This is a genomic window from Pseudomonas sp. Irchel 3A18 (assembly GCF_900187465.1).
In the GTDB taxonomy this organism is placed as follows: Bacteria; Pseudomonadota; Gammaproteobacteria; order Pseudomonadales; family Pseudomonadaceae; genus Aquipseudomonas; species Aquipseudomonas cichorii.
In genome coordinates this window covers 343,752-401,422 of the sequence record NZ_FYDI01000006.1, presented here as the reverse complement: position 1 = coordinate 401,422, position 57,671 = coordinate 343,752, and the positions used below count along the sequence as shown (strand labels likewise).

The window sequence follows — 57,671 nt, the reverse complement described above, 5'->3', positions numbered from 1 at the left end:
CCAGCAGCTAGTGCGCTGCTGGGTTGATTATTTGTTCCTACAGCGATATTATCTCGCGCCCTATTTCTTGGCTTCCGGGGCGTAGGTAGCTGTCAATTGGAGTCCCACTGAATGGCCCGTATTGCAGGCGTTAACATTCCAGATAACAAGCATACTGTTATCTCGCTGACCTACATCTATGGTGTTGGTCGCACAACTGCACAGAAAATTTGTGCAACCACTGGGGTTAACCCAGCGGCAAAGATCAAAGATCTGAGCGACGAGCAGATTGAACAGCTGCGTGGCGAAGTGGCGAAGTTCACCACTGAAGGTGACCTGCGTCGCGAAATCAACATGAAAATCAAGCGCTTGATGGATTTGGGCTGCTACCGCGGTCTGCGTCATCGTCGTGGTCTGCCAGTACGCGGTCAGCGTACCAAGACCAATGCGCGTACTCGCAAAGGTCCGCGTAAGCCGATCCGCAAGTAATCGCTCCAGCGTTTCGACAGGAATTTAGTCATGGCAAAACCTGCTGCTCGTCCTCGTAAAAAAGTTAAAAAGACAGTGGTTGATGGCATCGCCCACATCCACGCGTCGTTTAACAACACAATCGTCACCATTACCGATCGTCAAGGTAACGCTCTTTCTTGGGCTACCTCCGGCGGTTCGGGTTTCCGTGGTTCACGCAAGTCCACCCCGTTCGCTGCTCAAGTAGCTGCCGAGCGTGCTGGTCAAGCCGCGCTGGAGTACGGTCTGAAAAACCTCGACGTCAATGTCAAGGGTCCAGGCCCAGGTCGTGAATCCGCTGTCCGTGCATTGAACGGCTGTGGCTATAAGATCGCCAGCATCACCGACGTGACGCCAATCCCGCACAACGGGTGCCGTCCGCCGAAGAAGCGCCGCGTGTAATCCAGGAGACTGTAAGAAATGGCTCGTTACATTGGTCCAAAATGCAAACTTGCTCGTCGTGAAGGCACCGATCTCTTTCTGAAGAGCGGCGTTCGCGCTATCGAATCCAAGTGCAACATCGAAGCAGCTCCAGGCATCCACGGTCAACGCCGCGGTCGCCAGTCCGATTACGGTACTCAGCTGCGTGAAAAGCAAAAAGTCCGTCGTATCTACGGCGTTCTCGAGCGTCAGTTCAGCGGCTACTACAAAGAAGCTGCCGGCAAGAAAGGCGCAACAGGCGAAAACCTGCTGCAATTGCTCGAATGCCGTCTGGACAACGTTGTATATCGTATGGGCTTCGGCTCGACTCGTGCCGAATCCCGTCAACTGGTTTCGCACAAGTCGATCAGCGTCAACGGCAAAACCGTTAACGTTCCTTCTTACCAGGTTCGTGCTGGTGACGTAGTCGCTATTCGCGAGAAGGCCAAGAACCAACTGCGTATTGTCCAGGCTCTCGATCTGTGTGCCCAACGTGGCCGCGTAGAATGGGTAGAAGTAGACACTGAGAAGAAATCGGGCGTTTTCAAGAACGTTCCAGCTCGCAGTGATCTATCCGCCGACATCAACGAAAGCCTGATTGTCGAGCTCTACTCCAAGTAAGGGCTAGAAAATAGGTGCATCCATGCAGATTTCGGTAAATGAGTTCCTGACACCCCGCCACATTGATGTGCAGGTTGTCAGTCCAACCCGCGCCAAGATTACTCTCGAGCCTCTCGAGCGTGGTTTTGGCCATACCCTGGGCAACGCGCTTCGCCGCATTCTGTTGTCCTCCATGCCCGGCTGTGCAGTAGTCGAGGCCGAGATTGACGGTGTACTCCATGAGTACAGCGCCATCGAAGGTGTACAGGAAGACGTAATTGAAATCCTGTTGAACCTTAAAGGTCTGGCTATCAAGCTGCACGGTCGAGACGAAGTTACGCTGACCTTGTCGAAGAAGGGTTCGGGGGTGGTTACCGCTGCCGATATTCAGCTGGATCATGATGTCGAGATCGTTAATCCCGATCACGTAATCGCTAACCTGGCGTCTAACGGCGCCTTGAACATGAAGCTCGTAGTAGCTCGTGGTCGTGGTTATGAACCGGCAGACTCGCGTCAGAGCGATGAAGACGAAAGCCGCAGCATTGGTCGTCTGCAGCTTGACTCTTCGTTCAGCCCAGTACGTCGCATCGCCTACGAGGTGCAAAACGCCCGTGTCGAGCAGCGTACCAACCTGGACAAGCTGGTTATTGATATGGAAACCAACGGTACTCTGGATCCTGAAGAGGCTATCCGTCGTGCTGCAACCATTCTGCAACAGCAGTTGGCTGCGTTCGTCGACCTCAAAGGTGACAGCGAACCAGTGGTAATCGAACAGGAAGATGAGATCGATCCGATCCTCCTCCGTCCGGTTGACGATTTGGAACTGACCGTGCGTTCGGCCAACTGCCTTAAGGCGGAGAACATTTACTACATCGGCGACCTGATTCAGCGTACCGAAGTAGAACTGTTGAAGACTCCGAACCTGGGCAAGAAATCCTTGACCGAGATCAAGGATGTCCTGGCTTCTCGTGGTCTTTCCCTCGGCATGCGCCTCGACAACTGGCCGCCTGCAAGTCTTAAGAAGGACGACAAGGCGACTGCCTGATCGTCGTAATCACCGAACGTTGTGTTTGGTAAGGAATGAACCATGCGTCATCGTAAAAGTGGACGTCACCTGAGCCGTACCAGCTCTCACCGCAAGGCCATGTTCCAGAACATGGCGGTGTCGCTGTTCGAGCACGAGCTGATCAAAACTACCCTGCCGAAAGCCAAGGAACTGCGTCGCGTTGCCGAGCCGCTGATCACTCTGGCCAAGGTAGACAGCGTTGCTAACCGTCGTTTGGCTTTCGACCGTACTCGTTCGAAAGAAATCGTTGGTAAGCTGTTCAACGATCTGGGCAAGCGCTATGCAACCCGTCAGGGCGGCTATCTGCGTATCCTCAAGTGCGGTTTCCGCGCTGGCGACAACGCGCCAATGGCGTACGTCGAGCTGGTTGATCGTCCTGTCGGTGGTGTTGTAGAAGCTGCTGAATAAGACGTCAGTCTGAACAAAGAACCGGGCCTTGTGCCCGGTTTTTTGTTTTTGAAATTCGTAAAAACTATCAACTCGCATAATTTAATAAATTTGAGAGTGTTTCAGTTCTGACCAATAATCCTCCCCAGACCATTAGCCAGCCTATAAGACTGAGGAAGAATCCAATGAGCCAGACCAAAACGCTTACCACTGCCAGTGGCGCGCCTGTCGCGGACAACCAGAACTCTCGCTCCGCCGGTCCTCGTGGCCCGTTGCTGCTGGACGATTTTCACCTGATCGAGAAGCTTGCTCACTTCAACCGCGAGAACATCCCTGAGCGTCGTGTGCACGCCAAGGGTTCGGGGGCTCACGGTACTTTTACAGTCACCCGCGACATTACCCAATACTCCAGCGCCAAGCTCTTCGAGTCGATCGGCAAGCAGACGCCTATATTCCTGCGCTTCTCTACGGTCGGTGGTGAGCGTGGTTCGGCTGACACCGAGCGTGACCCGCGTGGTTTCGCTGTGAAGTTTTACACCGAAGAAGGTAACTGGGACATCGTGGGTAACAATACGCCGGTGTTCTTCATTCGCGACCCGCTGAAATTCCCGGACTTCATCCACACCCAGAAACGTCTGCCGCAGAGCAACCTGAAAAGCGCGCAAATGATGTGGGACTTCTGGTCGTACTCTCCAGAAGCGTTGCACCAGATCACCATCCTGTTCTCGGATCGCGGCATCCCTGATGGCTACCGCCATATGCATGGTTTCGGTAGCCACACTTACAGCCTGATCAGCGCTGCGGGTGAGCGTCACTGGGTCAAATGGCACTACAAGTCCAAGCAGGGCATCAAGAACCTGACGCCGGCTGACGCTGCACGTCTGGCAGGTACTGACCCGGATTACGCACAGCGCGACCTGTTCACCGCCATCGAGCGTGGTGATTTCCCGAAATGGCAGGTGTGCATCCAGTTGATGAGTGAAGCTCAGGCTGCCAACCATCACGAGAACCCCTTCGACGTGACCAAGACCTGGTCGCAGAAAGAGTTCCCGTTGATCGAAGTCGGTGAACTGGAGCTCAACCGTAACCCGCTCAACTACTTCGCTGAAGTCGAGCAGGCTGCTTTCGGTCCGAGCAACATGGTGCCTGGCGTAGGGCTGTCGCCTGATCGCATGCTCCAGGGGCGTGTGTTCGCTTACGCCGATGCTCATCGCTACCGTGTAGGCACCAACCACCAGCATTTGCCGATCAATGCTGCGAAAAGTCCGGTAAACAGCTATCAGCGTGACGGCGCCATGGCGCTTGGCATTAACGGCGGTGCAGCTCCGAACTACGAGCCAAACAGCTACGGCGATGCGCCAAAGCAGGCGCCTCGTTATGCCGAGCCGGCTCTGGCGTTGAGTGGTGCTGCCGATCGTCACGATCATCGTGAGGACACCGATTACTACAGTCAGGCTGGCAAGTTGTTCAACCTCATGGACGCCGACCAGAAGGCATTGCTGATCAGCAATATTGCCGGCGCAATGCAGGGCGTTTCCAGTGATGTGGTGCAGCGCCAGTTGCAGTACTTCTTCCAGGCCGACCCGGCTTATGGCGAAGGTATTGCCAAAGCCCTGGGCGTCAAACTGGGCTAACTCGAAGTGAGAAACAGAACCGCCCTCATTTGGGCGGTTTTTCGCTTCTTATAGGCCGTTTTTCGCCGCTTTTTATTGGATTATTGCGTTTTTGGAAGTGACCTGACAGTCAGCTTGGTTCAAACTATGGCCTTTCAGCAGGGAGATCTGGTGCGATGCAAGGCCATCCAGAAGTAATCGATTATCTGAACACGTTGCTCACTGGCGAATTGGCTGCTCGTGACCAATATTTCATCCATTCGCGCATGTACGAAGATTGGGGTTTCGCCAAGCTCTACGAACGTATCAATCATGAAATGGAAGAAGAGGCGCAACACGCCGATGCCCTGATTCGCCGTATCCTGATGCTCGAAGGCACGCCTCGCATGCGTCCGGACGATCTGGAAATCGGTACGACTGTGCCTGAAATGCTCGCCAACGACCTGCGTCTTGAATACAAGGTGCGTGCTGCGCTGTGCAAAGGTATCGAGCTGTGCGAACTGCACAAGGATTACATCAGCCGCGACATCCTGCGTCTGCAACTGGCTGACACCGAAGAAGATCACACCTACTGGCTGGAGCAGCAGATGGGTCTGATCAAGGCTATCGGTCTGGAAAACTATCTGCAGTCGCAGTTCTGATTCCACAGCCCGTATAGCAAAAAGCCCCTGCACACTCATGTGGCAGGGGCTTTTTCATGTTGCGTGTTTACGCAATCCGCCGACTCAAGCGCGGTCCCTTATCAGAAGGGGCTTGAGATAGTGGCCGGTATAGGATTGCTCCATCTGCGCGACTTCTTCTGGCGTACCGGTGGCGATAATCTGCCCACCCCTTGAACCACCTTCCGGACCGAGATCCACCAGCCAGTCGGCTGTCTTGATGACGTCCAGGTTGTGCTCGATCACGACCACGGTGTTGCCGTGATCGCGCAGACGATGCAAGACATCGAGCAATTGCTGGATATCGGCAAAGTGCAGACCGGTGGTGGGTTCATCGAGGATGTACAGCGTCTTGCCGGTATCACGCTTGGAAAGCTCGCGAGACAGCTTGACCCGTTGTGCCTCGCCGCCCGACAGGGTTGTCGCCGACTGCCCCAGCTTGATGTAGGAAAGCCCGACATCCATCAGTGTCTGGAGCTTGCGCGCCAGAGCCGGAACGGCATCGAAGAATTCACGAGCTTCCTCGATGGTCATTTCCAGCACTTCGTGGATGTTCTTGCCCTTGTATTTGATTTCAAGGGTTTCGCGGTTGTAGCGCTTGCTCTTGCACACGTCACACGGCACGTAAATGTCCGGCAGGAAGTGCATCTCGACCTTGATCAGGCCATCACCCTGGCACGCTTCACAGCGTCCGCCCTTGACGTTGAACGAGAAGCGCCCAGGACCATAACCGCGAGAGCGCGACTCCGGCACACCGGCAAACAGCTCACGAATAGGCGTGAACAAACCCGTGTAGGTCGCCGGGTTCGAGCGAGGTGTACGGCCGATCGGGCTCTGGTCGATATCCACAACCTTGTCCAGATGCTGCAAGCCATTGATGCTGTCGTGGGTCGCGGCTTCCAGAGTCGTTGCGCCGTTGAGCGCCGTGGCACTGAGCGGGAACAGGGTGTTGTTGATCAGCGTCGACTTGCCAGAGCCGGAAACACCGGTCACGCAGGTCAGCAGGCCAATCGGGATATCCAGGTTCACATTGCGCAGGTTGTTGCCGCGCGCGCCCTTGAGCGTAAGCGACAGCTTCTTGTTACGCGGCGTGCGCTTGGCCGGTACTTCAATCTTGACCCGGCCTGACAGGTACTTGCCTGTCAACGAGTCAGGATGGCTCATCACCTCGTCAGGCGTACCCTCAGCGACGATATTACCGCCATGCACGCCAGCGCCCGGTCCGATGTCCACGACATAGTCCGCAAGGCGGATAGCGTCTTCATCGTGTTCGACCACGATCACCGTATTGCCGATATCCCGCAGATGCTTGAGCGTGCCCAGCAAACGGTCGTTATCGCGTTGATGCAGACCAATCGACGGCTCGTCGAGGATGTACATCACACCCACCAGGCCGGCACCGATCTGGCTCGCCAGACGGATACGCTGCGCTTCACCGCCCGACAGGGTATCGGCACTGCGATCCAGGGTCAGGTAATCCAGTCCGACATTGACCAGGAACTGCAGACGCTCGCGGATCTCCTTGAGAATCTTGTCGGCAATCTCGCCACGACGTCCGGTCAGCTTCAGACCGCTGAAATAATCAGTGGCATCGCCAATCGGCAGGTTGGTGACCGCAGGGAGAGTTTTCTCGCCGACCCACACGTGACGCGCTTCGCGACGCAGGCGAGTGCCACGGCAGTCCGGGCAAGGCTGAGTACCGAGGAACTTGGCCAGTTCTTCACGAACCGTTGCCGATTCAGTTTCCCGGTAACGGCGCTCAAGGTTCGGCACGATGCCTTCAAACGGATGCGCACGTTTGACGATATCGCCGCGATCATTGAGGTAACGGAAATCGACATTCTGTGTGCCGCTGCCGTTGAGCAGGATTTTCTGTGTTTCGGCAGCCAGCTCCTTGAACGGTACTTCCAGACTGAAATCGTAGTGCTTGGACAGCGAGCCCAGCATCTGGAAGTAATAGACGTTACGCCTGTCCCAGCCGCGTATTGCGCCTTCTGCCAGCGTCAGTTCGGCATTGACCAGTCGCTTCACATCGAAGAACTGCTTCACACCCAGGCCGTCGCAGGTAGGGCATGCGCCAGCCGGATTGTTGAAGGAAAACAGCTTGGGCTCCAGCTCACTGATGGCATGACCGCAGATCGGGCAGGCAAAGCGCGCAGAAAAGATGATCTCTTCGCCAGGCTCATCGTCCATGGGCGCGACCAGCGCAATGCCGTCGGCCAGCTTCAGGGCCGTTTCGAAGGACTCTGCCAGACGCTGCTGCAAGTCCGGACGCACCTTGAAGCGATCCACGACCACATCAATGGAGTGCTTTTTCTGTTTATCCAGCTTGGGCAGTTCGTCTAGCTCGAACAGCTTGCCGTTGACCCGAGCCCGGACGAAGCCTTGAGCACGCAGCTCCTCGAACACCGAAAGATGCTCACCCTTGCGCTCACGAATGACCGGAGCCAGCAGCATCAGTTTGCTGCCTTCGGGCTGCGCCAGCACCAGATCGACCATTTGGCTGACCGTCTGGGCCTCCAGCGGAATATCGTGATCCGGGCAGCGAGGTTGACCGACTCGCGCATACAGCAGGCGCAGGTAGTCGTAGATCTCGGTAATGGTGCCGACTGTCGAGCGCGGGTTGTGAGAAGTGGATTTCTGCTCGATGGAAATCGCAGGCGACAGGCCTTCGATGGTGTCCACGTCCGGTTTTTCCATCATCGACAGAAACTGGCGGGCGTAGGCTGAAAGAGATTCGACATAACGGCGCTGGCCTTCGGCGTACAGCGTATCGAATGCCAGCGATGACTTGCCGGAGCCGGACAGGCCGGTAATAACGATCAGTTTGTCGCGCGGAAGGGTCAGGTCTATGTTTTTCAGGTTGTGGGTTCGTGCCCCACGTATCAGGATCTTGTCCACTGCGGCCTCGCTTGGCGGGCATAAACATCGGAGTATACGGCTGCATGCCATTACGCGGCAAAGCGTCGCGTACATCTCGTGTATGTGCTGTACCACGATGGGACTGGTAGAATCGCCGCCGGTTCACACGAGGTTTTTCCATGCACGATCCCTATAGCGAACGGATGAGTAGCGGTGAGACACGCGCAGCAGGCGGTCTGGCCCTGGTATTCGCTTTCCGAATGCTTGGCATGTTCATGGTTCTGCCGGTCCTGGCGACCTACGGCATGGACCTGGCTGGCGCTAGCCCGGCTCTTATTGGCCTGGCCATCGGGGCCTACGGATTGACCCAGGCCGTGTTGCAGATCCCGTTCGGCGTCATCTCCGACCGGATCGGGCGACGACCGGTGATTTACCTGGGCCTGATCGTTTTTGCTGCAGGCAGCCTGGTGGCCGCCAATGCCGACACGATCTGGGGCGTCATCATCGGACGGGTCCTGCAAGGTGCTGGCGCTATATCCGCGGCGGTCATGGCCTTGCTGTCAGACCTGACGCGCGAGCAGCATCGCACCAAGGCCATGGCCATGATCGGTATGACCATCGGCCTGTCGTTCGCTATCGCCATGGTGGTAGGACCTTTGCTGACCGGCGCGTTCGGCCTGTCGGGGCTGTTCCTCGCGACGGGCGGCATGGCGCTGTTGGGGATCCTGATCGTGGCGTTCGTCGTTCCGAAAGCCAATGGTCCGTTATTGCACCGTGAGTCGGGCGTTGCCAAACAGGCCCTGGGCGCGACCCTGCGTCACCCGGACCTGCTGCGTCTGGATTTGGGTATCTTCGTGTTGCACGCGATGCTGATGTCCAGTTTCGTCGCATTACCGCTGGCGCTGGTGGAAAAAGCCGGTCTGCCCAAGGAGCAGCACTGGTGGGTCTACCTCACGGCGTTGCTGATCTCTTTCTTCGCGATGATCCCGTTCATCATTTACGGAGAAAAAAAGCGTCAGATGAAGCGTGTGTTGCTCGGCGCCGTCACAGTTCTGATGCTCTCTGAGCTATCCTTCTGGGCATTCGGCGACACGCTGCGGGCGCTGGTGATAGGGACAGTGGTATTCTTTACCGCGTTCAACCTGCTGGAAGCGTCCTTGCCGTCACTGATCAGCAAAGTATCGCCGGCGGGCGGAAAAGGCACGGCGATGGGAGTTTATTCAACCAGCCAGTTCCTTGGTTCGGCTGCAGGTGGGATACTCGGCGGCTGGTTGTTCCAGCATGGTGGGCTCGACGTGGTTTTCCTGGGAGGCGCCGGCATGGCCGCCATCTGGCTTGCCTTTGCGGTAACCATGCGTGAACCGCCTTACGTGACGAGCCTGCGCCTGCCGTTGTCAGCCGAGGCACAGCGTGAAGCAGGCCTGGCAGAGCGTTTAATGTCCGTAGCAGGCGTGACGGATGCAGTGGTGGTGGCAGAAGAGTCCGCCATCTATATCAAACTCGATACAAAATTATTGGATCGTGCGACTCTGGAAAAGCTGGTCAATCCAGCACCGGAAGCGTGCGAAGCCTAGGAGAACGTTATGGCCCGTGGGGTTAACAAAGTCATATTGGTCGGTACATGCGGCCAGGATCCCGAAGTTCGCTACTTGCCTAACGGTAACGCCGTGACCAACCTGAGTCTGGCAACCAGCGAACAATGGACTGACAAGCAGACCGGTCAGAAAGTCGAAAAGACCGAATGGCACCGTGTTTCGATGTTCGGCAAGGTTGCCGAGATCGCTGGCGAATACCTGCGCAAGGGTTCCCAGGTCTACATCGAAGGCAAGCTGCAAACCCGTGAGTGGGAAAAAGACGGCATCAAGCGCTACACCACCGAAATCGTCGTCGACATGCAAGGCACCATGCAACTGCTGGGCGGCCGTCCACAAGGCGACTCCCAACAAGGTCAGGGCGGTGGCAACTACGGCAACTCCGCACCGCGTCCACAGCAGTCGCGCCCGCAATCGGCTCCGCCACAGCAGTCGTATTCGCAACAGCCACAACGCGAATCCCGCCCGGCTCCGCAACAGCAAGCGCCACAGCCGGCGGCTGATTTCGACAGCTTTGATGATGATATTCCATTCTGACTTATACCTGATAGAATACTGTAAAGTATTTACCTGAAACCCCCGCCCTGCGGGGGTTTTTGATTTTTTGAAGTGTAAAATATTGATTGATCTCGCTATACAAGTCTTTTACCATGCAGAAATGTAAAAAATGGAAGATTTATGGCGCTGTCGGTCAGGCGGTTCATAGGTGGTGATGGGGAGCGCCACGCGATCCTGGTGGACGAGGCAGGAATGCCTCTCTTCTATCCTGCCCTGTGGGTAACTGTGACCCTCCGAGGAGGGGCACGGGCCGTGAACACGATCCATAACGCGCTAAATGCGATTAAATGCCTCTACGCTTGGCAAGATATATACGCTCTAGATGTCGAGCACAGATTCTCCAGGGGTGCGCTCCTGAATCCTTATGAGGTTCATTCGCTCAGAGACTTCCTGCAGGAGTCTCTCTCGCAGAAGGCGGACGGTAAGGTTATTCCCTTCTCGCGAAAGAAAAAGACCGTCAGCCCTAGCAGCCAGTACGCAAGGATGACTGTGGCCGCAGAGTTTCTTGAGTTTCTTGCTAGACGGGTCTGTCCATCCTCGGAGGAGTCTGAGAAGCGGATCGCCGCGATGGTGGCCCAGATCAAAGCGAATCGTCCAAAACAAACAACAAAAACGATGGGTGGTGAACGAGAAGAGAAACACTTGGAGGATTCGGCTCTGGATGCCTTGGAGACTAAGCTGAGGCCTGGTGCGGAAGGGAATCCGTTTACAGACTATTCCGTCCAGTTTCGAAATGCCCTTATGTTCGCAATTCTTCGCACTACCGGAATGCGGCGAGGCGAATTACTCAATCTGAAGGTCGACGATATAAATTTCGGGGCGAACATCCTGAAGATTGTGAGGCGACCAGATTCCCCGCACGATATACGCCGGTATCAGCCGGTAGCAAAGACACGCGAGCGCCAATTTCCTCTCGATGCTGAACTCGTGAACCGTATTCATGAATATGTGGCGCAGCACCGCAGTAAGCTTGCGGTTGCTAAGCGGCATGGCTATCTCTTTGTTACTCATAAGGAAGGCAGGTATCAAGGAGCACCCATTTCTAACTCGGCCTTCAGTAAGTTCATCGAGGCCCTGACGGGAATAGTCGGCGCGATTCACGCACACAAACTCCGGCATCATTGGAATTACTCATTTTCAAGCCTGAGCGCCGCGAAAGGTTTGTCTGCTGCAAGAGAGGAAAAGCTGAGATCGTACCTGATGGGGTGGGAACAGAACTCGGGAACAGCAGCGATCTACAACCGCAGGCATATCAAGCAAGAAGCGGCCGAGTCGATGTTGGAGCTTCAATGCAAGATGCTGGCCAAGAAAAAGGACAGCACAAATGACCAGTAACAAGCTGGCATTAGGCACCGTAGCAGTGAAATGGTTTTTCACGCGCGACGGCTATGAAGTCGATTTCAATGCGCCAAGCTGGAAGCTTAGCAAGGATGTCAGCGTTCGCATCTCCAATGCATCCCAGTTTTTGACCGATCAGATGTACGAATCATTTAGAGAGGTGTTGGCGTTTTATGCGAAAGGCAATTCTCCGGAGTACGTGGAGTCTCTAAGTTATCGATGCGTGCATTATTTCCGTGCGATGAGCGCACTGCCGTTATTTAGCGTCGAATCGCTTATTTCCTACCGTGCCTTGCTGGGGCGAAAAGGCGAACCGGGCTTGGCTGTATTGCGAACTTTCATCAGAAAGTGGGCGTCGCTTGGGTATGATGGGATTCCTCCTGAGACCATTCGCCTGCTAGATAAATGGACGCTTTCCGGCGGGGACCGAGGAAATCCTATACGTTCGATGTGCCCTGAGCGTGGTCCCCTGACGGATATCGAAATGGACGCAGTTCTCACGGGGGCAATTGACGCATATGAGGCAGGCAAACTTTCACTTTCGGTCATGTCGCTTGCAATGACCGTGATGGTGACGGGACGCCGACCGGCACAAATTACGGCACTGAAAATCGGCGACTTGCAGAGCCGCTCTGGAAAGTACTTCTTGAATGTGCCACGGGCCAAGCAACGGAATGAAGGTGGCTGGCGAAGGACATTCAAGCAAGTGCCAATCGTGGAGGATCTTTGGTTGCTAGTACAGAAACAAGCCGATCTGGTATGTCGAGAGTTTGAGATGCTGGCTCCAGTACCTTCCGAGCTGAGCGTGAAGCTTCCCTTATTTCCAAACTATGCAGCGTTTAATCAAACTGAAGAGATTGCTGCGCAACTCGACAGCGACAGGCTGCATATGCGGGTCGGAATGCTGCAGGAAATTATGATCAAAGTCTCCGAAAGGATATCGGTAAATAGCGAGCGAACCGGTGCGCCGATTCTGATTAATGCATACCGCTTTCGATACACGCTGGGCACTAATCTCGGACGCGAAGGTAAAGGCGAGTATGTTATCGCAGAGGCCCTGGATCATACAGATACACAGCACACTGGCGTTTATGTAAAAAACCTTCCAGAGATCGTAGAGCGAATCGATAGGGCTGTTGCGTATCAGCTTGCCCCTATCGCTCAAGCATTTCAAGGGGTGGTAATTAAAACAGAGCTTCTGGCGCGGCGCGGAGACGACCCGAGCAGTCGTATCTCGAACGGCACCGAGAACGTGGGAAGCTGCGGAAGCTATGGTTTTTGTGGCGCGCTGGCCCCGGTCGCCTGCTATACCTGTAGCCATTTTCAGCCTTGGCTCGATGGTCCGCACGAGGGAGTACTCGAGCATCTGCTACAAGAGCAGGCCAGAGTTCTAGAGCTCACCGGCGATCGCAAGGTTGCTTCCGTAAATGATCGTTTGATCCTTGCCGTAACCGATGTAGTTATCCGCTGTAAGAGCATGAAAGATGAGGTAGTTCGTGGCTGAATACCTGCTGTTCACGCCGAAGCACGAGCGCGACTGCCGTAAAAATCTTGCGGAGTTCGTGGAGATGTGTCGCGACCGATTGACGGTATTCGGCGAAGACCTGGACTGGGACGCAGATCGTTGGCCTGGAGTAGCGAACTTCACCGTGATTGGTGCGAACTCACGGAGCTATAAACCCAAGCATCTTCTGGATGCGGAGATAATGCCTTTCGCCAAAGCCTATCTTAGATATCAACAAGGGCATAACCCTACAATACTGAAAAATGAACTGAAGGCGCTTCGTTGTATTGAAAAAGCCCTCCTCCAAACGTGCGGCCGAGCCGATATGACATTGGTTAGCGCTCAGGTGTTGGACGTAGCGGCGGACATTGCCAGAGAATATAAGGCGACGGCTTATCAAGCTGGGATACAGCTCGTTAAGCTGGTGGGGTTCCTCAATGAGTCGGGCATCATCCATAAGCAAATTACATGGAGGAGTCCATTTCCGAAGCCCAAGGAATTGAATCGGACTGACGCAGATGGAAAAAGAAAGCGAGTAGCGAAGATTCCGTCAGATCAGTGCCTCGAATATATGGCTGAGATGTTTGCGAATAATTTTAATGATCCTCGCGACTGCTTTACTACTTCAATCTTTGGCCTTCTTATGTGCGCACCGTCGCGTATCGCCGAAGCCCAAGAGTTATCAGTCAATTGTTTGCATCACGAAAAGGACCGGCATAGCGTCGAGCGAATAGGTCTTCGATGGTGGGCGGGAAAGGGGTTCGGAAGTGATATTAAATGGATACCCACTATTTTTAAGGATGTTGCCCAAGAGGCGGTACGTCGATTGACAGCTCTCTCCGAATCAGGCCGGCGGCTGGCGTCATACTACGAGGGGAATCCGGGCAAATTCTATCGACATGAGGGCTGCCCAGACGTTGATGAAAATGAACCTCTTACGCTACGGCAGATTGAGGAAGCGCTTGGGCTGAAACCGAACGGAGGTGGTTCAGTTAGTTCATTCTTCAAAAACTATGAGCCGTACCGTGCGATTCGCGCGGCCGGTAGCCCTGTGACGTTGGCGTTTCTACACGCGTATTGCCTTAGTCAGCTTCCGAAGGGCTGGCCGTGGTTGAGAAAAGATCTGGGAATTAAGTATTCGAACGCGCTCTGCATCTTCCGGGCTCATGAGCTTCGTCCCGATTTGAACACAAGCCCTGTGCTGCTCTGGAGGCCAGATAATAATGCATTCACGGATGATTTGAAGGTAGTTGCCGGGCGGAATAAGAAGAGCATTTGGCAGCGCCATGGTTATAAGAACCCCGACGCGTCGGAAATCTGCATGACATCACACCAAATCCGACACTTTTTGAATACAGCAGCCCAACGTGGTGATCTTGGTCAGTTGGATATTGCGAAATGGTCTGGTAGGGCAAACATTCATCAGAACGCCGTCTACAACCATATGGCGGATGGTGAGTATGTTACGGCCGCCCGCGAAGCGGGAATTGGTAATGGACTGGTCGCGAAAATTAAGGTCAGTGCGCCGGTCACATTCAGCGATCTGCAGGCTATCGGCGACGGGGTAGCGCATGTCACCGAATTCGGATTCTGCGTCCACGATTATTCGATGGTGCCATGCCAACGTCATCGTGACTGCTTGAATTGCACTGAGCAGGTGTGCGTTAAAGGGGATACCGAAAAGCTTGAGCGGTTGAAGCTGCAGCGCACCGGTATTCATTTGCAGCTAGAGAAGGCTAAGTCGGCATCAGCCGACGGCATGTATGGAGCGGATCGTTGGACACAACATCAGCGTAAGACGCTGGAGCGGGCAGATGCTCTTATTGACATGCTGGAGTCACCTCAGACGCCTGAAGGAGCAGTTATCTGGCTCAGCAATGACCAAGAGCACAGTCCGTTAAAGAGGGCGATTGCCGCTCGGTCATCGGAACATGTGCTGGACCAGTCGTCCGCATCAGATCTTGATGAAATCCGTTTGCTGTTGGCGGGAGCATAGACATGGCGAAACATCTCACCATAAAGAATATCGAAGCCCTCGTTGCACTTATTGACGTTTGGGAAGGGAAACTGACATGGGAAGCTTTATGTGAAGAAGGCGCGAAGCTGATCGGTTCGCGCCCAACACGACAGACGTTAAACGCTCATGAACAGATTAAGAATGCTTACTTAGGTTACAAGGCTCGTACAAAGTCAGGTTATATTTCTTCCAGAAGGCCGGCTAGCTTGAGTATCGCGGAGCAGCGGATTCGCCGCCTGGAGGGCGAGAATAATCGCCTAAAAGAAGATAATGACAGGCTGCTCGAGCGATTTATTAGATGGCAGTACAATGCCTACAAGTTCGGAATGTCAAAGGAGAAGTTAGAGGCTCTTTTGCCTAAGGTCGACCGTGACTCGTCTGAGAAACTGAGGTCATAAATCCCTAAGATTGCTTGTAATTAAGTAAAATTTTTAATCAAGGACACTCCGTCACGTATTGAGGGACAAAAAATGGCACGTGAATCGATTCAACAAGAGCTCACCGGGCTCGCAGAGCAATTTGAGCGCGCATCAGCCGGACTTGTATCAATAACCAACCCACTATCTACATTTGAATATGAGAAGGGGCTGTACGGTGTTTTATTTATAAAGCCAAACAAGCGACTCTCAAAAATATTCTCGACTGATCGCGAGGTGATCGTACTGATCACAAATTTTCAAGATCAGCAGCAGCGTACGATCCAAGCTCTAAAGACGCAAATTTCCGAATCGCATGGAAGGCTGGAGGGAGCGCTCGCAATCGTAGTTCATGCCGATCCGGAAGGTAATAGAAAGCTCAAAAACTGGGGGAGAGAACAGGGCTTAGCCATTCTTCCAATTTCTGCCCGAGATGCGATTAGCGATCCTGCAACGTTTGAGCGAGACCTTCTGCAAGATTTTTTCTCAAATGATCCCTTTGATGTTACAGGACCTGTCTCCGATGATGCCAGGTTCTTCGGGCGGCGCACTGAAGCTTTAGATATCGCGCGACAACTGCGAAATGGGCAGATCAGATCATCTTTGGGAATTCGAAAGATTGGCAAGACGTCTATCTTAAATCGAATACTTCATGAGGCTCGGACGCATCAGGATTGTGTGTCTATCATGATTGACTGCTCTAAGGACGATATATGGGAGCAAACTGCGGCACAGTTGCTGAGTTCTATATCGGAATCCGTTACGGCAGCGTCCGTGAGTAACCCCAGATACGCCGAAGCCTTTCGTACACGGAATGTAAAGCTAGCACTCACCGACGCGAGAGCCTCTCTGCTTAAGGCAATTCAAAATACCGATGGGACGGTAATCATATTCTTTGATGAGGTCGATTACATCACCCCAGGCAGCCCAACAGCTAAAGAAGCATGGACCGCTGATTTCAATCCTTTCTGGCGAAATCTTCGTGTAGTAGTACAGGAGTGTGCGCGGCTCGAAAAGAAGCTGTCTCTTTTCGTGTGTGGTGTATCAAGTAAATGGTTTAAGGAGGAGTCAATTGAGGGCGTAGAAAATGCCGTCTTGGCATTCATTCCAGACGAATATCTTTCGCCTCTCGCGCCTAGTGCCAGTGCTGCAATGATTAGGGCTACATCTAAAGTTGCGGGGCTCACGTTTGATGATGCTACTGCCGAATGGATTGGTAATGCATGTGGAAATATGCCTTACTGGACCCGCAAAGCGTGCTCGTACATTCACCGGCACATTGATATTAGGGATAGACCTTGCGCGGTACAGGAAGAAACTGCGCAGCGATTAGTAAGAGATTTTGTTGAGGTTGAGGGTGCGGCAATTGCGGAGGTAGCACTAAATCATCTTTTTAGAGTGCATCCTGAAGTCTATGGTCCTGCCAAGCAAGTTTTGGACGGTCAGATTTGCAGCAAGTCAGATATTCTAACATCTACATTGTTGAGATACGGTGTGTTGCAAGAGAAGTTAGGGAAAATTCAACTTGGCAGCATCATGATCGAAGAAGGCTTGAGATTATACGAGAGAAGGCATGCCTCCACGTCAGCGCCCGCTGTTGAAGTGGGGCAGGTGAACGCTCAGAATCTGTTGTTTACTCTTGATGAGTGGGCGGACGAGTTAGCACTTATTAATGCCAGTCGAAATAAGCTTGAAAAAAGATTGCGCGGACTTGCACTGAATTTTATAAAATTTTCTTGCCTTCAGGATAAGTCAAAAGGTACTCCTTCAGGTCGCATACAAAGGAGTATTGAAAAGCACCGGCTTGACAAGCTAAAGCATCTTCCGGCTGACGACTTGATTGAGAAGCTTCTTTGGTCAGAGCTTGTAAGGTTGATAGAGAAGGAATGGGATCTTTTTTCGCCGATTTTCAATGATCTCCGCCTTCTAAAAGAGCACGCAGAGTTAGTAAATGATCGGCCAGACACCCATGCGAAAGATGCTGACGGAGCAGATATTGCTCACTATAGGCGATCACTTCGCTGGCTTGAAGATGCTGTCCAGCGAGCTAGCGCTTAAAAATTCTCTAGAGCATTAGCCTTTACCTGAGAGCCGGTTCAGTGCCGAAACGGGCCCTGGACCGGTTGCAGTCTGTCACCGGCAGATGCAACCTTTCAGCGGGTTTCCACCGCTGTAAAATTTTGGCCGGCATAGTTTTTCACTCCCAATATGGTTAAGCCGTCGAAAGCCGGTTTAGGGTGATTTTCAGTTCGGGTCCCGGCTGATAAATCTAAAGTGTAAAGTTTCACTGCTATCTGCCATCAATACTTTACGAAATATTTTACATTTTTTCCTTGTGAAATCGACTGACTCTGGTTTTGCCAAGTAAAATAGCAGTTTTGTACTGGAAGCTAGGTGTCATTAGCGCTATTAGGTATTAACAACCGTTCTAAAAAGCTACTTGGACTTTCATGAAGTTCAGGCTTGAGACCCCCGCATTGCGGGGGTTTTTGCGTTTCTGGCCTATCAGAAAGTCATGATGGTTTTTTCTGGCTCTTCGGGCTAAGGCTATCGGTGCCTGGATGGCGAGGCCCAGAGTAATGCCGATCAGCTAAGGCATGATCACTTCGTGGGAGGCAGCTTGCTGCAAGTTTGTTTGTGCACATTTCACCGGCTGATCATCGCCGCCGACCCCAGCACCTGCAGTTGTGCCGAATTGGATGAGGCTGTCGTAAGCGTGAACATCATTGTCCGCTTCGCATTTGGAACTGACCATTCATAGGAAATGGTTTGTGTCGGTCCATTCAAGGCGGTTTGTTTTTGCTCATTCTTCAATAGTTTGGCGGTGAGCGGGGAGGGTGGGTTTGCGACCAGTTGAGTGAACAGCTTTATTACAGTCGCAGTATTTGCCCTGCGGACATGTACCGAGCAAAAACTCTTCCCGGCAGGAAGGCTCAGTACAAAGAGTCCCGATTTGTCTGGAACAGGCCAAGCGTCTCCGGGGTGGCCTGCCAGGAATAGTGCTGCCTTGTCAGGGGGAAGCTTTGGCATAGGCTTCAGCTGTGTTCTGAGAGCTTCAAGATCTAAAAGGTTCTTCATGCAAAGCGATGCGTAGATTTTGGCGAACGAGTTGGCTTGATCGTCGCCTTCACTGCCAAGGCAAACAGTTGGCGTCAGGACAAGTGCAAGCAGGGCGGCGATAAGTCTGGGCATTGAACCTCTCCGGGGAACCTGACAATTGAGCCAAAGAACAGCCCCTTCAGCGTAGGATCCTTTTTGAATTCTGCCGCCGCCCTGTCGCGAACTCATTCGCAATAAACGTTATTACAACCCCAGTTCCGAAAGCCCCGGATGGTCATCCGGTCTGCGACCCAGCGGCCAGTGGAACTTGCGTTCCGACTCTTTGATCGGCAGGTCGTTGATGCAGGCAAAACGTCTGGCCATTAGCCCGTTCTCTTCAAACTCCCAGTTTTCGTTGCCATAGGAACGGAACCAGTTGCCCGAATCGTCATGCCATTCGTAGGCATAGCGCACGGCGATGCGGTTGTCGGTGAAGGCCCAGAGCTCTTTGATCAAGCGATAGTCCAGCTCCTTTGCCCATTTGCGGGCGAGGAAATCCCGGGCCTGTTCACGATTGGTGACAAATTCGGCGCGGTTTCGCCATTGGGTATCTTCGGTGTAGGCCAGGGAGACTTTTTCCGGGTCCCGGCTGTTCCAGCCATCTTCAGCCAGGCGGACTTTTTGAAGGGCGGTTTCGCGGCTGAAGGGCGGTAACGGCGGGCGTGGCTGAGCGGTGGCGGACATGGTGGAACCTCGGGGCTTTGGGTGTCAGGGAGTTGAGAGGCTGGCGGTCTTGAGCAGAAGGCGGGCCACCTCACGGGCATTGTCGGCAGCCGCGTGATCGCCCATCACCAGAGCCTGGGTAATGGCTCCATCAATCAGGATCAGCAGTTGCCTGGCCAGCGCTTCAGGCGCCGACACGGAAAGTTGTTCACACAGTTGGATCACGTAATCGAGCAGCTTCTGCTTGTGATCCTTGGCAATCAGGCGCACGGGGTCTTCAGGATCGCCGATTTCGCCTGCGGTATTGATAAAGGCGCAGCCCCGAAAGCCTTCGGACTCGAACCAGCCGGTGAGCACTGTAAACATGCCGAGGATGCGTTCCTCGGGTGTTTCGGCCTTGTCGGTTTCAGTTCTGAACCACTGCATCCAGCGGATATCGCGTGCGCTCAATGCCTGTGCGGCAATCTCGTCCTTGGTCGCGAAGTAGCGATAGATGCTCTTGCGGGCCACGCCAGAGGTACGCACCAGCAAGTCCATACCCATGGCGTGAATGCCGACGCGATAGATCAGTGCTTCGGCGGTTTGCAGAATCTTGTCTTGCACGGGGGAGGGTGTTTTAGTCGTCATGGGTAAAAGAGTAGAACGAGCGTTCTACCTCAGTCAAGCCCCTTCAGTTTGATTCTGAAATGCCATGCATTTGCAGTTGTGATCGAACTTGCGGCCCGAACCGGGATCAGTTGCATGGAGTTTTTGCTCTGTCTGCCATTCAACGAAGGAGAAGCTGCCCGGTGTCTCAGTTAAGAACCTTGATCCTGTTGGGGCTCCTGTTTTGCGCAGGCAGCTTTCACGTTCAGGCCGCCGACGTGCCGGCTCTCCCTATGGCGGCAGCGGCTCCTGTCGATGACAAGTCTGCTGAGAAAAAGGCTGACAAACCTGACGAGAAGGCCGCTGAGAAGCCCGAGGAAAAAGCTGCAGAGACCGAACCACCGGCTGCCGAGATTCTGGTGCAGGGTGGTCTGCTCGGGGCGATCAGCACCAGCATCGATGACATTCAAAAAACGCTCAATCTGGACGAAAGCCTGTGGGATGCCTGGCGCTTGCGGGCTGACCGTGCCGCTGATGAGATTGGTGATCTGGTCAACAAGCGCACGGCACGTTCTCCGTGGAGCGTGGTGGGCGATTTCCTGATTCTGTCGGTGGTGTGGATCGGTGCGTTTGCGGTGCTGACGACATTGGGACGTTTTCTGGCGGTCCGTCTGAGTCGACGCCCGTTTCTTCAGGTCCGTGAGCGCAGCCAGGCGCTTTTGAAATACGTGCTGCCTTTCACGCTGCCCGCAATAATCTGCCTGCCGTTGACGCTGTACGTCAGTCACTTTATGCCGTCCTCCGTGGGGCGTGCGCTGTCGCTCTGTTTTGCTTACGCGACCAGCAGCGGCATCGTCTCCACGTCGGTGCTGCTGTGTGTCATCGTTATGTTCAACTCGGGACACAAGCGTGCAGCGGTACGCATGATCCGTCGCTACAGTCCGCGCCCGTTGTTCATCATCGGCTTTCTGGCGGCGCTGAGCGATGCGCTGACCAGCCCGCAGATCGCCCGCCAGTTAGGCAGTAACTTCACCACCAGTGTGTCGGTGTTCACCGGGTTGTTCGCTTCGGTCGTGTTCTGCATGTTGGTGATCAAGGTGCGTCGCCCGATCGCTCACCTGATTCGCAACCGCTCCCTGAGCAGCCGCATGCAAAGGCCTGCATTGCAGCGATCCCTGAAAATATTCTCCAACCTCTGGCACTTGCCGATTCTGCTGATGATCCTGGTTTCGGCCATCAACCTCATCGGTGCTGGCGAGGACAGTCAGCAAACCCTGCGTTGTGCGCTGTTCACCACGCTGTTGCTGATCGCGACGGTGTTCCTGAGCACGGTATTCGAGCACCTGTTCAAGCCTGCCGAAGAAGGAGGGCGCGGCGGACATGTGTACAAGGCGCGCCTGCTGCGGCTGGTGTATGCGATGTTGCGGATTACGCTGGCGGTGGCGTTCATCGAGATACTGGGACGGATCTGGGGCTTCTCGATGTTCGAGTTCGCCCAGCGCAATACCCTCGGACGTGTGATCAGCGATTCGCTGAGCAGCATCGGTCTGATCTTTCTGGTGACCTGGCTGCTGTGGGTGGTGCTCGACACGGCCATTCAGGAAGCTCTCAAGCCACCGGTCAATCACCGCAACGGGCGTCAGCCCAGTACGCGAATCAAGACCATCCTGCCGTTGTTGCGCAATGCGGTGAAAATCATTCTGGTGGTGATCTGCGCGATTACCACCATGGCCAACCTGGGGATCAACGTCGCGCCATTGCTGGCAGGTGCCGGTGTGGTGGGCCTGGCCATCGGTTTCGGTTCGCAACAATTGGTCCAGGATGTCATCACCGGCCTGTTCATCATCATCGAGGACACCTTTTCCGTCGGCGACTGGGTGGTGCTCAGCACTGGCCATTCCGGCTCGGTGGAAAGCCTGACGATTCGTACCGTGCGCCTGCGTGACGGCAAAGGCTTCGTGCATTCGGTGCCGTTCGGGCAGATCAAGGCCGTCACCAACCAGTCCCGGCAGTTTGCCTATGCGTTCTTCTCGGTGCAGTTCACCTATGACTCCGATATCGACGAAGCCTTGGCGCTGATTCGTGAAACAGGGCAGTCGATCACCGAGGACATTCTGCTCAAAAACAACCTGCAAGGGCCGCTGGAAGTGTTCGGTGTGGACCGCATGGATCTCAATGGCGTGGTCCTGACCGCCCAGTTCCGCACCTCGTCGGGCGGGCAGTACAGCGTAGGCCGGGCCTTCAACGAACGGCTCAAGCGACTTGTGGATAAACATCCTGATGTGCGCTTTGCCCAGACTTATCCACAGATGGTAATGAGTCCGGGTCAGGCGCAGGCTCCGGTGCCTGCACCTGCACCTGCACCCGAGTAGCGAATTCATCGGCCAATGAATTCGCTCCTTGGCTGCAAGTGTTGGGGGTTAGCGGTCAACGTGATATGTTTGCAGGCGTTTTTCACCTGATTACTTGATGATTTACCGAGCCTGCTGACTCTATGCGAATGCGCCTTATGCTATTGGGCGGCGGGAATGCCCTCGGGCAAGCGCTGATTCGTCTGGGTGCCGAGGAAGACATTGGTTTCCTCGCGCCGCGTCCACCGCAAGACGGTTGGGACGCAGCGAGCCTGACGCAACTGCTCGATGACACCCGTCCCGATGCCTTGATCAACCTTGCTTACTACTTCGACTGGTTTCAGGCGGAGACAGTGAGTGAAGCGCGTCTGACCCACCAGGAACGCTCCGTGGAGCGCCTGGCCGAATTGTGTCAGCACCACAACATCATTCTTGTTCAGCCTTCCAGCTATCGAGTGTTCGATGGCTCGCGGGCGACTGCCTACAGCGAAAAGGACGATCCCGTGCCTTTGGGGCTGCGTGGCCAGGCCTTGTGGCGTATCGAACAGAGCGTGCGTGCGGCCTGCCCGCAACATTTGCTGGTACGCTTTGGCTGGTTGCTGGATGACAGCGCCGATGGCGTGCTGGGCCGCTTCCTGACCCGCGCCGAACAGCCGGAGGAACTGTTGCTGGCCGATGACCGGCGCGGCAATCCGACGCCGGTCGACGATGCTGCCCGGGTCATCATTTCGGTTCTCAAGCAGCTCGACTGCGAGGCGCCGTTGTGGGGGACCTACCACTACGCCGGTCACGAGGCCACGACGCCATTGGCGTTGGGGCAGGCTGTTCTCACCGAGGCGCGCCTGCTGCATCCTCTGGCTATCGAATCGCCCACTGCCCAGGCCCACGCCGCACGGCCCGATGCCGCGCAAGAGCCGCAGCATGGCGTTCTGGCCTGCAAGAAAATTCTCCATACCTTCGGCATCAAGCCCCGCGCCTGGCGTGCGGGGTTGCCAAGCCTGCTGGATCGGTACTATCGACATGTCTGACGCTCCAATCCTGATTACCGGCGGTGCTGGCTTCATTGGCTCCCACCTGGCTGATGCCTTGTTGGCCCAAGGGTATGCGGTACGCATCCTTGACGACCTCTCGACCGGCAAGCGCAGCAATCTGCCGCTGGATAATGCTCGTATCGAGCTGATCGAAGGCGATGTCGCCGACAGTGCCCTGGTCACTCGTGCAGCCCGGGGGTGTCAGGCCGTCGTGCATCTGGCGGCAGTTGCTTCGGTCCAGGCCTCGGTAGAAGACCCGGTCAAAACCCACCAGAGCAACTTCATCGGCACCTTGAATGTCTGCGAAGCCATGCGCGAGGCGGGCATCAAACGCGTGCTGTTCGCTTCCAGTGCTGCGGTGTACGGCAACAACGGCGAAGGTGAGTCAATCACTGAAGACACGCCCAAGTCGCCGTTGACGCCTTACGCTTCGGACAAGCTGGCCAGCGAGCAATACCTGGACTTCTATCGCCGCCAGCACGGTTTCGAGCCGGTCATCTTCCGCTTCTTCAATATCTTCGGCCCGCGTCAGGATCCATCGTCACCGTATTCCGGTGTGATCAGTATCTTTGCCGAGCGTGCCGAGAAAGGGCTGCCGATCACGGTGTTTGGTGATGGCGAGCAGACCCGGGACTTTTTCTACATCGGCGATCTGGCCAGGCTGCTGACCCAGGCTCTGGAGCAGACCAGCCCTGCTGAAGGTGCGATCAACGTCGGTCTGAACAAAGCCACTTCGCTCAATGAGCTGTTGGGCGCTCTGAAGGGCGTAGTCGGGAGCCTGCCGCCAGTCAGTTATCAGGCCCCGCGTTCTGGCGACATTCGTCATTCGCGGGCAGATAACCGGCGTCTGCTGGAGCGTTTCACGCTGGAAGAAACGACACCGCTGAGTGTCGGGCTGGCGCGTTTGCTGGGACGTTGAGTATTGAGTGTCTGTTCCCGCAATGGTCTTGTGGGAGCAGGCCTTCAGGCAGTAATCGTAGCCAGCGATTATTACAGGCTAGAGCTTTTTCCTTTTATCTCGTAGGACCTTTCTGCATTAGATGTAGTTGGCTTTTTTTTGGAACGCAAAACCGTTTGAATAGCCTTATCGCATCCAGCGCCTTTTTAAACGGAGCGTATGAGATATGCAGGGTGAAAACGACGTTCGTTTCGTCAGGGTCGAAAAAGTACCGTGTGAGTTGGTCGTGGCAGGCTTCGTGAATGAGTATTCACAGTATCTTGAACAAGAAAGAGGTGTTGAGAGAACGTCCCGTTCTACATGCTATATGTTGCTTCGCGTTACTTCCTGGTTGATGATTCTGGTTGGTGTTTTCACGATCATGTTTGGTCCTGAAACCCTCAGCTACAGCAGTCAGACCGGGCCAACTTTTTTGCAGCTCATTCAAATATATCCCGGTGCTATCGTTTCGATAGGCGCTCTTTTATTTGTTATCAGCAAGTTCTTCGATTGCACTCACAGCGGTACTCCACTCACGCCTGAGCGGTTTCTGCTGGTGTTCTACGAGTTGCAATTACCTGAAGAGCCTGGCATTTCTATCGCGTATGTGCAGGGCTCCCGGTTTCAGATAACCCGCGATTAGCCCAAAACGACAAAGGCACCCATCAGGGTGCCTTTGTGTGTTCTGGTGCAGCGATCAGAACTTGTAGCCCACACCGACCATGTAGACCCATGGGTCGATGTCCACGCTGACCTTGGTCTTGTTGAAGCCCAGCCCGGCCGGGCCGTCTACGGTGGCTTCGGTGTCGATGTCGACGTACCAGACCGAGGCGTTGAGCAGAACGTTGTCAGTGATCAGGTAGTCCATGCCCAACTGTCCGGCCAGGCCAACCGAGTCCTTGAGCTTGAGGTTGCTGAAGCCCTGATCCTTGCGGTTGCTGGTCAGGTCGTTGTCAAAGAATGTGGTGTAGTTGATGCCGATGCCCGCATAAGGCTGGAACTTCGACGAAGGCGCCATCGGGTAGTACTGCAGGGACAGGGTCGGTGGCAAATGCTTTACATCGGCCAGCTTGCCGTCGAGTCCTGCGCCCAGGCCGCTGACCGAAACGGTGTGGTTGAAAGGGGTCGCTGCCAGCAGCTCGATACCGATATGGTTAGTCAGCATGTAGGCAAAGGTCAGGCCGAGCTGGGTATCGCCATTGAGGCTTGCCTTGGTGCCGGAGACTTTGTTGCCATCGAACTTCAGCTCACCACTCTCTTCTTGAGGATCAACATGTGCGGCACCGGCACGGACGATGAAGTCACCCGCTTCATAGGCCTGTGCGGCAGTGGGAGCAGCGATGGCCAGGGCTATCAGAGAAGCGCGAAGCAAGGACGTTTTCATGAGTGGCTCCAAGGGGTCAATAAGTTTTATGGGCTAATGTTAAAGCGCTGTTTTGAGGCGACTTTGATACAGCTCAATGAAACGGTTGAGAGCCCTCTGGAACCTCACGAATCCGGCAATTCATAGACAAAAATCTTGTCTGCCTGCATTTGATAACCCGCCTCGGCCAGCTCGCTGGTCGATGATTTTGCCTGCATCGGCCCTTCAATCCAGTAAGGCTGATACAGCTCATCGACCTTCACGCCCAGTTCACTGGTGACATGTACGATCTGGTTTGCGGGCGGTGGCGGAACATGGATGCAGGCACCGAAATACGGCACCAGCAAGAACTCCGTCACTCGACCTTCCTCGCTGACCTCGAGCGGCACGATGTAACCCGGCAGGCGTACCAGCTTGCCATCCAGTGCCTTGACGACAGGTGCATGGGGAGCCAGTTGTCTGGCTGCCGGTGCTGACTCCATGGCCAGTGCATCGGACAGCTTCGACATGTCGTGCATCGGCGCTGTAATCGGCGCCACGACAGGTGCATCGGGTGGAATCATGTCGTTCCAGGTCAGCTCGCGCGGCTCGACGGCCCACACCGAAGTGCTGGCCGAGAACAGCAGGGTTATCAGCAGGCGCCGCATGGTGAAGCTCCTCATAAGCGAATCGACAGGCCATCGGCCAGCGATTGCCTGTAGGCTCGCCATGCCGGGATAGTCCCCATCAACAGCGCGGCAGCAAGGATGCCACCGAGCAATTTCCATTCATATTGGCCAGGTGGCATAGTCGACAGGTATAAACCGTAACTGTTTTGTACAAGATCCTGGGCCAGTGCGATGCCGAGATAGAGCAGTGCAAGGCCGCTGATGACGCCCGCGAGTGCCAGGGCAAAGGCTTCAAAAATCAACAGGCTTGCGATGTGCCAGGGCCTTGCGCCAACTGATCGGAGGATCGCCATTTCACGACGACGTTCGTTCAGGCTGGTCAAAATAGCCGTCAGCATACCGATCAGGCCGGTGAGCACCACGAACAGTGATATGACGAACAGGGCTTTTTCGGCCGTGCCCATCAGGCTCCACAACTCCTGCAAGGCAACACCCGGCAATATTGCCAGCAATGGCTCGCCGCGGAACTCATTGATCTCGCGTTGCAGGCTGAACGTCGCAATCTTGCTGTTCAGACCCAGCATGACCGCAGTGATTGCCGTCGGCGTCAGGTCCATGTTGCGCGCCTGATCGGCGGAGATACGCTCATTGCCTCGGGCAGGTGCGCCGTTGTGCCAGTCAATGTGAATGGCCTCCATACCGCCCAGGCTGATATGCAGCGTGCGGTCGACCGGTGTGCCGGTGGGTTTCAGAATGCCCACCACCGTGAACGGCTTGTCGTCGTGCTTGACCAGGCTGATCGCCGCCACGCCGTGTGCCAAGACCAGTTTGTCGCCCAGTTTGTAATGCAGGGCCTTGGCGACTTCCGAGCCCAGGACCACTTCAAACGGGTCGGTCTGGAAGGTACGACCATCGGCCAGTGTCAGGTGTTGCTGGCGGCCGTACTGATAATTCTCGAAATAGGATTCGTTGGTGCCCATTACCCGATAGCCGCGATGGGAGTCGCCCAGTGAAATCGGAATCGCCCATTTGACCTGTTTGTGGCTGGCCAGATGCTCGAAGCTGTCCCAGCGAATATTGTTGGTGGCGTTGCCGATGCGGAACACCGAGTAGAGCAGCAGGTTGATCGAGCCGGAGCGGGCGCCGACGATCAGGTCCGTGCCGCTGATGGTGCTGGCGAAGCTGGCGCGGGCTTCGGTGCGCACCCGCTCGACGGCCAGCAACAGACAGACCGACAGGGCAATGGCGAAAACAGTGAGGAATGCGGTGAAGCGGCGGTTGGCCAGGCTGGCCATTGCCAGACGAAACAGATACATCTCAAATCTCCACGTCGACGGCAGCGCGATTGAGTTCGGACAGCGACAGGTTGCGGTCGAACAGCGGCGCCAGGCTCTGGTCATGGCTCACGAACAACAGGCTGGAACCGGCTTCTCGGCATTCGGCGAACAACAGGCGAATGAAGGATTCCCGGGTATCGGCATCCAGAGCCGAGGTGGGTTCGTCGGCGATCACCAGTTCCGGCTGGCCGATCAAGGCGCGAGCTGCTGCCACCCGCTGTTGCTGCCCGATGGAGAGGGAACCGGCGCGACGGCTAAGCAGGGCTGGATCTTTCAGGCCCAGGTGCGCGAGCAGCGTGCTGGTGGCTTGCCCGACGCTGCCATGCCGCTGTTTCGCCCGTTCAGCGCGGACTCTGGAAAAGTGGCAGGGCAACTCGACGTTCTCCCGCACCGAAAGAAACGGCAGCAGGTTGAACTGCTGGAAGATATAACCGGTGTGATCGACCCGAAAGCGGTCTCGGGCACCCGCCGACAATTGCGACAGGTCCTGGCCCAACAGACGGATGCTGCCGCTCCCCGGTTTCTGTACGCCACCCAGCAGGCCCAGCAAGGTGGTCTTGCCACTGCCGCTCGGGCCTTTGAGGAACAGTGTTTCTCCAGGCTCCAGGCGAAAGGCCGGGATATCCAGCAGTTGCGGATGTCCCGGCCAGTTGAAGCTCAGGTCCGACAGCTCGATAAGTGCTTGGGTCATAGCCTGACTCACGGTGTGTTGAGGTGTACATGAAAAGTAAAAGACCGGGCCAGGCCCGGTCGTTCGACTGCACGCGGTAATCAGAACTTGATCGACGGGTTTGCCGCAATCACTTCTGCGCCAGACTGGCCGCTTGGCGAGATCAGCTGTACCTGCAGTTTCTTGGTATCGGGGAAGGTCAGGAAAATCTGGCTCAGGTCCAGTTTTTTCAGAATGGCCGGAGCGTCGCAGACGAACTTGTAATGGCCTTTGATTTCGCTGTGTTCGTGATGCTCGTCGCCGTCCTTGCCGTGGTCATCATGATCGTCATCCTTGTCGCCGAACAGCGCGCTTTCAAGCTTCACCGAAGTGGCCGAGCAGTTGGCGGCATCCGAGATGCTGAACAGGGCATTGGGCTTGAGCAGTTGCTCGCGAGCCTTGGCCAGCTTGGCCTTGTCTTCGGCGGAAGTCGCTTCATGTTCAAAGCCCACGATGTTCATCGCCGGGCTCTCGAATTCCAGTTCCAGTGTCTTGCCCGACAGGACCACATCCAGACGACCCACGCCGTGCTCATGCGCACCCAGGCTGCCATGCTCGTGTTCGTGATCGTGTGGTTCGGCAGCATTGGCAACGGCCAGTGGCAGCAAGGCGAAGGGTAGGGCGAGAAGCAGACGGCGCATGAAGGACTCCGGACATGATTTGAAAAAATCTGTTATGTGATCTTATAACAGTTGATGGCGCGAGTGACCTGTTTTTTCTCCGTGTCTTCAATTTGGCATACGCGGTACTCACGTTATGACGAAGCAATCTCATAGCGCCTGAAATTCCTCCTACCGTCAAATGAAGAAGGCATTTGTCGGTTCAGGACCGAGTCTCAGGGAGAGAGTCATGCCAACGCTTTGTTGTCCGGCCATTGCCGTGCCGGAATTCACGATCAGCCTTGAAGAGACTCTGGCAAGCGTTTCCAGCCTGCACCCGCATCATCCTCAATTGGCGCTTGTTCGGCGTCTGATCCGTAATACCAAGGTCAACAAACGCCATTTGGTGCAACCGATAGCGCAGACCCTGGAGCATCCGGGCTTCGAGGTGCGTAACCGCATCTATGAACGTGAAGCCAAGGCCCGCATTCCCGATGTCGTGAGTCGGGCGCTGGCCAATGCCCAACTGCTTCCCCGGCAGATCGACGCGATCATTTATGTGTCCTGCACCGGTTTCATGATGCCTTCGCTGACGGCCTGGATGATCAATGAGCTGGAGTTTCGCACCGATACACGGCAGATACCCATCGCCCAACTGGGGTGTGCGGCTGGCGGCTCGGCCATCAATCGTGCCCATGATTTCTGCCTGGCTTATCGGGATGCCAACGTGTTGATTGTGGCCTGCGAGTTCTGTTCGTTGTGTTATCAGCCCACGGACATGACGGTCGGCAATCTGCTGTCCAATGGCCTGTTTGGCGATGCGCTGGCGGCTGCGGTGGTGCGAGGTCAGGGCGGTGAAGGCATCCAGTTGGTGGGTAATGGCTCGCGTCTGGTGCTGGGCACCGAAGACTGGATCAGTTATGCCGTCAAAGCCACCGGCTTTCATTTCTGCCTTGATCGACGTGTGCCCGGAACCATGGAGCAACTGGCGCCGGAGCTTCGTTCGGTAGCCGCAGTTCATGGCTGGCAGGCCGACGACCTGGATTTCTACATCATTCATGCCGGTGGTCCGCGGATTCTCGATGACCTGTCGCATTACCTGGGCGTGGACGGAGCTCTGTTCGTGCACAGCCGGGCCACATTGACCGAGTACGGCAACATTGCATCGGCCGTTGTGCTGGATGCATTGCGCCGACTTTTCGAGACTGGCGGCGCTCATCAGGGCGCACGCGGAATCATTGCCGGGTTCGGTCCCGGTATCACTGCGGAAATAACCTTGGGTACATGGAACAACAGGGAGGTTTTACCATGACTGCCACAGCAGCTTTAGCGCCAGATGCTTTTTTACTGGGAGGCGACACGCCCATCAAGCGCATGGGCTATGGTGCCATGCACCTGACCGGTTATGGCATGTGGGGGCCAGCGGAGAATACTGAGCAGGCCAAGGCGGTATTGCGCCATGCCGTGCATGACCTGGGTGTCACCTTTCTCGACACGGCAGACTCCTACGGGCCGGGCAATAACGAAGACATCATTCGCGATGCGCTTTACCCCTATCCTGAGAATCTGATCATTTCCACCAAGGGCGGAATGCTGAGGTCCGGCCCCAATGACTGGATACATGGCGCGCCGGGCGCTCCGTATATCGTGCCCTTGGGGCGGCCCGAGTATCTGCGTCAGCAGGTTGAAATGAGCTTGCGCCGTCTTCAGGTCGAGCGTATCGACTTGTATCAATTGCACAGCATTGACCCGCAAGTGCCGCTTGCCGAATCCCTGGGCGAGCTTGTCCGTTTGCGCGAGCAGGGCAAGATCCTCCACATCGGATTATCCAACCAGCCAGGCGTGACTCTGGAGCAACTGGAGCAGGCCCATCGTGTGGCGAACATTGCCGCCATCGAGAACCTCTACAACATTGCCGATCGCACCGATGAGCCGGTATTGCAGCGGGCCCAGGCATTGAATGTCGCGTTCATTCCATGGTTCCCGCTTGGTCATGGCGCTCTTGTCGGGCCTGACAGCGCGTTGCAGCCTCTAGCCAGCCACTATGGCCTGACACCTTCACAACTGGCTCTGGCGTGGTTGCTCAATCATGCTCCGAACATAGTGCTGATTCCCGGAACCACGTCCATCGCCCACCTGGAGGAAAACGCCAAGGCTGTGAGCGTGCAACTGGATGAGGATCAACGCTCAGCCATTGTTCGGGAAGTCGATAGCCTTTCGCTGCCGACCTGGCGTCCCGAGCGCTGAGGAGGGCATGCCATGAGCACCTGCCAGCGGAATATCGAAACCCTGCGCGCTATCTATAAGGATCTGACCCGCATTGCCGAGTTTGCGGATGATGACATCGTGTTGCACAAGGCCGATCAGAACGCCTGCCCACCCACCGCCACTGGCAAGGAGGCGGTGCGCAGTCATGAAGTCGAACTCATCGCTATGACGCACTCTTCGCTTCATATGGATGTGCAGGAAATCATCGCCAATGAGTATTTCGGTACGGTTCTCGGCAACCTGCGCGTAACGTCCGCCGACAAGAGCATCTGCATGCCGTTCTGCGGGCTGTGGCGCTTTCGTGACGGAAAGGTCGTCGAACACTGGGAAAACGCCTATGACGCACGGGCCTTTGGCGGCTTTCTGATGGGGGATGATGTTCGGGCCGCTCGCTGGCTCTGTGTCTGATGCTGTGGGAGCATGTGCGCCAGTCAAGCGAGGACAGAACATGTTACGTATTCGTGGAACCATCGGCCAATGGCCTGTGGATTTGACGCTGGAACTGGACGACGGGGACTGGGCGCAACTGGGTGCCCAGCTCAAGGCTGCCGCCCCCGAGGTGAGCAGCGTCGTGGAAAACAGGCCGGTCAATCAGGACGACAGGACCTGGCAGGCCGCCAGGGACCTGCTGCAAAAGGCCGGACAACTCAGTGGGCCGGATCTGCTGGGGAAACTGGAAGGGCTGACCGGCAGCACCGCCGCTGGCAAACGCCTGCTGGTGCGTCTGCGTCATAGCGCCAATGTGAAAGTCGAAAGCGGCGCGGATGCACCGCTGTATAGCTGGGTCGAAATCAGCTCACCGTAGGAATAATGCCGATCAGTTAAGGTCATAGATCACTTTGTGTGTCCCCTGACTGATCGGCATTACACCGCAGGAGCGAATTCATTCGCGAAGAGCCCTGGTAAATCGCCAGGAAGGTCTGCTCAATACAACGCTGCAAACAACTTGCGACGGTAGGTCGTCACCAGCGGATGGTCATTGCCCAGCAGGTCGAATACTTGCAGCAGCGTCTTGTGCGGCAGGCCTTCGGCGTAATTGCGGTTGCGGATGAACAGTTTGAGCATGCCTTCCAGCGCCGCCTCATATTGCTGGCGAGACAATTGCTGGACGGCCAGTTGATGTGATGCTTCATCATCCAGCGGATTCTGCGCCAGACGGGTTTTCAGCTCTGCAGCATCCGGCAGCGTGGCTGCTTCGGCCAGGAACGTCAGTTGCGCCTTCGCGCCCGCAAGTTCGGCCTTATGGGCGTCGCTCTTGACCGCATCCAGCACGGTGCGTGCTTCGCCCAACTCGCCACGCTCAGCCAGGCAGCGCGCATACAGAATCAGTGCCGAGGCATTGGTATTGTCTTCGCCCAGCAGCACCTTGAGCACTGCTTCGGCATCGGAGAAACGGCTTTCGGCGAACAGCGCCTGAGCCTGTTGCAGCGGATCGGCTGCTGGCGGAGGCGGCATGACCACATGCTGTTCGAGAATCTTGCGGATTTCCGACTCGGGCTGCGCGCCGGCAAAACCATCCACCGGCTGGCCATCCTTGAACAGCACCACGGTCGGCAGGCTGCGGATACCGAAGCGAGCGACGATTTCCTGTTCGATATCGCAGTTGACCTTGGCCAGCAGCAATTCACCCTGATAGCTCGCCGTGATCTGTTCCAGCAACGGCATCAGCACTTTGCAAGGCGCACACCACTCGGCCCAGAAGTCCACCAGCACGGGCTGATCGAATGACTTGTCGATCACCAACTGGTCGAAGTTCGCTGCGGTTGTCTCGAAGATGTAAGAAGTGTCCTGGCTCATTGCGTGTCTCGCAAAATCTGAATGCCGCCAACTATAAAGGCCTCAAGGCATTGCTGAAAGCGGCGAGTATCAAGGCAAGACCTACGGTGACGCTTCAGCGTCGGGCGTGATATAGACTGACGTCGCGAAACTCGTGGGGCTCTGCCAGATCCGGAAGGGTATGGGCATGCAGCATCGCCAGGCGTTGATAGGCGACATGCCTGAAGTCGCGGACCCGTGAGTCCGCAACCAGTGCCTCACGGCCACGGCTGAGAAATTGATCCAGCAACGGCAGGTTGGCGCGGTCATACAAGACATCCGCAACCAGAATCAGGTCGAAACGATCGGCTTCGGCAAAGAAGTCTGCCGAGTAACCGAGTTGCACATCATTGAGTTCGGCATTGGCCCGGCAGGCCGCCAGCGCCAGCGGGTCCAGATCGCATGCGACCACTTCGGCGGCACCGGCCCTGACAGCGGCAATGCCTGCAACACCGGAGCCCGCCCCGAAATCCAGTACACGCTTGCCTGCGACCCAATGCGGGTGCTCGGCCAGAAAGTGTGCCAACGCCAGGCCGCTGGCCCAGCAGAAACTCCAGTAAGGCGGCTCTTCCAGAATGCGGCGTGTCTCGTCAGGGCTGAAGGCGCGGTCCATGTTGTCGGCGTCTATCAGCCACAGTTTCAGCTCGGTGCCCGGTAGCGCAGTGGCGACCAGTCGGGCGTCGCCAAGCAACTGGCTCAGCGACTGCTGAAGGGCTGGCGGTGCAGTCATGGCGCGCTGACGAACTGTAACTGTCCCAATGCCTGAGTGGTGGGTTGCTCGATACGCAACGACGGCAGATGCAGGATCAACTGGCCTGATTTGCTGGCACGTCCGCGCAACTCGACCCGCTGGCCTACCGGGAAGGCTTCCGGGTTGAAGCGCAACTGAAAGGGCAGCGACTGGCCGTTGCCTTGCAGCTTGGTGCTGGTCAGCAGTTTTTGCGGGCGGCCACGCTCGTCGATCACCAGCACCGCCAGTTCGACTTCTGCATTGGCAGGTACACCCAAGAGCTGCCCGCTCAGTTCCCGTTGATGAGGCAACAACGGGCCAGGGCCTGCAGGAACCTTGGGCGCTGCCACTGCGGGTTTGGCCGGAGCCGGTTGTGGGGCTTCAGTGCTGCTGCAGGCGCTCAGCAGGCCGATGAGCCCGAGCAAGGCGATGGGGCGTAACGTCATGAACGGCTCCAACAAAAACAAAATACAAAGGGCTGATAAAAAGGCCGTGGTGCAGTATTACCGAATGCAGGCAGTTTCACATCGCCTTGATGCACTTTTATAACGCATTAACGGTGTGCAGCCGTGTTCGTATGCTGCCGGAGTCTTGTCTTGCCAGCGGGATGCGCTACCATGGCGCTCCCCATTTTTTGTTGCCTGCCACCATGCACTGTCCCTTCTGCGGTGCCAATGACACCAAAGTCATCGACTCACGCCTTGTTGCCGAAGGCGAACAGGTACGTCGCCGTCGCGAGTGCCTGGCTTGCGGCGAGCGTTTCACGACCTTTGAAACCGCCGAGCTGGTCCTGCCCCGCCTGATCAAGCAGGACGGTAGCCGACAGCCCTTCGACGAAGAAAAGTTGCGGGCCGGCATGCAGCGGGCTCTTGAAAAACGCCCTGTGAGCGTCGAGCGCCTTGAGGCTGCCCTTGTGCACATCAAGCACAAGCTGCGCGCAACTGGCGAGCGTGAAGTCAAATCCCTGGTGGTGGGTGAGCTGGTCATGACCGAGCTGCAAAAGCTCGATGAAGTGGCCTATATCCGTTTTGCTTCGGTCTATCGACGCTTCCAGGATCTCAACGAGTTTCGTGAGGAAATCGAGCGTCTTGCTCGTGAGCCGGGTAAAGAATGAGTACAGCGTTGACTGAGCAAGGCGCTCTGGACGTCCATTACATGGCCCGTGCGCTGGAACTGGCGCGCAAAGGCATCTATTCCGCTCATCCCAATCCCCGTGTCGGCTGCGTGATCGTGCATGACGGCCAGATCGTGGGCGAGGGCTGGCATGCGCGGGCGGGCGAGCCCCATGCCGAAGTGCATGCCTTGCGTCAGGCGGGCGACAAGGCCCGTGGTGCAACCGCTTACGTCACCCTCGAACCCTGCAGCCACCATGGTCGTACGCCGCCTTGTGCCGATGCGCTGATCAATGTCGGGGTCGCCCGGGTTGTGGCTGCCATGCAGGACCCCAATCCGGAAGTGGCCGGTCGCGGTCTGCTGCGCTTGATGAGCGCTGGCATCGCGGTTCAGTGCGGTGTGCTGGAGGCTGAAGCCCGTGCGCTGAACAAGGGCTTCCTCAAGCGAATGGAAAAAGGCCTGCCTTATGTGCGGGTCAAACTGGCCATGAGCCTGGATGGTCGCACGGCCATGGCCAGCGGTGAAAGCCAGTGGATCACGGGTCCTGAGGCCCGCTCCGCCGTGCAACGGCTGCGAGCGCAGTCGAGTGTGGTGCTGACGGGCGCCGATACGGTATTGGCCGACAAGGCGCGGCTGACTGTGCGCCCTGACGAGCTGGGCCTGAATGCAGAGCTGAGTGCCTTGGCTGCCACGCGCCCGCCCTTGCGGGTCTTGATCGACAGTCGTCTGCGAGTGCCGCTGGATGCACCGTTCTTCAAGGCCGGCAGCGCTCTCGTTGCGACCCGCGCCGCAGCGTCGGCACGTAGCCGTTATCACGAGGAAGGCCATGAAATGCTGGCCCTGGCCAACAACGATGGCCATGTTGACCTGCGCAAGTTGCTGGTCGAGCTTGCGGCACGTGGCGTCAATGACGTGCTGGTCGAAGCGGGGCCGCGTCTGGCCGGAGCTTTCACCCGCCTGGGGTTGGTCGACGAATATCAGATTTTCATCGCGGGCAAGTTCATGGGCTCCACGGCCCGCCCGCTGCTCGACCTGCCGCTGGCACAAATGAGCGAAGCCCTGGAGCTGAAGATTGTAGAAATGCGCGCAGTCGGCAATGACTGGCGAGTCATCGCTCTCCCTGTTCCGGCTCAGGGCGTATAATTCCCGGCTTTCGCTTAGCGCGCAGCCCTTGTTCTCCCGGAGGACCCATGTTTACCGGCATTATCGAATCCATCGGCAGCATCCGCGCCCTGACTCCCAAAGGCGGCGATGTCCGCGTTTACGTGGAAACCGGCAAGCTCGATCTGAGTGACGTCAAACTGGGCGACAGCATCGCGGTCAATGGCGTCTGCCTGACAGCCGTTGAACTGCCTGGCGACGGTTTCTGGGCTGACGTCAGTCGTGAAACCCTGACCGTTACCGCGTTTGTCGACCTGAAGGCCGGCAGCCGGGTCAACCTGGAAAAGGCCCTGACCCCGACTTCGCGTCTGGGCGGCCATCTGGTCAGCGGCCATGTCGATGGCGTGGGCGAAATCGTATCCCGTGAAGATAACGCCCGTGCGATCCAGTTTCGCGTGCGCGCTCCCCGCGAACTGGCCAAGTACATCGCTCATAAAGGTTCGATCACCGTCGACGGCACCAGCCTGACCGTCAACTCGGTCAATGGCGCCGAATTCGAGCTGACCATCGTGCCGCACACCCTCGTCGAGACCATCATGGCCGACTACCGCCCGGGCCGTAAGGTCAATCTCGAGGTGGATCTGCTGGCGCGCTATCTGGAGCGCCTGCTGTTGGGTGACAAGGCTGCCGAGCCCGGCCATGGCGGGATCACCGAAAGCTTTCTGGCCGAGAACGGCTACCTCAAATCCTGAATTGAAGGGGGTGCCGAGTGGCGCTCAACACGATCGAAGAACTGGTTGAAGACATCCGCCAGGGCAAGATGGTCATCCTGATGGATGATGAAGACCGCGAGAACGAAGGCGACCTGATCATGGCCGCCGAATGCGTCAAAGCCGAACACATCAACTTCATGGCCAAGTACGCCCGTGGCCTGATTTGCATGCCCATGACCCGCGAGCGTTGTGAAACCCTCAAACTGCCGCTGATGGCGCCGCGTAACGGTTCGGGTTTCGGCACCAAGTTCACGGTGTCCATCGAAGCTGCCGAAGGCGTGACCACCGGCATCTCCGCCGCTGACCGTGCCCGCACCGTGCAGGCGGCGGCTGCAAAGGATGCCAAGGCTGAAGATATCGTCAGCCCTGGTCATATCTTCCCGTTGATGGCACAGGCAGGCGGAACCCTGTCCCGTGCCGGTCACACGGAAGCAGCATGCGATCTGGCGCGCATGGCCGGTTTCGAGCCGAGCGGCGTGATCTGCGAAGTGATGAACGACGACGGCACCATGTCTCGTCGCGCCGAGCTCGAAGCCTTTGCCCTGGAACACGACATCAAGATCGGCACCATTGCCGACCTGATTCACTATCGGATGATCCACGAACGTACCGTTCAGCGGATTGCCGAGCAGCCAATGGACAGCGAGCTGGGTCATTTCAACCTGGTGACCTACCGCGATTCCGTTGAAGGCGACGTCCACCTGGCGCTGACCCTGGGCAATATATGTGCAGAAGAACCGACCCTGGTTCGTGTGCACAACATGGATCCGCTGCGCGACCTGCTGATGGTCAGACAGCCGGGTCGCTGGAGCCTGCGGGCCGCGATGTCTGCGGTTTCCGAGGCAGGCAGCGGTGTGGTTCTGTTGCTTGGTCACCCGCTCGATGGCGATGTTCTGCTGGCCCATATCCGGGAAAAAGCCGGGCAACAGGTCATCAAGACACCGACCACATACAGCACGGTTGGCGCCGGTTCCCAGATCCTTCGTGACCTCGGCGTGCGCAAAATGCGCCTGATGAGTTCACCAATGAAGTTCAATGCGATATCCGGTTTCGATCTGGAAGTTGTAGAATACGTGCCCTCCGAATAAATACCGGCAGGTCGTTGCGTGCTGACGCTTGTGTTTTGCATGTTCCGGCCCGGCAGTTCCGATTCGTGGCCTACAATCCCTGAAAGTCCGCCCCAATGCGGGCTTGCTCTTTAATACGAGACTCACCCCAATGACCTTGAAGACCATCGAAGGTACCTTCATCGCCCCACAAGGCCGCTATGCCTTGGTAGTTGGCCGTTTCAACAGCTTCGTCGTGGAAAGTCTGGTGAGCGGCGCTGTCGATGCGCTGGTTCGCCATGGCGTGAGCGAAAGCGACATCACCATCATCCGCGCGCCGGGTGCTTTCGAGATTCCTCTGGTTGTGCAGAAAGTTGCCCAACGCAAAGAGTTCTCGGCCATCGTCGCCCTGGGCGCAGTGATCCGTGGCGGTACTCCGCACTTTGAATACGTGGCTGGCGAATGCGTCAAAGGCCTGGCTCAGGTTTCCATGGACGCAGGCATTCCAGTCGCTTTCGGCGTACTGACTGTCGACTCCATCGAGCAAGCCATCGAGCGCTCCGGCACCAAGGCCGGTAATAAAGGCGCTGAAGCTGCACTGTCTGCCATTGAAATGGTCAGTCTGCTGTCGCAGTTGGAGGCCAAGTGATTTCCGACGATAGCGATCAGTTCAACCCGCGTGACGCCCAGTCTCCCGAGGCAGCCAAAGGCAAGAGCGCCAAACGTCGCGAAGCGCGTCAGCTCGCGACCCAGGCGCTGTACCAGTGGCACATGGCAGGTCATTCGTTGAACGAAATCGAAGCGCAGTTTCGCGTCGACAACGATTTCAGTAACGTCGACAGCGCTTACTTCCGCGAGTTGCTGCATGGCGTTGCCACCAACAAGACCGAAATCGATGTCGCACTCAAGCCTTGCCTTGACCTGACCGTCGAAGAGCTGGACCCGGTCGAGCTGGCGGTATTGCGCCTGTCCACGTTCGAACTGCTCAAGCGCATCGACGTGCCTTATCGCGTTGTGATCAACGAAGGCATCGAGCTGGCAAAAGTCTACGGTTCCACTGACGGCCACAAGTTCGTCAATGGCGTGCTGGACAAGCTGGCGCCGCGTCTGCGCGAAGCTGAAGTGAAGGCCCACAAGCGCTGATTGGCGCCTGGACTTCACATGGGTGAATTCGAGCTGATCCGCAATTACTTCGCTGCCGCGCCCTGTGCGCAGGACGGCGAAGGCGTTGCACTTGGCATCGGCGACGACTGCGCGCTGCTGGCGTTAACGCCCGGCGAGCAGTTGGCGATTTCCACCGATACGCTGGTTGCCGGGGTGCACTTCCCCCACGCCTGCGACCCCTTTCTGCTTGGCCAGCGCGCCCTGGCGGTTTCCGCCAGCGATCTGGCTGCCATGGGGGCCCGCCCTGTGGCCTTCACACTTGCCCTTACCTTGCCTCAGGTTGAAGCCGCCTGGTTGCAGGCCTTTGCCGAAGGCTTGAACCTGATGGCGCAGGTGTGTTCGTTGCGTCTGGTGGGCGGCGATACCACGCGTGGGCCATTGAGCCTGACGCTGACAGTATTCGGTGCCGTACCTGCCGGTCAGGCTTTGACTCGCAGCGGTGCCCGCGAAGGCGATTTGCTGTGCGTCGGCGGAGCCTTGGGCGATGCGGCGGCAGCTTTGCCGCTGGTACTGAATCAGCGCAGCGCCGAGCCTTCTATTGCCGAACCCTTGCTTGCTCGTTACTGGTCGCCACAGCCGCAACTGGCGCTGGGGCAAGCGTTGCGTGGCAAGGCTACGGCTGCGCTGGATATTTCCGATGGTTTGCTCGCGGACTGTGGGCACATTGCCCGGTCGTCGGCTGTGCGCCTGCTGGTCGAGCGGGACAAGCTGCCAATGTCTGCGCCCTTGCTACAGTTGTTTGATCTGCCTGCTGCACAGCAGGCGGCGCTCAGTGGTGGCGATGATTATCTGCTGGCCTTCACGCTGCCGCCCGAGCAACTGACCGGCCTGCTCGATGCTGGCTGGCCGGTGCATGTGATCGGGCGAGTGGTTGAAGGGCAGGGCGTTGCGTTGCTGGATGCCGACGGGCAAGACATCACGCCTGCCGCGCTGGGCTATCAGCATTTTCGGAGTGAAGTGTGAAAGACAACCCCGAACAGGTTTCAGCCGAGTTTGTACCACCTTCGGTCTGGACCAACCCCTGGCATTTTCTCGCCTTCGGTTTTGGTTCGGGCACGTTGCCCAAGGCGCCCGGAACCTGGGGTTCTATCGTTGCCGTGCCATTTATCCCTTTGTGGCAGATGCTGCCGGACTGGGGTTACTGGCTCATGCTGGGTGTCACCATGTTGTTTGGCTTCTGGCTGTGCGGCAAGGTGGCGGATGATCTGGGCGTGCACGACCATGAAGGCATCGTCTGGGACGAAATGGTCGGGATGTGGATTACCCTCTGGCTGGTACCTGAAGGCTGGGCATGGTTGCTGGTGGGTTTTCTGGTGTTCCGCTTTTTCGACATCCTCAAGCCATGGCCCATTCGCTGGCTGGACAGGCATGTTCACGGTGGCTTCGGCATCATGATCGATGATGTGCTGGCCGGTGTATTTGCCTGGTTTTCCATGCAGGGACTGGTCTGGGCCTGGGGATTGATCTAGCTTTTTGATATTAATCGGTAAGAATTCAGCCTAAGCGTCCCCAGGAACGTGCTGTTACAATCGGATCTTGCGAATTCTCAGTCTTCTACTACCAGGAGCACACGGTGCCCGTCGTATTTGTTGCTGCCTCCAAGCTGCCTACCCCTTTTGCAGAATTCACCATGAACGGCTTTTTCGAGCAGGAAACCGGGCGCGAGCACGTTGTTCTGAGCCTGGGTGATATTGCCGATGGCGCTCCTGTTCTTGGGCGGGTGCATTCCGAATGCCTGACCGGCGATGCCTTGTTCAGCCAGCGTTGCGACTGCGGCTCGCAACTTGAAGCCGCACTGCGCGCCATTGCCATCGAAGGTCGTGGTGTTCTGCTGTATCTGCGTCAGGAAGGTCGCGGCATTGGCCTGATGAACAAGATCCGCGCCTACGAATTGCAGGACGGCGGCGCCGATACCGTCGAAGCCAACGAGCGTCTGGGCTTTGCGGCCGACCAGCGTGATTACGCGATCTGCCTGCCGATGCTGCAACACCTGAAGGTCGGTTCCCTGCGCCTGATGACCAACAACCCGCGCAAGGTCAAAGCCTTGACCGACATGGGCATCAAGGTGGCCGAGCGCGTGCCGCTGCACACCGGCCACAACCCGCACAACAAACTGTACCTGGCGACAAAGGCCGGCAAGCTGGGCCACATGATGGGCAATGAGCACCAAAGTGAGGTCGATCCGGCGTGAATCGCAACAATGTGCGCAGACGGATGGCGCTGGCCTGGTGGCAGCAACTGGGCCTGAGTCTTGCGCCATTGTTGGTGGTCTGCATCTTTCTGGATGCGGGCGAAGTCCTGATTCATGTACTGGCAATGCCGTTGTTCATCGCCGGTGTTGCTTCGATGTTCCTTAGCCTCAAGCCTTTCGGCGCTTTCAAGCGTGCCTTGATCGCCACTCAGGCGGCACTCGATACACCTGAAGAAACCGCCGCCTGGCTCAAACTGGCCGCCACTCGCCGCATTGCCTTCCTGTTTGCCGGGATTCCGGCCTGGATCGCCGCAGGTGCCCTGTTCATCGGGCTTGAACCGGTGCCGGTATTTCTGCTCGCGCTCTCCACCGTGGCGCTGTTCTACCTGTATCGCATCCCGCCGCAACTGGGATAAATCTCAGGTACAAAAAAGGCGCTCACTGAGCGCCTTTTTGCTTTTGCCGGTTCAGCTTCAGTCAATCAACGCCAATCGTGCCTTGATCGCCGCTTCGATACCGTCTGCATCCAGACCACACTCGGCCAGCATCTGCGCCGGTTTGGCGTGTTCGACATAGATGTCCGGCAAGCCGAGATGCAGCACCGACTTGAGGATATTCTCCCGCGCCAGGAACTCGCTGACCGCCGCGCCCGCGCCACCCATGATGGCGTTTTCTTCAAGGGTGACCAGCAGATCATGGCTGGCTGCCGTTTCCCGGATCAGGGCTTCGTCCAGTGGCTTGACGAAGCGCATGTCGATCACCGTGGCATCGCTTTTTTCCGCGACTTCCAGCGCATCGGCCAGTTGCACGCCAAACACCAGCATGGCAACGCGCTTGCCTTGACGACGCACCACGCCCTTACCGATTTCGATAGGTTGCAGGCCGTTGTCGATCACTGCATTCGGGCCGGTGCCACGCGGGTAGCGCACCGCTGCCGGGCCAACATACAGGTAACCGGTGTTGAGCATCTGACGCAGCTCGTTTTCGTCGCTCGGTGTCATCACCAGCATGCCGGGAATGCAGCGCAGATAAGACAGATCGAAGCTGCCCGCGTGAGTCGGGCCGTCTTCACCCACCAGACCGGCGCGGTCGATGGCGAACAGCACGTCGAGGTTTTGCACCGCCACGTCATGCACCAGTTGGTCATAACCGCGCTGCAGGAAGGTGGAGTAGATCGCGACCACCGGTTTGCTGCCTTCACAGGCCATGCCGGCGGCAAGTGTCACCGCGTGCTGCTCGGCAATCGCCACGTCGAAGTAGCGACTCGGGAAACGCTCGCTGAACTCCACCAGATCTGAGCCTTCTTTCATGGCTGGGGTAATCCCCACCAGCCGTGAATCAGCCTTGGCCATGTCACAGATCCACTGACCGAACACGCCCGAATACTTGGGCCCGCTGGCTTTTTTCGGCGCGGCGGGGGCATTCAGCGGGTCGAGCTTGGTGATGGCGTGATAGCCGATAGGGTCGACTTCGGCTGGCGCGAAGCCTTTGCCTTTCTTGGTCACGACATGCAGGAACTGCGGGCCCTTGAGGTCACGCATGTTACGCAGGGTGGCGATCAGGGTTGGCAGGTCGTGACCATCGATAGGGCCGATGTAGTTCCAGCCCAGTTCTTCAAACAGGGTGCCGGGTACCAGCATGCCCTTGGCGTACTCTTCAGTGCGGCGGGCGATTTCCCAGGCACCGGGCAGGCGGGAAAGCACTTTCTTGCTGCCTTCACGCATGCTGGTGTAAGTGCGACTGGAAAGAATCTTGGCCAGATAGTTCGACAGTCCGCCGACGTTGCGTGAGATCGACATATCGTTGTCGTTGAGGATCACCAGCATGTCAGCGGCAACTTCCGGCGCGTGGTTCAGCGCCTCGAAAGCCATGCCAGCGGTCAGTGCGCCGTCGCCGATGACCGCGATGGACTTGCGGTCACTGCCTTGCAGACGGGCGGCAATCGCCATGCCCAGCGCAGCACTGATGGAGGTGCTGGAGTGCCCGACGCCAAAGGTGTCGTACTCGCTCTCGCTGCGACGCGGGAACGCGGCAATGCCGTCCTTCTGGCGCAGAGTGGTCATGCGCTGGCGGCGGCCGGTGAGGATTTTGTGCGGATAGGCCTGATGACCGACATCCCAGACCAGACGGTCATCCGGGGTATCGAACACGTAATGCAGGGCGATGGTCAGCTCGATGACGCCAAGGCCTGCACCGAAGTGCCCGCCGGTCTGGCCAACGGAATAGAGCAACTCCAGGCGCAGTTCATCGGCCAGGGTTTCCAGCTCGGCTTCACCCAGGCGGCGCAGGCCGTCCGGTGTATCTGCACGGTCGAGCAGCGGCGTAACCGGGCGCTCGCGGGGAATCTCTTTGAACGTCGTGGGCATCAGGCGAATCGTTATAAGTAAAAGAGGCGGCAGTTTACCTTATGCATCGCAAGCTGCCCATGAAGTGCATCTGCAGATACGCAGGAGTCATGAATCAGACCTGATCGAGCGTCGTTGATTCATCAGGTCTGACGTTCGGTTGCTATGTCAGTTGCGGCGTTCGACGATGTAACGCGCCAGCTCCCGCAACGGCTCTGCGGCTGAGTCAAATGGCCGCAGCGCGTTCAGCGCCTGATCGCGAAGTTCCAGCGCATAGGCCTTGGCCGGTTCCAGGCCAAGCAACGCGGGATAAGTCGGTTTGTCACGGGCAATATCGGCACCCTGGCGCTTGCCCAGAGTAGCGGTATCGCTTTCAACGTCGAGAATGTCGTCCTGTACCTGAAAGGCTAGACCAATAGCGCGAGCATAGACCTGCAGTGCGTCGAGTCGGGCTTGATCGGCATGACCGCTGGCCAGCGCGCCGAGCCTGACACTGGCTTCGATCAGTGCACCGGTCTTGTGCCGGTGCATGAACGCCAGTGCGGCTTGATCGAGCTTCAAGCCTACCGACCCCAAGTCAATGGCTTGCCCGCCCACCATGCCTGCCGGGCCAGCGGCCTGCGCCAGGGCGCTGACCATCTGCAAGCGGGTTTCGGCATCACGTGAGCTCAGGCGCGGATCGAGCAGAGCGGTAAACGCCAGGCTTTGCAGGCCGTCGCCCGCGAGGATCGCACAGGCTTCATCAAAGGCTTTATGGGTGGTGGGCTGGCCGCGACGCAGGTCGTCATCGTCCATGGCCGGCAGATCATCATGCACCAGTGAATAGGCATGGATCAGCTCGACTGCGCAGGCGGCGCCATTGGCATCCTCGGCAACACCGCCCAGCGCTTCACAGGCTGCATAAGCCAGTAACGGACGTACCCGCTTACCACCGTTCATCACGCTATAGCGCATGGCGGCATAAAGCCGGGTCAGCTCCGGGCTTGGCGCTTCAAACAGACCATCAAGTGCCGCGTTGACGCGAGCCTGGCTTTGGGCCTGATAGCTCGCGATCATTCGGGTTGATCCGCTTCAAAGGGCTCTTCGGCCAGTTCGCCGTCGCGCTCCAGCAATACCTGCACCTTCTGCTCGGCCTGGGCCAGGGCATTCTGACAGTCACGTGTGAGGCGCACGCCTTGCTCGAAAGCGGTCAATGAGTCTTCCAACGACAGCTCACCATTCTCCAGACGCTCAACCAGCGTTTGCAGATCGGTAAGGGATTGTTCGAAATCCAGTGCAGCTTTCTTGCGGGCCATGGCGGCATTCCCGGTGAAGATTAAACCGCCGCGACACTAGCAGAGCCGGGGCCGCGGGGCAAACGCTTGAAGGGGCAGAGTGGCTGGCCTTCAGTTCTGGGTGGCTGCAAATCCGGCCTTCAGGTCTTCGATCAGATCATCCGGGTTTTCCAGGCCGATTTGCAGGCGCAGCATCGGCAGACCCTGTTCCCGGGCGCCATAGTGATCCACCTCCGACACCAGGCTTTCAAAGCCACCCCATGAATAACCGACACCAAACAGCTTCAAGGCTCCGGTAAAACGGTCCAGCACCTGACGGTCGGCGGTCTTGAACTCGAAGCTCAGCAAACCGTTGCAACCATGGAAATCCCGCTTCCAGAGGGCATGTCCCGGATCGCTCGGCAGTGCCAGATGCAGGACACGACCGACCTGCTCGTGGCCATGCAGCCATTGTGCGACTTGCAGGGCATTGTGCTCGTGCATCTTCATGCGTGCCGCAAGGCTTCGTGCACCGCGCAGCACAAGGTAGGCATCGTCGGGGCTCACGGTATTGCCCACGGCGGTGTTCATGGTCTTGAGAGTTTTCCAGTGCTCTTCGGTGGTGCTGATGCTGCCCATCATCACGTCCGAATGCCCGGCGATGTATTTGGTCAGGGCCATCAACGAAATGTCCGCGCCCAACTCAAGGGGCTTGAACAGCACCCCCGAACCCCAGGAGTTATCCACCGCCAGCAATAGATTGCGCTCTTTGCACAGCCGCGACAGGGCTCGCAGATCACACATGTCGAACGTCAGCGAGCCGGGGACTTCAGCGTAAATCATGCGCGTATTGGGCTTGATCAATGACTCCACGTTACTGCCGTCGGCGGCGTAATAATCGAACTCGATATCGAAGGCTGTCATCCAGGTCCTGACCAGCCGACGAACCGGGCCGTATACCGCCTCGGTGATCAGCACATGCTGACCAGGGCGCACAAACGCCTGAAACATCTGCGCCGCTGCGGCCAGCCCTGTGGAGTACAGACAAGTGCCGTGGGCACCTTCCAGCTCGGAAACCAGATCCTGCAATGCAAAGGCCGTCGGGTTGCCGTTGGCCGCATACGTCAGCGAGCGATCCGGCCCCGAAGTGCGAGCTTCCGCTTCACGCAGGCTTTGCAGGCTGTCGAACAACACCGTGCTCATGCGCACCACCGGCGGATTCACCGCAATGCCCGGCCCGCTGCTGGCGCTACGGCCATGTTGGGACAACGCAGTCTGGGCGAGTGGGTCTTTGTCTTGGGGCATTGCAGGCTCCGAACTACTGGGTAAAAGAATTTCAGCTTGCTACGCAGGAGACACGAGATTCAGAAGCATCCTGCATACAGCCTGGCGTCACGGATGATTATCATGCGCTGCCTCTTGTATTTTTGAGCGATAGAAGAGGTGATGTAGGAGCGCATTTATCCGCGATACGCCTGTAGATCCAAAGAAAATCTATCGCTCTCACGGGCCTCTCGCGAATAAATTCTCTCCTACAAATCAGACGCGTGATGCCGCTCGGCAACCTGATCCGCCTCATCACCCCATGTGCGATTGACCTTCTTGCCGCGGATGACGGCAGGGCGTGCGGCGATCTCTTCGGTCCAGCGAAGCAGGTTCGGGTATTCATGCACTGACAGAAACTCCGCTGCGGAATACACACTGTTCTGCACCAGTGCGCCATACCATGGCCACACGGCGATGTCGGCGATGGTGTAAGTATCGCCGGCCAGATAACGGCTTTCGCCCAGACGACGATCCAGCACATCCAGCTGACGCTTGGCTTCCATCGCGAAACGGTTGATGGCGTACTCGATCTTTTCCGGTGCATAGGCATAGAAATGCCCGAAACCGCCGCCCAGATAAGGCGCAGCGCCCATTTGCCAGAACAGCCAGTTCAGGGTTTCTGTCCGGCCAGCGTGATCGGTGGGCAGAAAGCTGGAAAACTTCTCCGCCAGATAAAGCAGGATCGAGCCGGACTCGAATACCCGCACTGGCGTCTCCTGGCTGCGATCCAGCAACGCAGGGATCTTGGAGTTGGGATTGACTCCGACAAAACCGCTGGAGAACTGATCGCCTTCCGAAATCTTGATCAGCCAGGCGTCATATTCGGCACCGCTGTGCCCAAGTGCCAGCAACTCTTCCAGCAGAATCGTGACCTTCACTCCGTTGGGTGTGGCCAGGGAGTAGAGCTGCAGCGGATGTTTGCCGACCGGCAGTTCCTTTTCATGGGTGGGACCGGCAACCGGGCGGTTGATATTGGCGAAGGTGCCGCCGGACGAGGCAGGCTGCCAGACCTTTGGAGGCGTGTAAGGAGTAGTGCTCATGCGGGAACCTTGGAATGTTTGAGGACGATCGTTTCGACCGGTGATGCTGCCCGTTGTTCATGATTCATCGATCAGGCCAGAGGGCGACTGCGGCCAGCGAACAAGGCATTGCGAATGCGTTGCCCGTAAAGACCGACGGCCAGACCCGATACGATAAGGCCCACGGCAACGATTTTCATCGGCGACAGGCTTTCATCGAAAATCACCACCGAGCCCAGCATCCCGAATATAGGTACCAGTAATGACAATGGCGCAACGGTGGACACCGGGTATTGCTTGAGCAGCGAGTTCCAGACCCAATAGCCGAACAAGGTGTTGGGGTAAACCTGAAACAGGATCGACAGAACAGCACGGTGGTCGATCTGGTTGATCAGTGCAGAGTAGCCGCTGGTGCCGTTGACGATATAGTCGAGCAGGAAAAGCGGGATCGGCGAAAACGCGCTGGACCAGACCACAAAGGCAAATACCTGAGGGGTATTGGCCTTTTTATTGATGATGTTCGCGACACTCCAGGCCGCCGCGCCAAACAGCACCAGCATCAAGCCGGTCGCAGTGACCGAGCCATCCGCAATAAAGATGATGCTCAACAGCCCGCACAGCGCAACGCCAATCCCGGCCAACTGGTAGCGCGTGATGGTTTCCTTGAACACCCAGGCCCCCAGTAGCATCGTAAAAAACGCGCTGAACTGCAAAACCAGCGAAGCAATCCCCGCCGACAGCCCGGTCTTGATCCCCAGATTGACGACCCCCCAAAGACCTATGCCGAATATCAGCCCGTAACCGATGATGTAACGCCACGCGACATCAGGTTTGGGAATGAAAAAGATTGCTGGCAGCGCACAGAGCGTGAAGCGCAGACCTGCGAGGATGAACGGATCGACTGAGGTCAGGCCAAGCTTGATGACCGAGAAGTTAAGGCCCCAGAGTGCAGTAACCAGGATGGCGAGGAGCAGGTGGTGGAGTTTCATTGAGGGGGCTTCCTGGTCGGTGTCGTGCGATTCAACATCATCGAGCTGTGTCAGGGCAATCCATGACAGCCGCATCACGAGCCTGTCGAGCTTCTGGCGGCTGGTAAGGTTTATGCCTGAAAAATGCTCTACTTGCTTGTTTTCAGAACAAAAAACTTAACTTGCAGGAATGTATCGCGATAGATACATTTGATGGCAATGTGCTTTTTGGACGCTCGTAAGCAAGGTGACGATGTTTTCCTGCGATGATCAAGGCAGGCGTCAGCCGCTCTATGGGAGTGCCGACTAAAGGCAAGTGGTTAACGCATGGAGCGGGATGCTAATGGATGAGCTGAAGAGAGTTCTCGCCGGCCTGGATATATACGTTTATTCAGGATTGTTGCTTTTGAATTTTATCGCCATCAAATACAAGCCCGAACATGCGGTTTCTCTGTTTATCTGGGGCTGCAGTGTTCCGCTTTCTGCTTTTTGCTATCTGGTCTGGGTTTATGGCATCGGTGGTAGCTGGAACTTCGTGACGTTCCTTATAGAAATCTTTGCGTTTTCACAGGTCGGGTGGCTTGGAGGCGCTTTGGCTTTTTTCGGGTGGCTGGTCAGCGCACGTTATTTGAAAAAAATCGGGCTGTGGATATCCAGAGTGTCGGTTGTTTCGCATGGTTTGTTTTTGATGGTGATTTTTGTTTTTGAGCGCGATTTTTCATGAGCAATTTATCGTTGTTGTGGACCGGGTTTGCTTACCAATGGGAAGAAGGAATCAAGTGTGTCTTTCATTAAACGTTTTTTCGCTCTCTTTTTGTCGGGTTTCCTCGTGGGTTGCTCAAGTCCGGTGTTGATAGTCAAGCCTGTCAATCTTTCTTTGGCCAATCAGAAAGTCTCTGCGCAGTTTCGCGTGGCTGAGCGTGGTGGCTATAGAGTTGCTCTGTTATTTGTGTGGAGTGAAAAAGCCTCCGATATCGATCACCAGAAAGCAGTATGGGGGGGCGGGCTTTATAACGAGGGCGGTGTTCCCATTCCTGTCCATTTGCGTGTTCTGAAAGATGGTCAGTTGTTTTTTGATGAGGTTTTAGTCACCACGGGCATTGACTCGGGGCAGGCATTTGAATACGAGGGTAAATACAAGTCTACGCAGGTCAGAGATATAAAGCATTTTGCTCTTCTCCCTGGGGATTACACGGTCGAAGTTTCGACGGTGGATAAAGTTGACGCATTCAGTGGTACGGAAGGGTACGTAGAGTTTTCTTACTACAGCCCCAAGATTTAGATTTTTAAAAATAGCGAAAGGACTCTAAGACGGTGGAAAAGAGCTACAGCGTTACTTACAAGGTTGCTGGTGTTGGTGCCGACTATGTTTACCAACAGGATAAAAGCGACCATAAAGCGGGCGATCTTCATGATTCGCCCGGTGGGCACATGTGGTACAGCGTAAGCGATGGCGTAGCCAGCAAGAGCTTCGGGTTCGCCTCAAGGCTTGATGAAATGTTCGGGCCTGGTCAAGTCGTCATGGATGATGACAGCGCGTACCAGGAAACTCTCTATGAGGTTACCGTCAAGCTGACAGAGTCGCAGTACACGGCCCTGATGAATTTTTCCAGTAATCCGCCAGCAGGTGGTTTCGATTCAGCGACATACAATCTGTTGACTAACAGCTGTGTTGATTTCGTATACGCCTCGTTGAAAGTCCTTGGCTACAACCCGAACGATGAACAGGGTGACCTTTTTCCAGGTAACAATCTGGACAATATCGACGCGCTTTTAAATGGTTTTGGCGCAGAAATAATCCGTGGAGACATGGCGCGAGGCGGAGTTGTATATGACGGCAGTCAGAGCAGCTTGTGGCTGAATTCCAGTGACCTAAGCGGCGGTATGGCAAACAATGATTTCTCATTGAATACCGATCTTGCATCTGGGATCAAATACAAGGAATCCGTTGATCACGATGCCGCAGCCGCTGAAGTTGCTCAGGGCCTGATCAACAGTGGTGGCGGCTGGAACCTGAGTTACGACGCCAACAAGCTCAACCTGAATCAATATCAGGGCAACTGGATCAACAATACCTTTACCAATGCGGCCACGCAGATTCTGGCTGATGGTTATCGTCCGGGTAACGTCAACACCGTCAAGGATGTGTTTGATTTCAGCCTGCGTAACTCGACTCAGGGCATGACGTATGGCAGCACACTGGCTGCACTTTTGAACTCGGGCGATGCAAGTGCCCGCGTGACGTTACCGACGGATCCGCTGGTGTTGGACCTGAATGGTGATGGCGTAAGGTTGACGGATTACCTCGGTGCACCGGTACTGTTCGATGCCGACAACGATGGCGGCAGCCTGGAAGAAACGGGTTGGGTAAGTCCTGAAGACGGCATCGTTGTTGTGGATTCCAACGCCAATGGCAAGATCGACAACATCAGCGAAACACTTTCCGAGTATTTCGGTGGGGTAGCGGGCAAAGACGGCAATGCCGGAGAAAAACGTTTCTCGAACGGATTTACTGCCTTGGCGAGCCTGGACAGTAACGCTGACGGTGTTTTCGATAACCGTGATGATGCCTGGTCGAGTGTCAAAGTCTGGGTCGACGCCAACCACGATGGAAAGAGCTGGGATGATGCCAATGGTAATGGTTCAGTGGACGCCAATGAAAAGAGCGAACTGAAGTCATTTGCAGAGTTGGGTATTACCCGGATCAACTTGAACAGTGTGGCTCAAAGCGGCGAAGTGCGTGACGGTAACGAAGTTCTCGCACGAGGAACCTTTGTTCAGAACGGCGTGAGCAAGGAAGCCATTGCCGCCAACTTTCTGGCCAACCCTAATGGTCATGTCTTTACCGCAAACGGCACAGGCACTGTTATCTCTACACAGGGTGGAGGTAACGTCTCTCCTGTGAGTGGTTATTCCTCTTCTTCCACAACGGGTGAGCACATCGATGTGGCATCGAAGGGCGTAAACAATGCGACTGGCGGCTCGGGCAATGATGTGCTGCAAGGCGATGCCCAGACCAACTGGCTGGCCGGTGGCCAGGGTAGCGATACGTTCTATGGTGGTGCCGGAGATGATGTTCTACTGATTGATGGCGAAGACCTGTCCGAGAATATCCATGGAGGAGATGGCACCGATATCGTTCAGGTTCTGGGCGATAAAGGTGTTTATCTCAACCTGGCAGATGCCGGTGTGGAAATTGCTCAGGGTAGTCGTGGCAATGACACCTTCATCGGCGGCGGGTCCAGCACGGTTTATATGCGCGGCGGCGACGGCGATGATGTACTCATCGGTGGGTACGCCAATGATGCGTTGTCGGGTGAGGATGGTAACGACGTCATTCTGGGCGGAGCCGGCAACGATGTATTGCGCGGGCACCGTGGCAATGACCGTATTCAAGGCGGCCTGGGCAACGACCTCATCGACGGCGGTCAGGATGACGACAACCTTAACGGCGGTGCCGGCGACGATGTGCTGATCGGTGGTGCGGGCGATGACGTGATCGACGGTGGTGACGGCCTGGACGTCGTCGAGCTGTCCGGCGACTTTGCCGACTATCGTCTGACACGAACGGCAGAAGGTGTCTGGATCAGCGACACCGTTGCAGGGCGCGACGGTACCGATTTCCTGCAGAACATCGAAAAGATCAACTTCAAGAACCTCAAGCTGGTCGAGATTCCGAGCGCTACCAGCGAAGGGATCGAGAACCCTCTGCTGGTCAAGGATGTCCTGAGCAACGACAAGGCCGGTGCGGCTTTCGAGCGTACCAGTGCACATCTGATCGGCAAGGAGCAACTGCTGCAGAACGACATCGACTGGCAGCATGATGCGCTGCACATCACCGGACTGTTCGATGTCGTGGGTGGTACGGCCAGCGTGACCCAGGCTGGCGATGTGCTGTTTACGCCTGATGCAACCTTTACCGGCATCATGGGCTTCAAGTACACCGTTGCCGACGCCAAGGGCAATGAGGCCGGTACGGTTATCAGCATGGGAACCGGTGAAAGCGCGACAATGCGCGCTGCGGTGTACCTCAAGACTGCGGACCTGCCTGACGATCCGCTGGCGACCGATCAGTGGTATCTGTCCCAGGCCAATATTCTTCCGGTCTGGAAGGATTACACCGGCAAGGGCGTCAGGATTGCCCAGATCGAAACCACCAGTCCTTTCGGCACGACCAAGGAAGTGCTCGATTACCGTCACGCCGACCTGAAAGACAACATCGACAAGAACTGGCTGGCCAATGCCACGCCGGGACAGATGGCGGGCGAGGGCAGTGGCGGCGTCTTCAGCGATCACGCCACGCTGGTGGCCGGTGTAATGGTCGCCTCCCGCAATGGCGAAGGCAGTGTGGGGGTGGCTTATGACGCCACGATTGCCGGTTACTGGGTCAACAAAGACGACTTCAGCACCATGTCCCACATGCACGAATATGACGTGGTGAACAACAGTTGGGGGAGTGCCATTCCCTTCGATCTGAAGTTTTCTCCGGCCGAACTGGGACTGCTGCCGACACCCCATCGTCAGGCCTTGCAAGAGGGGCGCGATGGTCTGGGGACCGTGATTGTCACGGCGGGCGGCAACGACCGGCAGATAGGCGGGAACACCAACTACTCGAACGTCTCCAACAGCCGCAGCAGTATCGTGGTTGGCGCAATCAATGCCACCACTGACCTGGGTGCATTGCAGTTCGGTGGGCAGCCGTTCTCCAGTCCGGGCGCAAGCATTCTGGTCAGTGCGCCGGGCTCGAACGTGACCTCCACTTCGCGTCTGGTGCAGAACGACAATGGCTCCACGTTCGGTGCCGACACCAGCGTTTCGCAAGGCACCAGTTTTGCCGCGCCGATCGTCTCCGGCATCGTTGCACTGGTGCTCGAAGCCAACCCTGAGCTGGGGTATCGCGACGTCCAGCAGATCCTGGCGCTTTCGGCTCGCAAGGTAGCCGACCCTGATACCTCCTGGCAGGAAAACGGAAGCCAGAACTGGAACGGCGGCGGCATGCACGTCAGCCACGACTATGGTTATGGCGAAGTCGATGCCCGCGCGGCGGTTCGTCTGGCCGAAACCTGGAATACCCAGCAGACCTTCGCTAATGAGTTCAGCCTGAACCAGCCTCTGGACTCCGGCACCCTCAACCGTGCAATCACTGATGGACTGGGCGCAGGAATCAGCCATTCCCTGACCATGGGTAACGCCGGTATTTCTGTCGAGCATGTTGAAGTCAAAGTCAGCCTGACGCATTCCCGACCCGGTGACCTGATCCTCAAGCTGATCTCGCCGTCCGGTACTGAATCCATTCTGATGAACCGTCCGGGCAAGGCACCTGGCAGCGCGGCGAGTGAGCGTGGTGACGCCGACTTCGCCGGCAGCTCCACCTTGAATTACGTTTTCGATACGGCGCTTCTGCGGGGTGAAACGGCGCAGGGCAACTGGACGCTGCAAGTCATCGATACGGTCACCGGCGACACCGGCACACTCAACAGCTGGAGCATGAACGTCTATGGCAAGGGCGGTACGTCCGATGACCAATATGTGTATACCAATGAATATGCACAGCTGGCCGCGGCAGGCGGACGCAATGTGCTCAACGATACCGATGGTGGCGTAGACACGATCAATGCCGCGGCGATTGCCAGCGCCAGCGTCATCGACCTTTCCAACGGTCAGGCGACCCTGGCCGGTGCCCGGTTGACGATTACCAATCCAGGCCAGATCGAAAACCTGATCGGCGGCGAGTTTGGCGACTCGCTGACCGGCAACGCTGCGGATAACCACCTCTCGGGTGGGCGTGGCGACGACCTGCTGTCGGGCGGCGCAGGCATCGATACGCTGATCGCAGGACAGGGCAATGACACCCTGACTGGCGGTGCCGATACCGACTACTTTGTGATCGACAAGAACGCGGGTGACGTCGATACCCTGACCGACTTCGTCATCGGCACCGATCGAATCGTTCTGTCCGGTTTCGGCCCGGACGTGTATTCGACGATGGGCATCAGCCAGCAAGGTGCGGACACGCGGTTGACGCTGGATGACGGGCAAGTCCTGGTGCTTAAAAATGTGCAGTCCCAGGGCCTGACGCTGAGCAGCTTCGTGCATGTACCCGAAGGTGTAAGCCTGAGCCGTCTGGAGCATTACTCCGGCTTTGGTTTCGGGCTTGATGGCACCGTGACCGAGCGGATTCTGCCGGACACCACCAATGGTGTTCTGTACTGGGCCAACGATGGCGGCGAGCGCGTCTTCGGTGGCACGGGAGCCGATGTGATCAACGGTGGTCTGGGTGATGATGTGCTGGTCGGTGAAAGCTCCACATCATCGAGTGTCGGCGGCAACGACACCCTGAACGGTGGCGAAGGCAATGATGTGGTGCGCGGTGGCGCTGGCGATGACGTGCTGTACGGCGGTGCCGGACAGGATTATCTCGGTGGCGATGCCGGTAACGACGTTCTCTACCTTGAAGGCGACCAGAGCGTCGCCGACTACGCGACCACCACGCTGCTGGCTCCGAACATCAACCTCGGCGGTACAGCCTCGCACACCGGAGCCTCGGTGGCTGGCGGTGCCGGGAATGATCGTTTTGTTGTGGTCGAAGACCTCAGGGCGAGTGCTTCCCAAGGCATCATGGCCAACCTGATCGACGACTTCGAGGTGGCCAATCCTGCCGAAAAAATCGACCTGTCACAGATCCGTGCAGTACACAGCTTTGCCGAACTGAACTTCAGTTCAGTGACGGTGGATGGCGAGCAATACCTGAGAGTCTGGTTGGGAGCGATGGCCAGTGGCACTCAATACCTGACCCTCAAAGGTGTCACCGCCAATCAACTGTCCGCCGCCAACTTCATTTTCGGTCAGGCCGTTGCACAGCCCAAAGTGCTGCTTAGCGGCACTGATGCCAACGATCTGCTGATCGGCGACGCAGGCGGTAATACCCTCGATGGTGGTGCCGGTGCGGACGTTCTCGAAGGACGGACAGGCGACGACACCTATATCGTCGACAACGTCGGTGACGTGATCAAGGAAGTGGTGGGCGGTGGCTATGACCTGGTCAAGTCCAGTGTCAGTCATACCTTGGCCAGTGAAGTCGAATCCCTGCAACTGTTGGGCAATGCGGCTATCAATGGCACCGGCAATGAACTGGCCAACCGCATTGTGGGCAACAGCGCCAACAACGTGCTGGACGGTGCCGGAGGTTCCGATGTGCTGATCGGCGGTCTGGGTGACGACACCTATGTGGTCGATGACGGTTCTGACCGGGTCGTCGAGTCGCAAGGTCAGGGCACGGACACGGTCAATGCCTCGGTTTCCTTCACGCTGGCCAGCAACCTGGAAAACCTGAACCTGACCGGCAGCGCCAGCATCAACGCCACGGGCAACAGCGTCGACAACATCCTGCGCGGCAATATCGGCGATAACCGTCTCGACGGCGCCCAGGGCGCAGACCTGATGATCGGTGGCCTGGGCAATGACACTTACTTTGTCGATCACATCGGCGATGTGGTCATGGAGGATGCCGACGCTGGTAATGACAAGGTCATTTCCACGGTCGACTACAGCCTGGCGGCGAATGTCGAGATCCTGACCTTGTCCGGTTCCGCCCTGAATGCCACGGGTAACGCGCAGGCCAACGAACTGTTCGGCAACGAGCACGACAACCGCCTGTACGGCGGTGCGGGCGATGACTTCCTGCAGGGTGGCAAGGGCAATGACCGCTACGTGTTCGGCGTCGGTCATGGCCAGGACTTGATCAATGAAGACCTGGATGCCAGTGGTGGCGTTGACACCATCGCGTTTGAAGCGGGCATTAACGCAAGCGACGTCGCTGTCGATCACTCTGCGCAAGGTATGGTGCTGCGCCTGAACGATGGTCAGCAGATCATTTCCGGCTGGACCGCTGCCCGTGGTCACAGCATCGAGCGCATCGAGTTCGCCAATGGCACGGTCTGGAACACCGCTACGCTGGCGACCCAGGCCAACCGTGCACCGACCATCGCACAGGCGATTGCCGATCAGAACGTGGCAGAAGACAGCAGCTTTGTCCTGACCCTGGCGAACAACGCCTTTGTCGATGCGGACAGCGGTGACGCCCTGAAGCTGAGTGCAACCCTGGCTGATGGCAAACCTCTGCCAGCCTGGCTGAGTTTCGATGCCGCCACTCGTACCTTCCGGGGCACGCCAGACAACAGCGCCGTCGGTAACCTGTCGATTCGCGTCACGGCGACCGACAAGGCCGGCCTGTCTGTCAGCGACAGCTTTGACGTACGGATCAGCAATACCAACGATGCGCCGGTCCTGGCCAAGGCCATTGTCGATCAGGCTGCAACCGCAGGCACACTCCTGAACTTTGCCCTACCGGCAGCGACATTCACTGATGTGGATGCCGGTGACACATTGAGCATTACCGCGCAGTCTGCCGACGGTCAGGCGTTGCCAGCCTGGCTGGCGTTCGATGCGGCCACTCGCACCTTCAGCGGCACACCTGGAAGCCAGGGAACCGTCTCGGTCAAGGTTTCGGCCGTGGACCGTGCAGGTGCGGTGGTCAGTGATGTGTTCGACATCGTTGTCGGAGAGCAGACCGGCTTGATCACCGGCACCCAGAGCGGTGACAACCTCAATGGCGATGCGCTGGCCAATACCATCAACGGGCTGGGCGGCGACGACACCCTGTACGGCAGGGCTGGCAACGACGTGCTGAACGGTGGTGACGGCGTCGATTGGCTTTATGGCGGTGATGGCAACGACACGCTGGATGGCGGTGCGGGCAATGACAGACTGTCGGGTGATGCAGGCAATGATACCTACCGCTTCTACCGCGGCATGGGGCAGGACACCATCACTGACTTCGACGGGACTGTGGGTAATGTCGACACCATCAAGGTCGCTGCCGATATCGCTCCAGCCGATGTGATTCTGAATCGTGACGGCAACTACCTGCATCTCTCGATCAAGGGAACGACAGATAAAATGTCGATCACCTTCTTCAACAACATCAACTACAAGGTGGAGCGTGTCGAATTTGCCGATGGCACGGTCTGGGATCTCGATGCCCTCAAGGCCATGACCCGGGGAGTGGCCAGTGATTCGGCCGATACCTTGTATGGCGACGTTGGGGCCGATGTACTGGATGGGCTCAATGGCGATGACAGGCTGTACGGTGATAGCGGCAATGACCAACTCAATGGTGGTGCCGGTAGAGACTCTCTGTACGGCGAAAGCGGCAACGACACCCTCAATGGTGGAGCCGACAACGACTACCTCGATGGCGGCGACGGTAATGACATTCTCGATGGCGGTGCCGGCAACGATTCCCTGAGCGGATCTCGCGGCAATGACACTTACCTCTTCTATCGCGGCATGGGCCAGGACACGATCAACGAGTTCGACTCCACCACGGGCAATGTCGACACCATCAAAGTCGCGTCCGGCATCACTCCTGGCGATGTCATCGTCAAGCGTGACAGGACGGATATCGTGCTCTCCATCAAGGGCACGAACGACTGGATGAAAATCTACGACTACACCAGCTCCAATTATCAAGTGGAGCGCGTCGAGTTCGCGGACGGGACCGTCTGGTCTGTCGCGGACCTCAAGCGCTTGTCGGTGGTCGTGGCCAGCGAAGCGGCCGATACGATTTATGGTGACGAGACGGGCGAGCAGATCGACGGGCTTGGCGGCAATGATCAGCTGTACGGACAGGCCGGTAACGATGTGCTCATTGGCGGTGCTGGCGATGACATGCTCGATGGCGGAGCGGGCGTCGATACG

Annotated in this window: 53 protein-coding genes (1 of these 53 only partly in view); 35 read left to right on the top strand and 18 right to left on the bottom strand. The window is 56.9% G+C overall.

Annotation, left to right across the window (positions count from 1 at the left end):
- Nucleotides 1–111: 111 nt before the first annotated feature.
- The 7 genes from rpsM to bfr all read left to right on the top strand — a co-directional run bounded on the left by rpsM (nt 112) and on the right by bfr (nt 5,213).
- Complete coding sequence (gene rpsM, locus CKW23_RS15120) at nt 112–468, top strand: 30S ribosomal protein S13 (RefSeq protein WP_004883692.1); 357 nt, start codon at nt 112–114, stop codon at nt 466–468.
- A gap of 30 nt (nt 469–498) precedes the next feature.
- A complete protein-coding gene (gene rpsK / locus CKW23_RS15115; protein WP_002555466.1) occupies nt 499–888 on the top strand; it encodes a 30S ribosomal protein S11 in 390 nt (129 codons plus the stop codon).
- A gap of 18 nt (nt 889–906) precedes the next feature.
- Nucleotides 907–1,527: a 30S ribosomal protein S4 gene (rpsD, locus tag CKW23_RS15110; protein ID WP_025262045.1), complete on the top strand. Its 621-nt coding sequence runs from the start codon at nt 907–909 to the stop codon at nt 1,525–1,527.
- 22 nt (nt 1,528–1,549) lie between these two features.
- Complete coding sequence (gene rpoA / locus CKW23_RS15105) at nt 1,550–2,551, top strand: DNA-directed RNA polymerase subunit alpha (protein WP_025262044.1); 1,002 nt, start codon at nt 1,550–1,552, stop codon at nt 2,549–2,551.
- 42 nt (nt 2,552–2,593) lie between these two features.
- Complete coding sequence (gene rplQ, locus CKW23_RS15100; RefSeq protein ID WP_025262043.1) at nt 2,594–2,980, top strand: 50S ribosomal protein L17; 387 nt, start codon at nt 2,594–2,596, stop codon at nt 2,978–2,980.
- 164 nt (nt 2,981–3,144) lie between these two features.
- Complete coding sequence (locus CKW23_RS15095) at nt 3,145–4,593, top strand: catalase (protein WP_095067808.1); 1,449 nt, start codon at nt 3,145–3,147, stop codon at nt 4,591–4,593.
- Between the two features lie 155 nt (nt 4,594–4,748).
- Entirely contained in the window at nt 4,749–5,213 is a 465-nt protein-coding gene (gene bfr, locus CKW23_RS15090) for a bacterioferritin (RefSeq protein WP_095067807.1), read from the top strand.
- A gap of 84 nt (nt 5,214–5,297) precedes the next feature.
- Here bfr and uvrA read toward each other — a convergent pair whose 3' ends face one another.
- A complete protein-coding gene (gene uvrA, locus CKW23_RS15085) occupies nt 5,298–8,132 on the bottom strand; it encodes an excinuclease ABC subunit UvrA (RefSeq protein WP_177434644.1) in 2,835 nt (944 codons plus the stop codon).
- A 140-nt stretch (nt 8,133–8,272) separates the two neighbouring features.
- Here uvrA and CKW23_RS15080 point away from each other — a divergent pair, with 140 nt between their 5' ends.
- From CKW23_RS15080 to CKW23_RS15050, 7 genes are all read left to right on the top strand, one after another.
- Nucleotides 8,273–9,667, top strand: a complete 1,395-nt coding sequence (locus tag CKW23_RS15080) for an MFS transporter (RefSeq protein WP_095067805.1) — start codon at nt 8,273–8,275, stop codon at nt 9,665–9,667.
- 9 nt (nt 9,668–9,676) lie between these two features.
- Nucleotides 9,677–10,222 (top strand): single-stranded DNA-binding protein, encoded by a 546-nt coding sequence (locus CKW23_RS15075; protein ID WP_095067804.1) that lies wholly within the window; start codon nt 9,677–9,679, stop codon nt 10,220–10,222.
- 141 nt (nt 10,223–10,363) lie between these two features.
- Nucleotides 10,364–11,578 carry a site-specific integrase gene (locus CKW23_RS15070; RefSeq protein ID WP_095067803.1) on the top strand — a complete coding sequence of 405 codons (1,215 nt, stop codon included), beginning with the start codon at nt 10,364–10,366 and terminating at the stop codon, nt 11,576–11,578.
- A complete protein-coding gene (locus CKW23_RS15065) occupies nt 11,568–13,085 on the top strand; it encodes a site-specific integrase (protein ID WP_095067802.1) in 1,518 nt (505 codons plus the stop codon). The genes CKW23_RS15070 and CKW23_RS15065 overlap by 11 nt, the downstream gene beginning before the upstream one ends.
- Complete coding sequence (locus tag CKW23_RS15060) at nt 13,078–15,081, top strand: integrase (protein ID WP_095067801.1); 2,004 nt, start codon at nt 13,078–13,080, stop codon at nt 15,079–15,081. The genes CKW23_RS15065 and CKW23_RS15060 overlap by 8 nt, the downstream gene beginning before the upstream one ends.
- Before the next feature lie 2 nt (nt 15,082–15,083).
- Nucleotides 15,084–15,500 (top strand): hypothetical protein, encoded by a 417-nt coding sequence (locus tag CKW23_RS15055; protein ID WP_095067800.1) that lies wholly within the window; start codon nt 15,084–15,086, stop codon nt 15,498–15,500.
- 72 nt (nt 15,501–15,572) lie between these two features.
- Complete coding sequence (locus CKW23_RS15050) at nt 15,573–17,576, top strand: ATP-binding protein (protein ID WP_095067799.1); 2,004 nt, start codon at nt 15,573–15,575, stop codon at nt 17,574–17,576.
- A 588-nt stretch (nt 17,577–18,164) separates the two neighbouring features.
- Here CKW23_RS15050 and CKW23_RS15045 read toward each other — a convergent pair.
- From CKW23_RS15045 to CKW23_RS15035, 3 genes are all read right to left on the bottom strand, one after another.
- The gene (locus tag CKW23_RS15045; RefSeq protein ID WP_025262037.1) at nt 18,165–18,710 is read right to left on the bottom strand and encodes a hypothetical protein; all 546 of its coding nucleotides are present in this window, start codon (nt 18,708–18,710) and stop codon (nt 18,165–18,167) included.
- 111 nt (nt 18,711–18,821) lie between these two features.
- Nucleotides 18,822–19,301: a nuclear transport factor 2 family protein gene (locus tag CKW23_RS15040; RefSeq protein ID WP_025262036.1), complete on the bottom strand. Its 480-nt coding sequence runs from the start codon at nt 19,299–19,301 to the stop codon at nt 18,822–18,824.
- Nucleotides 19,302–19,325: 24 nt separating this feature from the next.
- Nucleotides 19,326–19,907 carry a TetR/AcrR family transcriptional regulator gene (locus tag CKW23_RS15035; protein WP_025262035.1) on the bottom strand — a complete coding sequence of 194 codons (582 nt, stop codon included), beginning with the start codon at nt 19,905–19,907 and terminating at the stop codon, nt 19,326–19,328.
- 161 nt (nt 19,908–20,068) lie between these two features.
- On the opposite strand from CKW23_RS15035, the gene CKW23_RS15030 reads away from it, so the two are divergent.
- The 4 genes from CKW23_RS15030 (at nt 20,069) to CKW23_RS15015 (ending at nt 24,827) form a co-directional block, all read left to right on the top strand.
- A complete protein-coding gene (locus CKW23_RS15030; protein WP_051427754.1) occupies nt 20,069–22,237 on the top strand; it encodes a mechanosensitive ion channel family protein in 2,169 nt (722 codons plus the stop codon).
- Between the two features lie 122 nt (nt 22,238–22,359).
- A complete protein-coding gene (locus CKW23_RS15025) occupies nt 22,360–23,244 on the top strand; it encodes a sugar nucleotide-binding protein (RefSeq protein WP_095067798.1) in 885 nt (294 codons plus the stop codon).
- Nucleotides 23,237–24,166 carry an NAD-dependent epimerase/dehydratase family protein gene (locus tag CKW23_RS15020; RefSeq protein ID WP_025262032.1) on the top strand — a complete coding sequence of 310 codons (930 nt, stop codon included), beginning with the start codon at nt 23,237–23,239 and terminating at the stop codon, nt 24,164–24,166. Before CKW23_RS15025 ends, CKW23_RS15020 begins: the two co-directional genes overlap by 8 nt.
- A gap of 205 nt (nt 24,167–24,371) precedes the next feature.
- The gene (locus tag CKW23_RS15015) at nt 24,372–24,827 is read left to right on the top strand and encodes a hypothetical protein (protein ID WP_095067797.1); all 456 of its coding nucleotides are present in this window, start codon (nt 24,372–24,374) and stop codon (nt 24,825–24,827) included.
- Nucleotides 24,828–24,881: 54 nt separating this feature from the next.
- On the opposite strand, the gene CKW23_RS15010 is transcribed toward CKW23_RS15015, so the two are convergent.
- From CKW23_RS15010 to CKW23_RS14990, 5 genes are all read right to left on the bottom strand, one after another.
- Complete coding sequence (locus CKW23_RS15010) at nt 24,882–25,568, bottom strand: OmpW family protein (RefSeq protein ID WP_025262030.1); 687 nt, start codon at nt 25,566–25,568, stop codon at nt 24,882–24,884.
- Between the two features lie 104 nt (nt 25,569–25,672).
- A complete protein-coding gene (locus tag CKW23_RS15005) occupies nt 25,673–26,194 on the bottom strand; it encodes a DUF3299 domain-containing protein (protein WP_025262029.1) in 522 nt (173 codons plus the stop codon).
- A gap of 11 nt (nt 26,195–26,205) precedes the next feature.
- Entirely contained in the window at nt 26,206–27,471 is a 1,266-nt protein-coding gene (locus CKW23_RS15000; protein ID WP_095067796.1) for an FtsX-like permease family protein, read from the bottom strand.
- A gap of 1 nt (nt 27,472) precedes the next feature.
- Nucleotides 27,473–28,183, bottom strand: coding sequence for an ABC transporter ATP-binding protein (locus tag CKW23_RS14995; RefSeq protein ID WP_025262027.1), 711 nt, complete (start codon nt 28,181–28,183; stop codon nt 27,473–27,475).
- 80 nt (nt 28,184–28,263) lie between these two features.
- Entirely contained in the window at nt 28,264–28,842 is a 579-nt protein-coding gene (locus tag CKW23_RS14990) for a DUF2796 domain-containing protein (RefSeq protein WP_025262026.1), read from the bottom strand.
- Between the two features lie 208 nt (nt 28,843–29,050).
- Between CKW23_RS14990 and CKW23_RS14985 the strand changes: the two genes are divergently transcribed.
- Genes CKW23_RS14985 through CKW23_RS14970 form a run of 4 tightly spaced genes read left to right on the top strand, consistent with a single transcriptional unit; the run spans nt 29,051 to nt 31,873 of the window.
- Entirely contained in the window at nt 29,051–30,112 is a 1,062-nt protein-coding gene (locus CKW23_RS14985) for a type III polyketide synthase (RefSeq protein WP_025262025.1), read from the top strand.
- Nucleotides 30,109–31,047: an aldo/keto reductase gene (locus tag CKW23_RS14980; RefSeq protein WP_095067795.1), complete on the top strand. Its 939-nt coding sequence runs from the start codon at nt 30,109–30,111 to the stop codon at nt 31,045–31,047. Before CKW23_RS14985 ends, CKW23_RS14980 begins: the two co-directional genes overlap by 4 nt.
- Before the next feature lie 12 nt (nt 31,048–31,059).
- Complete coding sequence (locus CKW23_RS14975; RefSeq protein ID WP_095067794.1) at nt 31,060–31,476, top strand: nuclear transport factor 2 family protein; 417 nt, start codon at nt 31,060–31,062, stop codon at nt 31,474–31,476.
- A 40-nt stretch (nt 31,477–31,516) separates the two neighbouring features.
- Nucleotides 31,517–31,873 (top strand): hypothetical protein, encoded by a 357-nt coding sequence (locus tag CKW23_RS14970; protein WP_025262022.1) that lies wholly within the window; start codon nt 31,517–31,519, stop codon nt 31,871–31,873.
- A gap of 119 nt (nt 31,874–31,992) precedes the next feature.
- Here CKW23_RS14970 and trxA read toward each other — a convergent pair whose 3' ends face one another.
- The 3 genes from trxA to CKW23_RS14955 all read right to left on the bottom strand — a co-directional run bounded on the left by trxA (nt 31,993) and on the right by CKW23_RS14955 (nt 34,059).
- Entirely contained in the window at nt 31,993–32,865 is an 873-nt protein-coding gene (trxA, locus tag CKW23_RS14965; RefSeq protein ID WP_095067793.1) for a thioredoxin, read from the bottom strand.
- Nucleotides 32,866–32,959: 94 nt separating this feature from the next.
- Entirely contained in the window at nt 32,960–33,613 is a 654-nt protein-coding gene (locus CKW23_RS14960; protein WP_025262020.1) for a methyltransferase, read from the bottom strand.
- Nucleotides 33,610–34,059, bottom strand: coding sequence for a YbaY family lipoprotein (locus CKW23_RS14955; RefSeq protein ID WP_025262019.1), 450 nt, complete (start codon nt 34,057–34,059; stop codon nt 33,610–33,612). Before CKW23_RS14955 ends, CKW23_RS14960 begins: the two co-directional genes overlap by 4 nt.
- 203 nt (nt 34,060–34,262) lie before the next feature.
- On the opposite strand from CKW23_RS14955, the gene nrdR reads away from it, so the two are divergent.
- The 10 genes from nrdR (at nt 34,263) to CKW23_RS14905 (ending at nt 41,417) form a co-directional block, all read left to right on the top strand.
- Nucleotides 34,263–34,727, top strand: a complete 465-nt coding sequence (nrdR, locus tag CKW23_RS14950; RefSeq protein ID WP_025262018.1) for a transcriptional regulator NrdR — start codon at nt 34,263–34,265, stop codon at nt 34,725–34,727.
- Nucleotides 34,724–35,869, top strand: a complete 1,146-nt coding sequence (gene ribD / locus CKW23_RS14945; protein WP_038400048.1) for a bifunctional diaminohydroxyphosphoribosylaminopyrimidine deaminase/5-amino-6-(5-phosphoribosylamino)uracil reductase RibD — start codon at nt 34,724–34,726, stop codon at nt 35,867–35,869. The genes nrdR and ribD overlap by 4 nt, the downstream gene beginning before the upstream one ends.
- Before the next feature lie 47 nt (nt 35,870–35,916).
- Nucleotides 35,917–36,579 carry a riboflavin synthase gene (locus CKW23_RS14940; protein ID WP_025262016.1) on the top strand — a complete coding sequence of 221 codons (663 nt, stop codon included), beginning with the start codon at nt 35,917–35,919 and terminating at the stop codon, nt 36,577–36,579.
- Nucleotides 36,580–36,596: 17 nt separating this feature from the next.
- Nucleotides 36,597–37,688, top strand: a complete 1,092-nt coding sequence (gene ribBA, locus CKW23_RS14935; protein ID WP_025262015.1) for a bifunctional 3,4-dihydroxy-2-butanone-4-phosphate synthase/GTP cyclohydrolase II — start codon at nt 36,597–36,599, stop codon at nt 37,686–37,688.
- Nucleotides 37,689–37,818: 130 nt separating this feature from the next.
- Nucleotides 37,819–38,295, top strand: a complete 477-nt coding sequence (gene ribE, locus CKW23_RS14930; protein WP_025262014.1) for a 6,7-dimethyl-8-ribityllumazine synthase — start codon at nt 37,819–37,821, stop codon at nt 38,293–38,295.
- The gene (gene nusB / locus CKW23_RS14925) at nt 38,292–38,789 is read left to right on the top strand and encodes a transcription antitermination factor NusB (protein ID WP_025262013.1); all 498 of its coding nucleotides are present in this window, start codon (nt 38,292–38,294) and stop codon (nt 38,787–38,789) included. The genes ribE and nusB overlap by 4 nt, the downstream gene beginning before the upstream one ends.
- 18 nt (nt 38,790–38,807) lie before the next feature.
- On the top strand, nt 38,808–39,773 hold the full coding sequence (gene thiL, locus CKW23_RS14920; protein WP_025262012.1) for a thiamine-phosphate kinase: 966 nt from the start codon (nt 38,808–38,810) through the stop codon (nt 39,771–39,773).
- Nucleotides 39,770–40,279 carry a phosphatidylglycerophosphatase A gene (locus CKW23_RS14915; RefSeq protein ID WP_025262011.1) on the top strand — a complete coding sequence of 170 codons (510 nt, stop codon included), beginning with the start codon at nt 39,770–39,772 and terminating at the stop codon, nt 40,277–40,279. Before thiL ends, CKW23_RS14915 begins: the two co-directional genes overlap by 4 nt.
- A gap of 104 nt (nt 40,280–40,383) precedes the next feature.
- Complete coding sequence (gene ribA / locus CKW23_RS14910; RefSeq protein WP_025262010.1) at nt 40,384–41,001, top strand: GTP cyclohydrolase II; 618 nt, start codon at nt 40,384–40,386, stop codon at nt 40,999–41,001.
- Entirely contained in the window at nt 40,998–41,417 is a 420-nt protein-coding gene (locus CKW23_RS14905; RefSeq protein ID WP_095067792.1) for an MFS transporter, read from the top strand. The genes ribA and CKW23_RS14905 overlap by 4 nt, the downstream gene beginning before the upstream one ends.
- Before the next feature lie 57 nt (nt 41,418–41,474).
- Here the strand turns inward: CKW23_RS14905 and dxs are convergent, their stop codons facing one another.
- The 6 genes from dxs to CKW23_RS14875 all read right to left on the bottom strand — a co-directional run bounded on the left by dxs (nt 41,475) and on the right by CKW23_RS14875 (nt 47,933).
- Nucleotides 41,475–43,367 (bottom strand): 1-deoxy-D-xylulose-5-phosphate synthase, encoded by a 1,893-nt coding sequence (gene dxs / locus CKW23_RS14900; protein ID WP_025262008.1) that lies wholly within the window; start codon nt 43,365–43,367, stop codon nt 41,475–41,477.
- Between the two features lie 147 nt (nt 43,368–43,514).
- Nucleotides 43,515–44,402: a polyprenyl synthetase family protein gene (locus CKW23_RS14895; protein WP_025262007.1), complete on the bottom strand. Its 888-nt coding sequence runs from the start codon at nt 44,400–44,402 to the stop codon at nt 43,515–43,517.
- A complete protein-coding gene (locus CKW23_RS14890; protein WP_025262006.1) occupies nt 44,399–44,641 on the bottom strand; it encodes an exodeoxyribonuclease VII small subunit in 243 nt (80 codons plus the stop codon). Before CKW23_RS14890 ends, CKW23_RS14895 begins: the two co-directional genes overlap by 4 nt.
- A 90-nt stretch (nt 44,642–44,731) precedes the next feature.
- Entirely contained in the window at nt 44,732–45,904 is a 1,173-nt protein-coding gene (gene metC, locus CKW23_RS14885) for a cystathionine beta-lyase (RefSeq protein ID WP_025262005.1), read from the bottom strand.
- Between the two features lie 227 nt (nt 45,905–46,131).
- Nucleotides 46,132–46,965, bottom strand: coding sequence for a glutathione-dependent disulfide-bond oxidoreductase (yghU, locus tag CKW23_RS14880; protein WP_025262004.1), 834 nt, complete (start codon nt 46,963–46,965; stop codon nt 46,132–46,134).
- Nucleotides 46,966–47,036: 71 nt separating this feature from the next.
- Entirely contained in the window at nt 47,037–47,933 is an 897-nt protein-coding gene (locus CKW23_RS14875; protein WP_095067820.1) for an EamA family transporter, read from the bottom strand.
- Between the two features lie 322 nt (nt 47,934–48,255).
- Between CKW23_RS14875 and CKW23_RS14870 the strand changes: the two genes are divergently transcribed.
- The 3 genes from CKW23_RS14870 to CKW23_RS26955 form a co-directional block, all read left to right on the top strand.
- Nucleotides 48,256–48,636, top strand: coding sequence for a hypothetical protein (locus CKW23_RS14870; RefSeq protein ID WP_095067818.1), 381 nt, complete (start codon nt 48,256–48,258; stop codon nt 48,634–48,636).
- Between the two features lie 57 nt (nt 48,637–48,693).
- Nucleotides 48,694–49,194 (top strand): DUF5625 family protein, encoded by a 501-nt coding sequence (locus CKW23_RS14865; protein WP_025262001.1) that lies wholly within the window; start codon nt 48,694–48,696, stop codon nt 49,192–49,194.
- 623 nt (nt 49,195–49,817) lie between these two features.
- Nucleotides 49,818–57,671, top strand: partial view of a calcium-binding protein gene (locus CKW23_RS26955; protein WP_159918430.1) — the 5' portion only. It continues 1,416 nt past the right edge of the window; the window shows 7,854 of its 9,270 coding nt (coding positions 1–7,854); its start codon is at nt 49,818–49,820; its stop codon lies off the right edge, out of view.

Coding starts and splice junctions, on each gene's coding strand:
- rplQ (WP_025262043.1), top strand. CDS start 2,594: ATGCGTCATCGTAAAAGTGGACGTCACCTGAGCCGTACCAGCTCTCAC.
- rpoA (WP_025262044.1), top strand. CDS start 1,550: ATGCAGATTTCGGTAAATGAGTTCCTGACACCCCGCCACATTGATGTG.
- CKW23_RS14995 (WP_025262027.1), bottom strand. CDS start 28,183: ATGACCCAAGCACTTATCGAGCTGTCGGACCTGAGCTTCAACTGGCCG.
- trxA (WP_095067793.1), bottom strand. CDS start 32,865: ATGAGCCAGGACACTTCTTACATCTTCGAGACAACCGCAGCGAACTTC.
- CKW23_RS15050 (WP_095067799.1), top strand. CDS start 15,573: ATGGCACGTGAATCGATTCAACAAGAGCTCACCGGGCTCGCAGAGCAA.
- CKW23_RS14990 (WP_025262026.1), bottom strand. CDS start 28,842: ATGCGCCGTCTGCTTCTCGCCCTACCCTTCGCCTTGCTGCCACTGGCC.
- CKW23_RS15035 (WP_025262035.1), bottom strand. CDS start 19,907: ATGACGACTAAAACACCCTCCCCCGTGCAAGACAAGATTCTGCAAACC.
- CKW23_RS15010 (WP_025262030.1), bottom strand. CDS start 25,568: ATGAAAACGTCCTTGCTTCGCGCTTCTCTGATAGCCCTGGCCATCGCT.
- thiL (WP_025262012.1), top strand. CDS start 38,808: ATGGGTGAATTCGAGCTGATCCGCAATTACTTCGCTGCCGCGCCCTGT.
- CKW23_RS15065 (WP_095067802.1), top strand. CDS start 11,568: ATGACCAGTAACAAGCTGGCATTAGGCACCGTAGCAGTGAAATGGTTT.
- bfr (WP_095067807.1), top strand. CDS start 4,749: ATGCAAGGCCATCCAGAAGTAATCGATTATCTGAACACGTTGCTCACT.
- CKW23_RS14875 (WP_095067820.1), bottom strand. CDS start 47,933: ATGAAACTCCACCACCTGCTCCTCGCCATCCTGGTTACTGCACTCTGG.
- CKW23_RS15025 (WP_095067798.1), top strand. CDS start 22,360: ATGCGAATGCGCCTTATGCTATTGGGCGGCGGGAATGCCCTCGGGCAA.
- CKW23_RS14985 (WP_025262025.1), top strand. CDS start 29,051: ATGCCAACGCTTTGTTGTCCGGCCATTGCCGTGCCGGAATTCACGATC.
- metC (WP_025262005.1), bottom strand. CDS start 45,904: ATGCCCCAAGACAAAGACCCACTCGCCCAGACTGCGTTGTCCCAACAT.
- ribD (WP_038400048.1), top strand. CDS start 34,724: ATGAGTACAGCGTTGACTGAGCAAGGCGCTCTGGACGTCCATTACATG.
- yghU (WP_025262004.1), bottom strand. CDS start 46,965: ATGAGCACTACTCCTTACACGCCTCCAAAGGTCTGGCAGCCTGCCTCG.
- CKW23_RS15070 (WP_095067803.1), top strand. CDS start 10,364: ATGGCGCTGTCGGTCAGGCGGTTCATAGGTGGTGATGGGGAGCGCCAC.
- CKW23_RS14890 (WP_025262006.1), bottom strand. CDS start 44,641: ATGGCCCGCAAGAAAGCTGCACTGGATTTCGAACAATCCCTTACCGAT.
- CKW23_RS15075 (WP_095067804.1), top strand. CDS start 9,677: ATGGCCCGTGGGGTTAACAAAGTCATATTGGTCGGTACATGCGGCCAG.
- CKW23_RS14980 (WP_095067795.1), top strand. CDS start 30,109: ATGACTGCCACAGCAGCTTTAGCGCCAGATGCTTTTTTACTGGGAGGC.
- CKW23_RS14955 (WP_025262019.1), bottom strand. CDS start 34,059: ATGACGTTACGCCCCATCGCCTTGCTCGGGCTCATCGGCCTGCTGAGC.
- CKW23_RS14960 (WP_025262020.1), bottom strand. CDS start 33,613: ATGACTGCACCGCCAGCCCTTCAGCAGTCGCTGAGCCAGTTGCTTGGC.
- CKW23_RS15095 (WP_095067808.1), top strand. CDS start 3,145: ATGAGCCAGACCAAAACGCTTACCACTGCCAGTGGCGCGCCTGTCGCG.
- CKW23_RS14975 (WP_095067794.1), top strand. CDS start 31,060: ATGAGCACCTGCCAGCGGAATATCGAAACCCTGCGCGCTATCTATAAG.
- CKW23_RS14940 (WP_025262016.1), top strand. CDS start 35,917: ATGTTTACCGGCATTATCGAATCCATCGGCAGCATCCGCGCCCTGACT.
- CKW23_RS15080 (WP_095067805.1), top strand. CDS start 8,273: ATGCACGATCCCTATAGCGAACGGATGAGTAGCGGTGAGACACGCGCA.
- CKW23_RS14895 (WP_025262007.1), bottom strand. CDS start 44,402: ATGATCGCGAGCTATCAGGCCCAAAGCCAGGCTCGCGTCAACGCGGCA.
- CKW23_RS15020 (WP_025262032.1), top strand. CDS start 23,237: ATGTCTGACGCTCCAATCCTGATTACCGGCGGTGCTGGCTTCATTGGC.
- CKW23_RS15015 (WP_095067797.1), top strand. CDS start 24,372: ATGCAGGGTGAAAACGACGTTCGTTTCGTCAGGGTCGAAAAAGTACCG.
- CKW23_RS15040 (WP_025262036.1), bottom strand. CDS start 19,301: ATGTCCGCCACCGCTCAGCCACGCCCGCCGTTACCGCCCTTCAGCCGC.
- CKW23_RS14870 (WP_095067818.1), top strand. CDS start 48,256: ATGGATGAGCTGAAGAGAGTTCTCGCCGGCCTGGATATATACGTTTAT.
- CKW23_RS15005 (WP_025262029.1), bottom strand. CDS start 26,194: ATGCGGCGCCTGCTGATAACCCTGCTGTTCTCGGCCAGCACTTCGGTG.
- ribE (WP_025262014.1), top strand. CDS start 37,819: ATGACCTTGAAGACCATCGAAGGTACCTTCATCGCCCCACAAGGCCGC.
- dxs (WP_025262008.1), bottom strand. CDS start 43,367: ATGCCCACGACGTTCAAAGAGATTCCCCGCGAGCGCCCGGTTACGCCG.
- nrdR (WP_025262018.1), top strand. CDS start 34,263: ATGCACTGTCCCTTCTGCGGTGCCAATGACACCAAAGTCATCGACTCA.
- rpsM (WP_004883692.1), top strand. CDS start 112: ATGGCCCGTATTGCAGGCGTTAACATTCCAGATAACAAGCATACTGTT.
- CKW23_RS15055 (WP_095067800.1), top strand. CDS start 15,084: ATGGCGAAACATCTCACCATAAAGAATATCGAAGCCCTCGTTGCACTT.
- rpsD (WP_025262045.1), top strand. CDS start 907: ATGGCTCGTTACATTGGTCCAAAATGCAAACTTGCTCGTCGTGAAGGC.
- CKW23_RS15000 (WP_095067796.1), bottom strand. CDS start 27,471: ATGTATCTGTTTCGTCTGGCAATGGCCAGCCTGGCCAACCGCCGCTTC.
- CKW23_RS14970 (WP_025262022.1), top strand. CDS start 31,517: ATGTTACGTATTCGTGGAACCATCGGCCAATGGCCTGTGGATTTGACG.
- rpsK (WP_002555466.1), top strand. CDS start 499: ATGGCAAAACCTGCTGCTCGTCCTCGTAAAAAAGTTAAAAAGACAGTG.
- CKW23_RS15045 (WP_025262037.1), bottom strand. CDS start 18,710: ATGCCCAGACTTATCGCCGCCCTGCTTGCACTTGTCCTGACGCCAACT.